The organism is Bacillus sp. NTK071 (genome assembly GCF_017303315.1).
Classification (GTDB): domain Bacteria; phylum Bacillota; class Bacilli; order Bacillales; family Guptibacillaceae; genus Guptibacillus.
The window spans coordinates 173,015-214,507 of sequence record NZ_JAFKOI010000006.1; the positions used below are offsets into that span (position 1 = coordinate 173,015).

37 protein-coding genes and 1 other annotated feature (1 of these 38 running past the window's edge) are annotated in these 41,493 nt (G+C 39.6%); of the genes, 26 read left to right on the forward strand and 11 right to left on the reverse strand.

Translation table 11 applies throughout. The features are described 5' to 3' along the window. On the forward strand, positions 1-127 hold the 3' portion of the coding sequence (proC, locus tag JI666_RS12145) for a pyrroline-5-carboxylate reductase (RefSeq protein ID WP_206892090.1). The gene continues 716 nt to the left of window position 1, outside the view; only the last 127 of its 843 coding nucleotides appear in the window; its start codon lies beyond the left edge, outside the window; its stop codon occupies positions 125-127. A gap of 434 nt (positions 128-561) precedes the next feature. Continuing rightward, the gene (locus tag JI666_RS12150; protein ID WP_206892091.1) at positions 562-1,098 is read left to right on the forward strand and encodes a hypothetical protein; all 537 of its coding nucleotides are present in this window, start codon (positions 562-564) and stop codon (positions 1,096-1,098) included. 50 nt (positions 1,099-1,148) lie between these two features. Here the strand turns inward: JI666_RS12150 and JI666_RS12155 are convergent, their stop codons facing one another. Further along, positions 1,149-1,463 carry a hypothetical protein gene (locus JI666_RS12155; protein ID WP_206892092.1) on the reverse strand — a complete coding sequence of 105 codons (315 nt, stop codon included), beginning with the start codon at positions 1,461-1,463 and terminating at the stop codon, positions 1,149-1,151. A 168-nt stretch (positions 1,464-1,631) separates the two neighbouring features. On the opposite strand from JI666_RS12155, the gene JI666_RS12160 reads away from it, so the two are divergent. Then, on the forward strand, positions 1,632-2,699 hold the full coding sequence (locus JI666_RS12160) for a M42 family metallopeptidase (protein WP_206892093.1): 1,068 nt from the start codon (positions 1,632-1,634) through the stop codon (positions 2,697-2,699). 75 nt (positions 2,700-2,774) lie between these two features. Beyond that, complete coding sequence (locus tag JI666_RS12165) at positions 2,775-3,278, forward strand: DUF84 family protein (protein WP_206892094.1); 504 nt, start codon at positions 2,775-2,777, stop codon at positions 3,276-3,278. Here JI666_RS12165 and JI666_RS12170 read toward each other — a convergent pair. Next, positions 3,275-3,721 carry a YtoQ family protein gene (locus JI666_RS12170; RefSeq protein ID WP_206892096.1) on the reverse strand — a complete coding sequence of 149 codons (447 nt, stop codon included), beginning with the start codon at positions 3,719-3,721 and terminating at the stop codon, positions 3,275-3,277. The two genes, JI666_RS12165 and JI666_RS12170, sit on opposite strands and share 4 nt — an antisense overlap. 134 nt (positions 3,722-3,855) lie before the next feature. Between JI666_RS12170 and JI666_RS12175 the strand changes: the two genes are divergently transcribed. The 12 genes from JI666_RS12175 to ccpA all read left to right on the forward strand — a co-directional run bounded on the left by JI666_RS12175 (position 3,856) and on the right by ccpA (position 16,515). After that, positions 3,856-4,869, forward strand: coding sequence for a PTS sugar transporter subunit IIC (locus JI666_RS12175; protein ID WP_206892098.1), 1,014 nt, complete (start codon positions 3,856-3,858; stop codon positions 4,867-4,869). Between the two features lie 17 nt (positions 4,870-4,886). Further along, on the forward strand, positions 4,887-5,201 hold the full coding sequence (locus JI666_RS12180; protein ID WP_206892100.1) for a thioredoxin family protein: 315 nt from the start codon (positions 4,887-4,889) through the stop codon (positions 5,199-5,201). 102 nt (positions 5,202-5,303) lie between these two features. Beyond that, positions 5,304-6,101 (forward strand): DUF1444 domain-containing protein, encoded by a 798-nt coding sequence (locus JI666_RS12185; RefSeq protein ID WP_206892102.1) that lies wholly within the window; start codon positions 5,304-5,306, stop codon positions 6,099-6,101. Positions 6,102-6,127: 26 nt separating this feature from the next. Next, entirely contained in the window at positions 6,128-6,736 is a 609-nt protein-coding gene (gene ytpR, locus JI666_RS12190) for a YtpR family tRNA-binding protein (protein ID WP_206892104.1), read from the forward strand. A gap of 193 nt (positions 6,737-6,929) precedes the next feature. Further along, positions 6,930-9,590, forward strand: coding sequence for a DNA translocase FtsK (locus JI666_RS12195; protein WP_211201497.1), 2,661 nt, complete (start codon positions 6,930-6,932; stop codon positions 9,588-9,590). 146 nt (positions 9,591-9,736) lie between these two features. Then, the gene (locus JI666_RS12200; RefSeq protein WP_206892107.1) at positions 9,737-10,834 is read left to right on the forward strand and encodes a nicotinate phosphoribosyltransferase; all 1,098 of its coding nucleotides are present in this window, start codon (positions 9,737-9,739) and stop codon (positions 10,832-10,834) included. 194 nt (positions 10,835-11,028) lie between these two features. Continuing rightward, positions 11,029-12,333 carry a UDP-N-acetylmuramate--L-alanine ligase gene (murC, locus tag JI666_RS12205; RefSeq protein ID WP_206892109.1) on the forward strand — a complete coding sequence of 435 codons (1,305 nt, stop codon included), beginning with the start codon at positions 11,029-11,031 and terminating at the stop codon, positions 12,331-12,333. 223 nt (positions 12,334-12,556) lie between these two features. After that, a complete protein-coding gene (locus tag JI666_RS12210) occupies positions 12,557-13,000 on the forward strand; it encodes a DUF948 domain-containing protein (protein WP_136948564.1) in 444 nt (147 codons plus the stop codon). Between the two features lie 11 nt (positions 13,001-13,011). Next, positions 13,012-13,434 carry a YtxH domain-containing protein gene (locus JI666_RS12215; protein ID WP_206892110.1) on the forward strand — a complete coding sequence of 141 codons (423 nt, stop codon included), beginning with the start codon at positions 13,012-13,014 and terminating at the stop codon, positions 13,432-13,434. A gap of 105 nt (positions 13,435-13,539) precedes the next feature. Beyond that, positions 13,540-13,875: a bacillithiol system redox-active protein YtxJ gene (ytxJ, locus tag JI666_RS12220; RefSeq protein ID WP_206892113.1), complete on the forward strand. Its 336-nt coding sequence runs from the start codon at positions 13,540-13,542 to the stop codon at positions 13,873-13,875. A 146-nt stretch (positions 13,876-14,021) separates the two neighbouring features. Then, on the forward strand, positions 14,022-15,122 hold the full coding sequence (locus JI666_RS12225; RefSeq protein ID WP_206892118.1) for a bifunctional 3-deoxy-7-phosphoheptulonate synthase/chorismate mutase: 1,101 nt from the start codon (positions 14,022-14,024) through the stop codon (positions 15,120-15,122). 379 nt (positions 15,123-15,501) lie between these two features. Beyond that, on the forward strand, positions 15,502-16,515 hold the full coding sequence (gene ccpA / locus JI666_RS12230; RefSeq protein ID WP_206892119.1) for a catabolite control protein A: 1,014 nt from the start codon (positions 15,502-15,504) through the stop codon (positions 16,513-16,515). Positions 16,516-16,526: 11 nt separating this feature from the next. On the opposite strand, the gene JI666_RS12235 is transcribed toward ccpA, so the two are convergent. Genes JI666_RS12235 through JI666_RS12245 form a run of 3 tightly spaced genes read right to left on the reverse strand, consistent with a single transcriptional unit; the run spans position 16,527 to position 18,995 of the window. Next, positions 16,527-17,696, reverse strand: coding sequence for an acetoin utilization protein AcuC (locus tag JI666_RS12235; protein ID WP_206892120.1), 1,170 nt, complete (start codon positions 17,694-17,696; stop codon positions 16,527-16,529). Further along, complete coding sequence (locus tag JI666_RS12240) at positions 17,693-18,340, reverse strand: acetoin utilization AcuB family protein (protein ID WP_206892122.1); 648 nt, start codon at positions 18,338-18,340, stop codon at positions 17,693-17,695. The genes JI666_RS12235 and JI666_RS12240 overlap by 4 nt, the downstream gene beginning before the upstream one ends. A gap of 22 nt (positions 18,341-18,362) precedes the next feature. Continuing rightward, positions 18,363-18,995 carry a GNAT family N-acetyltransferase gene (locus JI666_RS12245; RefSeq protein ID WP_206892123.1) on the reverse strand — a complete coding sequence of 211 codons (633 nt, stop codon included), beginning with the start codon at positions 18,993-18,995 and terminating at the stop codon, positions 18,363-18,365. 165 nt (positions 18,996-19,160) lie between these two features. On the opposite strand from JI666_RS12245, the gene acsA reads away from it, so the two are divergent. Then, a complete protein-coding gene (gene acsA, locus JI666_RS12250; RefSeq protein ID WP_206892125.1) occupies positions 19,161-20,876 on the forward strand; it encodes an acetate--CoA ligase in 1,716 nt (571 codons plus the stop codon). Positions 20,877-20,912: 36 nt separating this feature from the next. Here the strand turns inward: acsA and JI666_RS12255 are convergent, their stop codons facing one another. Continuing rightward, entirely contained in the window at positions 20,913-24,074 is a 3,162-nt protein-coding gene (locus tag JI666_RS12255; RefSeq protein WP_206892127.1) for a transglycosylase domain-containing protein, read from the reverse strand. Between the two features lie 138 nt (positions 24,075-24,212). Then, positions 24,213-24,438 (forward strand) — a binding site (T-box leader). Positions 24,439-24,530: 92 nt separating this feature from the next. Here JI666_RS12255 and tyrS point away from each other — a divergent pair. Then, positions 24,531-25,796 carry a tyrosine--tRNA ligase gene (gene tyrS / locus JI666_RS12260; RefSeq protein WP_206892137.1) on the forward strand — a complete coding sequence of 422 codons (1,266 nt, stop codon included), beginning with the start codon at positions 24,531-24,533 and terminating at the stop codon, positions 25,794-25,796. Positions 25,797-26,145: 349 nt separating this feature from the next. Here tyrS and rpsD read toward each other — a convergent pair whose 3' ends face one another. Further along, positions 26,146-26,748: a 30S ribosomal protein S4 gene (gene rpsD, locus JI666_RS12265; protein ID WP_136948553.1), complete on the reverse strand. Its 603-nt coding sequence runs from the start codon at positions 26,746-26,748 to the stop codon at positions 26,146-26,148. Positions 26,749-27,105: 357 nt separating this feature from the next. Here rpsD and megL point away from each other — a divergent pair, with 357 nt between their 5' ends. Next, complete coding sequence (gene megL / locus JI666_RS12270) at positions 27,106-28,290, forward strand: methionine gamma-lyase (RefSeq protein WP_206892207.1); 1,185 nt, start codon at positions 27,106-27,108, stop codon at positions 28,288-28,290. Positions 28,291-28,439: 149 nt separating this feature from the next. On the opposite strand, the gene msrC is transcribed toward megL, so the two are convergent. Next, positions 28,440-28,925, reverse strand: a complete 486-nt coding sequence (gene msrC / locus JI666_RS12275; protein ID WP_286170780.1) for a free L-methionine (R)-S-oxide reductase MsrC — start codon at positions 28,923-28,925, stop codon at positions 28,440-28,442. 147 nt (positions 28,926-29,072) lie between these two features. Between msrC and refZ the strand changes: the two genes are divergently transcribed. Then, positions 29,073-29,726, forward strand: coding sequence for a forespore capture DNA-binding protein RefZ (refZ, locus tag JI666_RS12280; protein ID WP_206892140.1), 654 nt, complete (start codon positions 29,073-29,075; stop codon positions 29,724-29,726). Here the strand turns inward: refZ and hisJ are convergent. After that, the gene (gene hisJ, locus JI666_RS12285; RefSeq protein WP_206892141.1) at positions 29,713-30,546 is read right to left on the reverse strand and encodes a histidinol-phosphatase HisJ; all 834 of its coding nucleotides are present in this window, start codon (positions 30,544-30,546) and stop codon (positions 29,713-29,715) included. The genes refZ and hisJ overlap by 14 nt on opposite strands. A gap of 223 nt (positions 30,547-30,769) precedes the next feature. Between hisJ and ezrA the strand changes: the two genes are divergently transcribed. Next, positions 30,770-32,467 (forward strand): septation ring formation regulator EzrA, encoded by a 1,698-nt coding sequence (gene ezrA, locus JI666_RS12290; RefSeq protein ID WP_206892150.1) that lies wholly within the window; start codon positions 30,770-30,772, stop codon positions 32,465-32,467. An 87-nt stretch (positions 32,468-32,554) separates the two neighbouring features. On the opposite strand, the gene brnQ is transcribed toward ezrA, so the two are convergent. Further along, positions 32,555-33,874, reverse strand: coding sequence for a branched-chain amino acid transport system II carrier protein (brnQ, locus tag JI666_RS12295; protein ID WP_206892151.1), 1,320 nt, complete (start codon positions 33,872-33,874; stop codon positions 32,555-32,557). A gap of 280 nt (positions 33,875-34,154) precedes the next feature. Here brnQ and JI666_RS12300 point away from each other — a divergent pair, with 280 nt between their 5' ends. The 4 genes from JI666_RS12300 to mbcS all read left to right on the forward strand — a co-directional run bounded on the left by JI666_RS12300 (position 34,155) and on the right by mbcS (position 38,490). Then, positions 34,155-35,294, forward strand: coding sequence for a cysteine desulfurase family protein (locus JI666_RS12300; protein ID WP_206892153.1), 1,140 nt, complete (start codon positions 34,155-34,157; stop codon positions 35,292-35,294). Next, positions 35,294-36,496 carry a tRNA uracil 4-sulfurtransferase ThiI gene (gene thiI / locus JI666_RS12305; RefSeq protein WP_136948545.1) on the forward strand — a complete coding sequence of 401 codons (1,203 nt, stop codon included), beginning with the start codon at positions 35,294-35,296 and terminating at the stop codon, positions 36,494-36,496. The genes JI666_RS12300 and thiI overlap by 1 nt, the downstream gene beginning before the upstream one ends. 90 nt (positions 36,497-36,586) lie before the next feature. Beyond that, complete coding sequence (locus JI666_RS12310; RefSeq protein ID WP_136948544.1) at positions 36,587-36,787, forward strand: alpha/beta-type small acid-soluble spore protein; 201 nt, start codon at positions 36,587-36,589, stop codon at positions 36,785-36,787. 125 nt (positions 36,788-36,912) lie between these two features. Then, a complete protein-coding gene (mbcS, locus tag JI666_RS12315; RefSeq protein WP_206892155.1) occupies positions 36,913-38,490 on the forward strand; it encodes an acyl-CoA synthetase MbcS in 1,578 nt (525 codons plus the stop codon). Positions 38,491-38,528: 38 nt separating this feature from the next. Here mbcS and murG read toward each other — a convergent pair whose 3' ends face one another. Further along, entirely contained in the window at positions 38,529-39,596 is a 1,068-nt protein-coding gene (gene murG / locus JI666_RS12320) for an undecaprenyldiphospho-muramoylpentapeptide beta-N-acetylglucosaminyltransferase (protein WP_286170788.1), read from the reverse strand. A gap of 172 nt (positions 39,597-39,768) precedes the next feature. Between murG and JI666_RS12325 the strand changes: the two genes are divergently transcribed. Next, positions 39,769-41,364, forward strand: a complete 1,596-nt coding sequence (locus JI666_RS12325; protein ID WP_206892159.1) for an amidohydrolase — start codon at positions 39,769-39,771, stop codon at positions 41,362-41,364. The last annotated feature ends 129 nt before the right edge of the window (positions 41,365-41,493 follow it).

Sequence of the window (41,493 nt, forward strand, 5' to 3'; positions counted from 1 at the left end):
TCAAGCAGGACTTGAAGCATTGTATGAGAACGGTGGCGGAGAAGCATTTGAAGCTGCAGTGGAAAATGCTGCAACTCGTTCAAAAGAAATTAGTAACGAATTTAATAAAAAACCAGTTACACAGTAAGAGCCGGTACAAACCGGTTCTTTTTTTTGATTGTTTTCGTAGACAATAAAGCGGTTGATTTCCGCTCCAGGATGCTCGCTTTCCGCGGGGCGGGCGTTGAGCCTCCTCGTCGCTAACGCTCCTGTGGGGTCTCACCTGTCCCGCTAGTCCCGCAGGAGTCGAGCATCCTTCAGCTCCAATCAGCTAAGTGTTGTTCTCTATAGAAAAATCTTTTCAAAGCAACAATCTTTTAGAGAGCCTTTCTTATTTTGTTGAAACTGTTTAGGGTTAGACTGTTAGAAATCATAAGATGTCGGGTACCATTAGTAATAAAATGGATGATCTGTCCCGAGTTTCCTCGTATTGGATGTTCTTTTCTTCAAAATGTTAGTAGAATAATAGAAGGAATATGATATGATAAGAAGTGGATAATTTGTTTGTTAGAGGAGGAAAAAATGATGAAAAAAGGAATTTTTGCTCTTATTGCTGCATTTTTAGTCGCATTTCCTTTTGCGGGTACAGCAGCTAATGCTGAAGCGCAGGTTAGTGATGAAGTTAAAAAAGGTGTTACGGGTTACCTGGAAGAGGAACATTACGATTTTGATAAAGGTTCTCTCAAAGTTCAGGATGCTGAAACTTTCAAAGTTGATAGTTCAGCAGATAAAGATTTCAGTCAGGTTACTATGATGGTAGTTGACTTTAGTACAGTACGTGACAATATTTTCTTTGAAGATCATACCCAGGTTCTTTTCTATGACACAGAAGCAAATGCTGTTCTTCCAGAAGCGAAAGTTTTAGATTTGGAGAAGGCGCAAGAGTTTAAGGACAGCCATGAAACAGGTCAGCATCTTCATATGGGTGTCATTTTATTCTTAAGTGCAATTATGTTCGTAGTTCCATTTCTTATTGCTTACTTGTGGTCAAAAAACAAATATTCTACACTAAGCTTTAAATTGAAAAACAATGTATATGAAACAAACTCTACTTTCTAAATTTATTATGAAACAAAATCCCCCTTCGAATTAAATCGAAGGGGGATTTCTTATTGAGATTGCAAGTCGACGAGTGTACCTGTTTCTGCATCTACCATGAAATCAAGCTGTAGAAGCTGGTCATCTTTCTCACAAGTCAGTCCACCTGAGTAGACGGTGAATGGGAGATTGAATTTCTCAACTGAATCTGTTTTCATATGAATCCAAGAGCCTTTAATCGTATACACAGGCTTAACAGCACCCTTTACGGCTTTAAGTGCTTTCTCGGGTGATAGGTACGTCTGTCTTGAAGCTATTGAAGCCGTTGAAATAGCTGCAGCACTTGCGCCAATAAGCGCACCTACTAAAACATCTCTCGTTCTCATTCTCCTGAATTCTCCCTTCTAAAACTAGCCTATTTCATTTCCCTCTTCAGTATATCGGAAGTTGTGCTTCCAACCAAATGTTTATACTGAAAATTCATCACACTAGCAACACCTATTCAGATTCGATACAATAGAAAGAGAAAATAGGTTCGATGAAAGGGGATACATATGAAAGAAGAAACGCTGTCACTATTTAAAACGTTAACAGAACTACAAGGAGCACCAGGGTTTGAACATGATGTTAGAAAGTTTGTGAAGGGTGAAATCAGTAAATATAGTGATGAAATTATTCAAGATAACCTCGGAAGTGTTTTCGGAGTGAAAAGGAATTCAGGTCCACGTATAATGGTTGCGGGGCATATGGACGAAGTAGGATTCATGGTTACATCAATTACTGAAAATGGTATGCTACGCTTTCAGCCACTTGGTGGATGGTGGAGTCAAGTGCTTCTTGCCCAGCGCGTCGAGGTTATGACGAAGAATGGTCCGATCCCAGGTGTCATTGGCTCCATTCCTCCACATCTGCTTGATGATGCAACACGTAATAAACCAATGGCAATTAAGAACATGCTGATAGATATTGGTGCAGATAACAAAGAAGATGCTGAGCAAATTGGTGTTAAACCAGGACAACAAATTGTTCCAACTTGTCCATTCACTCCAATGGCAAACAATAAGAAAATTATGGCCAAGGCTTGGGATAACCGTTATGGAGTTGGCCTTGCGATTGAACTCCTCAAGGAACTTCAAAATGAAGAACTTCCAAACGAATTGTATTCTGGAGCAACAGTTCAAGAGGAAGTCGGATTAAGAGGGGCTCAAACAGCAGCAAACATGATCAATCCAGATCTTTTCTATGCCCTTGATGCAAGTCCAGCAAACGATATGACAGGTGATAAAAGTGAATTCGGACAGCTAGGAAAAGGGGCACTACTTAGAATTTATGATCGCTCCATGGTAACGCATCAAGGATTAAGAGATTTTGTCCTTGATACTGCTGAAAGCAATGAAATCCCGTACCAATATTTCATTTCTCAAGGTGGAACGGATGCAGGTCGAGTTCATTTATCGAATAATGGCGTACCTTCAGCTGTGGTTGGGATCTGTTCAAGATACATTCATACTTCATCTTCCATTATTCACGTTGATGATTATGCTGCAGCAAAAGAGTTGCTCATTAAGCTCGTTAAATCAACTGATCAAACGGCAGTCGATAGTATTCGATCTAACGTGTAAGTTAAAGGAGCCATAGCGGCTCCTTTTGTTTGCAGAAATGTGTCCTCTAACAAATAACCTAAAGGAGGTTAGCTTTTGGTACAAGTTGCAGTAGGATCCACAAATCCAGTCAAAGTAAATGCTGTAATCGCCTGTTTCGGTGAAGAAGCAGAAGGAATATCTGTTCCATCTGGGGTTCGGGACCAGCCATGGGGGGATGAAGAAACAATAATAGGTGCAAAACAACGGGCGAAAGCAGCAATGAAACAAGCACAAGCAAAAATCGGAATAGGACTTGAAGGCGGAGTACAGTTGATTGATGAGCAACTTTATGTATGCAATTGGGGTGCACTTGTTGATGAAGATGGAGTGGAGATTGTCGCTGGTGGTGCAAGATTTCCACTTCCAGAGGAGATTAAAGAAAAAATGGTTCAGGGTGAAGAATTAGGGCCAGTCATCTCAGCGTTTGCAAAAAGATCAGAAGTAAACAAAAAAGAAGGCGCAATCGGAATTTTCACCAACAGCGCCATTACGAGAACAGACATGTATAAACAAATTGTAGAATTATTACTTGGTCAATATCATTTCTATACTCGTTAGTTTGTTTCGAAAATATAAGACAATGCTTTAAGAGCTTGCTCCTTAGTCTCTACTACTAATTGGGCCTTGTTGGCAATCTCTTTCAAGGGATGATGCAATGATTCCGGGCGAATGAGAATAAGTGGCTTTTGAAGAGCAATAGCGGTTCCTGCATCCATTGCGCTGTTCCACTGCTTATAGTCCTCCCCAAACAATGCGATCACAACATCAGATTTATTCAAAAGTACTTGAGTTCTAAGGTTGTTTATTTCAGAAGCCGCTTCATCTTTAAAGATCGCATTCGGTTGTTCACCTTTAATCTCTTCACCAATGTTATCTGATCGATCGTGATTTTCCATTGGACCAACGAAATGAATAGGAAGCTCCATTTTTTGTGCTTTGCTCTTTAATTCACTACGCCAATTATCGTGAATTTGTCCTGCGAGATAAACTGTTAATTCCATCAGTAACGCCTCCTTAAATATGATAACGAAATGATTGTATCATGGGGTTTCGGGATATTCCCAGTAAAGTGAACGTCGTATTGTGCTAATTGTGAAGTGTATACTACTAGTGGATAAGGTGGAAGGAGAGTAAGATGAAAGAATTTTTGCAGAAGAAGGGAATTACACTATCACCCCGTGTGTATTTTATTACTGCCCTTAGCTATATGGCGCTAGGGCTATTCTCTTCGCTCATTATTGGACTTATTCTTAAAACAATAGGGGGACAAATTCCCTCACTATCATTCTTGATTCCAATCGGTACACTCGCGATGGAGTTAATGGGACCTGCAATTGGTGTAGCTGTGGCTTATGGTCTTGGTGCTCCTCCACTTGTTCTTTTTGCCTCGTTACTCGCGGGTGCAGCAGGTGCTGAACTTGGTGGACCAGCTGGAAGTTACGTCGCTGCCATTGTAGCCGCTGAAGCAGGGAAAATCGTTTCAAAATCAACAAAACTTGATATAATCATTACGCCGCTTGTTACGATTTTCGCGGGATTTGGAACTGCTACACTAATTGGACCTGGGATCAATACATTTATGACAAATTTTGGTTCACTTATTATGTGGGCAACAGAGCAACGACCGATATTAATGGGCGTGATTGTTGCAGTTCTAATGGGACTTGCTCTAACAGCACCTATATCAAGTGCTGCAATTGCGATTATGCTAGGTTTAGAAGGACTAGCAGCCGGTGCAGCTACCATTGGTTGCGCAGCTCAAATGGTTGGTTTTGCCGTAAGCAGCTATCGAGAAAATGGCTTTGGTGGAGTAATCGCGCAGGGTGTGGGGACATCTATGCTACAAGTAGCAAACATCGTTCGAAATCCATGGATATTGGTTCCACCAACAGTAGCAGGTGCAATCATTGCTCCGTTTGGTAGCGGCTGGATCATGATGATCAACAATTCTGCAGGAGCTGGAATGGGCACAAGTGGGTTTGTAGGACAGATTATGACTTTGAATGTTATGGGAGCAAGTGGAAGTGTGTGGCTTGCGATCGTACTGTTGCATTTCATTGGACCAGCAGTGATTAGTCTGCTAATATCCGAATTAATGAGAAAAAAAGGGCTTATTCGCCCTGGAGATATGAGAATTAGCACAGAATAATAATAAGGAGGGTCATCATGAAGAAATTCGAAAAACATGAAGAGTATTTAGAGGCAATTAAAGAAGGGAAGTCTGTACTATTGTTTTCTGCAGACTGGTGCCCTGATTGTAGAATTATTGAGCCTTTTCTTCCAGAGCTAGAAAAGAAATACTCCGAGTTAGATTTCTACTACGTGGATCGAGACGATCATATTGACCTTTGTCAGGAAATGGATGTATTTGGTATTCCGAGCTTTGTTGCTTATGAAGATGGCGAAGAAACTGGTCGCTTTGTAAGTAAGCTTAGAAAATCACAAGAAGAAATTGAAGAATTCCTTACTACTGTAAAGTAACCAAAAACAAAGCTACGCTCAGCGTAGCTTTGTTTTTGTATTATTGCTTTTCATGGTATGATAAAGTGACAGTTCAGTACGTAAATGGTGGTGAAATAAGAGATGGAACCGAAAGATTTGAAAAAGTTGCTCGAGAATCGACTTCAACAAGAAGATCGTGAGCTTACATACGACAAAAAAGAAGACAAGTTAAGGGTAGAAGATAAGACAACTGGAAAAGGAATGAGTCTTGGACTAAAGGGGCTATCTGCAAAGTATGAAGAGCGGAAAGAAAAATTACTTGATGAAGTGGTACATCATGTAGAAGAAACCCTTAAAGCAATGAAAGAAACCCAAGAACTTAATGGGAAAGAAAATAGTATATTCCCTGTTATCCGTTCTGGTTCTTTTGCTTCAGAAACAGAGGCGGGTGTTCCGTTTGTGTATGTAGAACATACTGCAGAGACAAGAATTTATTTCGCACTTGACCTCGGTAACTCCTATCGTTTAATCGATCAGGATTGGCTTGAGAAAGAAGGTTGGACAAAAGAAGCCTTACATGAAGTTTCTATGTTTAATCTTCGTGGGCTTTCGACGGAAATGAAGACAGATACTGTTGCAGGGAATACTTTTTATTTCTTAAATACGAATGATGGTTATGATGCGAGTCGAATTCTAAATGATTCGTTACTCGATAGAATGGCGAAAGAAGTAAAGGGAGAACTTGCTGTAGCTGTGCCACATCAAGACGTGTTAATTTTTGCTGATATTGAGAATGAACGCGGTTATGATGCGCTAGCCCAGCTTACGATGCATTTCTTTTCGAGCGGCCTTGTGCCAGTAACTGGTCTACCTTTCATTTATGAAGATGGGAAGCTTGAGCCAATATTTATTATGGCGAAGAACAAACCAAAAAAATAACCACTGATAAAAGGAGTACAATGAATATGAACATGTTTTACAACAAAGAAGGCGTTGGAGACACATTAATTATCACGCTTAGTAGCACCGAACGTGATGATAAAGCAGTCGAACGAACTGGAAATGTAGCACGTATTTACAGTAAAGAGACAAATAAAACAATCGGTTATAATGTGTTTGAGTTTACTACTGTCTATCAAATTGAAGCAGCTGGTGTAGTTGAAGGAAATGAAGAGCTCGTTTCAACAGTTAATACATTAATTAAAGAGAATGGGTTCACAGATGAACTTAAGTTCGATGCGTCTCCAAAATTTGTTGTTGGCTTTGTTGAAGAGATGGAAAAGCATCCTAATGCTGACAAGTTAAACATTTGTCAGGTGAATGTAGGAGAAGAAAAGCTCCAAATCGTTTGTGGAGCACCTAACGTGGACAAAGGACAGAAAGTTGTCGTTGCTAAAGTAGGTGCAGTGATGCCATCTGGAATGATCATTAAAGATGCTAGCTTGCGTGGTGTAGAGTCAACCGGAATGATTTGTTCAGCTAGAGAACTGGATTTGCCAGATGCACCTCAGGAAAAAGGGATTCTCGTCCTACCTGATGATTATGAAATCGGATCTGAATTCAAAGCCTACTAGAATTTTTCTAGTAGGTTTTTTCTTTCTGCAAAGAAGGTAATAGGGATATAGAACCTGTTTTAGCATATTTAGACGAAGAAGTAGCATTTTTAACGAAAGATTTTAGAAACAGCCTTACAATGATAGGGGAGTTTCCGATAAAATAGAAGAACAGTGCCAGATAAAAGGGCTTAATTAGAAAAGGTGATAGTAATTGGATAATAATTGGTTAAAAAGAGTGTGGAATAAATTATTTGATGTTGATGAAGAAGAAACGTTTGAGAAGAAAAATGAAGAAGCTCCAGTACGAAAGCGAGCACAGGATCACAGTCCGATCGATCGCAAGCACTCCATTGGCCGTATGGAAAGTGCAAATCGAAAGAGTGAAGCGAGAGTTGTTCACCAATATCCTAGGGAAGGTAATTTTCGTTTTCCTCTGATTCCAGATCAATCGAATAACAGATCACGCAAAGACTTGAAAGCAGAACAACCAGAACGGAAAGAAAGTGAAAAATCAGCACCACCTTGGTCAGGACAGCATAAACAGGTTCATCCAAAAAAACAGGGACCAACTAGAAGTACTGGTAGAAATTCTAAGTCAGATGAAGCTGAAACTGTCAAAAGTAAAAAGTTTACTGGTGTAAACTTTAAACCATCAGATATACCATCACCAATCTATGGGTTTAGTAAGCGTCCTGTCGCTGAAAAGATGGAAGAGGCCGCCAAAAGTCCATCGAGCAGACACTACACCTCTCTTGATGAAAACAAAACGATGGAGAAGCTAATTCGAGATACAGAAACCTACTCTGCTCAAGAAGAGATTGGCCAAGCTATCAGTAATGAAGCCCGTATATTCGAATCGAATGAAAATCAAGTAGATGAATCTCCAGCTGAGACAGACCATGTCCAAAATGAGCATGATACACAAGGTGATTCGACATCAGAGATTGAGGAATTACGTGTAGCCTCGGCAGATCACTCATTTGAAGTACTAGAAGAACCAATAACTTCTCAAGATGACGAACAAGAGGACGTTAAAGAAGACTACGAACCAACATTCGACAATGAGCCGGTTAATCAACCTGAAGATGATAAGCCATTTGAAGAACATGTAGATTCTAAAGAAGATGCAGTCATTGTAGAACAGGATGAATTTCAGAATGACAATAGTGATGAAAGTCATGATGCAAGTGATATTATCCATGAAGAAGCAAGTGATTCAGAATCAGATGAGGAAATAAACTCACATACTAGTAATGTAGAACCAATAACTTCTTTAGAAGATAAGCAAGAAGTTCAGAGTAGAGTGAATAGCCAGGAAGAAGTTCAAGAAGAACAACCACAGCCAAAACGAGAAGAGGGCAGGCCGAAGCCACAGGTTCCTTACAATGTGATGATGCTTGCGAATGATAGAAGGCATCTTTCAAAGAAACCAGTATCTGGAGCTGAATACAAGCTACCTCCAATTTCGCTTCTAGATATTCCTCCACGTAATGAAGGAACTGATGATCAGTGGCTGCAGGAACAGCGAGAGCTTCTAGAATCAACTTTAGAAAACTTTAATGTTCAAGCTCGTGTGGTGGGAGCTACAATGGGACCAACTGTTACCCGATTTGAGGTACAACCAAGTCCAGGAGTTAAAGTAAATAAAATAACGAATTTAAGTGATGATATTAAACTTAGTCTAGCTGCTAGAGATATTCGAATGGAAGCGCCTATTCCTGGAAAGAACGCCATAGGAATTGAAGTGCCAAACCCGACAAGTAAGCCAGTGTTTATTAGAGAGATTGTGAGAAGTGGCGCATTTCAATCGGAAGGTTCGCTCTTAAATGCTGCCCTTGGTTTTGATATAGCAGGAGAAGCAAAAATAACAGATATACAAAAAATGCCTCATGGCCTCATTGCGGGTGCAACTGGATCTGGTAAAAGTGTTTGCATTAACTCGATTCTAGTAAGCTTACTTCTTAAAGCGAATCCAAGTGATGTTAAAATGTTGCTGATTGATCCGAAAATGGTTGAGTTAGCACCATATAATGGTCTTCCTCACTTAGTGACACCTGTCATCAATGATGTCAAAGAAGCAACAACTGCACTAAAATGGGCAGTTGATGAAATGGAAGAGCGCTATGAAAAATTTGCGGCTGCTGGGGTTCGTGACATTAAACGATACAATGAGAGAGCGATTAATCATGGGGAACCACAGCATAAACTCCCATACATTGTGATCGTTATCGATGAGCTTGCGGATTTAATGATGGTCTCTCCTCAAGATGTAGAAGATGCTATTTGTCGCATTGCTCAAAAAGCGAGAGCATGTGGAATTCATCTTCTAGTAGCAACACAACGTCCTTCAGTAGATGTTATTACAGGGCTAATCAAAGCAAACATCCCAACACGCATCGCGTTCTCGGTATCTTCGCAAATTGATTCTAGAACTATTCTTGATGCTAGCGGTGCAGAGAAACTACTTGGGAAAGGCGATATGCTTTGCCTTGAGAATGGCTCATCTAAACCAGTTCGTTTGCAGGGTAATTTTGTATCAGACGAAGAAATTGAACGTGTCACTTCATTTGTAAGAAAACAGAGAAAACCCAATTATTTAATTAAAAAAGAAGATCTAATGAAAAAACAACAATACAATGATCAAGAAGATGACTTGTTTGAAGAAGCATGTATGTGGGCAATTGAACAGGGGCAGGCTTCGTCTTCCGCATTGCAAAGACGCTTCAGAATTGGATTTAATCGTGCTGCAAGATTAATCGAAATGATGGAGGAGCGCGGATTGGTATCTGAGGCAATGGGGAGTAAGCCTCGTAGCATTCTAATGAATAAAACCGATTTTGAAGAAGCCTTCTTTAAAGATATGCACGTCTAGTGCATATCTTTTCTACTTGTTTTATACAAGCTAGTTCTATATGATATATAGTGTTAAACTTGTGTTAGATTTATAGTCAGGTAAGTGAATGGTTGAACATAGAGAGCTCACATTCGAATGACGAAACTACTTGAAGGAGCCCCATTATGAAAGAAATTGAACTTAAAATGCAAGGCAAAATAAAAAGGCTAACAAATAGAACCTTTAAATTTGATGAGCGTGTGGGAGAAGGCTGGTTTTCCGCGGTATACTTCCTGAAAACATGTGAAATTGTGGAAGAGTTCAAACCAGACAACGTGGTTACCATGCAGTTTTTTCAAAAACACGACGCAGTACTTTGTGGTTCAGATGAAGCAATTGCACTAATTAAAACTTTTGCCAAAGATCCCGATACTCTTGAAATCGATTCTCTCAAAGATGGAGATAAAATTTCACCATTTGAAACTGTTCTCAAGATTAAAGGACCTTATCAGAACTTTGGTTTCCTCGAGGGAATCATTGATGGTATTCTAGGCAGAAGAACGTCAGTGGCTACGAATGTTTATCATGTGGTAAAAGCTGCACGTTCTTCAGGTATTCAAAAGCCAGTTATCTTCATGGGCGACCGTGATGATCACTACACCCAGCAAGCTGGAGATGGGTATGCATCTTATATTGGTGGCTCTACTGCTCAGGCTACACATGCGATGAACGAATGGTGGGGTAAAAGAGGAATGGGAACAATGCCTCACGCCCTAATTCAATTGTTTAAAGGTGACGTAGTTGAGGCCTCCAAAGCCTACTATGCTAAATACCCTGAAGATGAACTAATTGCGCTCGTTGATTACAATAACGATGTTGTGACTGATGCTCTAAGAGTTGCAAGAGAATTCGGAGATACTCTTAAAGGCGTGCGTGTGGATACATCTCGTACAATGGTTGATCAATATTTCTGGCGTAACCCTGATGTTCTAGGTACATTTGACCCAAGGGGTGTAAATGCTGAATTGATTTTTGCTCTGAGAGAAGCTCTTGATGAAGAAGGATACGGCCACGTCAAAATTGTAGTAAGCGGTGGCTTTACTGAAGAAAGAATAAGAACATTCGAATCTCAGAATGTTCCAGTTGATATTTATGGAGTAGGCAGTAGCCTACTTAAGGTAGACATTGGTTTTACAGGTGATAATGTGATTCTGGATGATGAACCAGAAGCAAAAGCTGGTAGAAAATACCGTCATAATCCACGCCTAGAGCGTGTTGAATAACCAAAAAAGACAGGAACAAGCTCCTGTCTTTTTTGCGCCCGTATCGTTTCTTTAATGATATGAATTATAATTGTAGGCCTGTCTCTTTTTCTGCTATAATGTAGTATTGAAAAGAAAAGCAGAGCATACTTGTAATGACATCATATACTAAAGAAGGTTAAGCGGAGAAGAAATGAAAGTGTGGAGGTTCTGAAATGACTATATATCACTTTGTTGGCATTAAGGGATCCGGTATGAGTGCCCTAGCACAAATCCTAAATGATATGGGTTATAACGTACAGGGATCAGACGTAGATAAACGTTTCTTTACTCAGGAGGCCCTTGAACAAAAAGGTATCACTATTCTCCCCTTTGGAGAAGAAAATATAAAAGAAGATATGATTATTATTGCCGGCAATGCATTTGATGATCAGCATGAAGAGTTAGTACGCTCAAGAGAAATGAACCTTCCTGTCTATCGTTATCATAAATTTCTTGGTGACTTTATTCAAAAGTTCACTAGTATTGCTGTAACTGGTTCTCACGGTAAAACGTCAACAACGGGTTTACTATCGCATGTTGTAGGCGCAGCTGAGCCAACTTCTTACCTTATCGGAGATGGCACTGGAAGAGGCGTCAAAGACAGTCAGTATTTTGTATTTGAGGCTTGTGAATATCGTCGTCACTTCTTATCATATCAGCCGGACTATGCAATCATGACAAATATCGATTTTGACCATCCAGACTATTTTTCAGATGTCGATGATGTGTTTTCTGCATTCCAGGAAATGGCGATGCTTGTGAAGAAAGGTATTATTGCTTATGGCGATGATACGTATTTACAGCAAATCCAGACGAAAGTACCGGTCGTATTTTACGGATTTGATGACCAAAATGATTTCCAAGCAACCAATATCAAAATTGATGAGAATGGAACAACGTTCGATGTACATGTTCGAGATGATTACTATCGTACGTTTCAAATTCCTATGTATGGCAAACACAACGTTTTAAATGCTCTTTCAGTCGTTGCTCTTTGCCATTACGAGAATCTTTCTGGCGATGCTGTGGCAGCTCAGTTAATGAATTTTGAAGGTGTTAAGCGCAGATTCACTGAAAAAGTGGTTGATGGTCAGGTCCTAATTGACGATTATGCACATCACCCTACTGAGATTAAAGCAACCATTGAATCAGCTCAGCAAAAGTATCCAGATCGTGAAGTTGTTGCGATTTTCCAACCGCATACGTTTACTCGAACGAAGACATTTTTAAATGAGTTTGCTGATAGCTTAAAAGAAGCAGATGTTGTTTATTTATGTGACATTTTTGGGTCTGCCCGTGAAGATTCTGGTCAGTTAAAAATAGACCAGTTGATGGAGAAAATACCCAATTCGCACCTAATCACAGAAGAATCGATTCAACAGTTAACTGAACACAATCATGGCGTACTTCTTTTCATGGGTGCTGGTGATATTCAGAAATACCAACAAGCATATGAAGCTGAGAAAGCGTCTATTTAAAGAAAAGGCTCTAATAGAGCCTTTTTTTTTGAATTAGATTTATTAATTGGATTTGATAAACAGTTCAGACGTGTTATAAAAAAAAATAAAAAAGGAATAATGAAACGTGTAACGAATTGTACGTAGTAAGGTGGACTCATTTTTTTTAATGTGAAATGATAAGCCCGTGTTTAGTTGAAAGTAAAGAAGGGAACAGATTAAGAAAAGGGAGGTGCCAACACACATGGAGATTATACTTTATTTAAGTGTAGCTATTATCGCAATTGCATTTGCAGTACTTGTTTATTTTGTTGCCCAAACGTTAAAATCTTTAAAAGACACCCTCAGTAATACCGCGAAAACACTTGATAGCCTTGAAAAACAAATGAATGGTTTAACAACCGAAACAACTGCATTGTTACATAAGACAAACTTGCTTGCAGAGGACATTCAGGGTAAATCAGAAGCGCTGGATTCTGTTTTCGTGCAAGTAAAAGAAGTCGGTACATCACTTGGTAAAATGAATCATTCATTCCAAAATATTACCGGTAAAGTAACTGAAGAGGCAGAGCGCCAATCTGAGCAAGTAACGAAAGTTGTTCAGTGGGGTAATGCTGCTATGCAAATCTGGCAAAAATGGCAAGTGAAGAAGAAGGCAACAGATCAATACATTGATTCGAAATCATAGGAGGTATTTATATGTCAGATAACAACAACAACATTAATACAAAGGATTTTATTATTGGCTCACTAATCGGTGGAATTGTAGGAGCTGCGGCTGCTTTATTATCTGCACCTAAGTCTGGTAAAGAGCTTAGAAGCGATCTTAACCAACAAGCAGGTGTAGTTAAAGAGAAGACATCTCAATTCCGTGATTCAGCAGTAGAGCGTAGTTCAGATTTCGCTAACCGTGCAAAAGAGAAATCCAATACGATTTACAAGCAGGTTTCTGATCAATCAAATAACCTTGTATCCAAAATTAAAGACAGAAACTTAGAAACGGAAGAGAATGACGCTCTTCGTGGCCAAGCTGACGAGGATGTTGAAAGCTTCCAGCAGGACCTTAATGACCATTTCTCTGAAGAAGAACCAGCGTCTATGGAGAATCCAACTAAACCTTAATAAGACAAGAACAGTGTTATAAAAGAAGAAGCATAATGCTTCTTCTTTTTCATTTTCAATGCTTTCTTTTATAATAGACTTAGATATCAGAAAGGGGATTTACACATGGCCATAACGAAACTATCAACGATTGAAGAATTTAAACGTGTGAAAGAAAAAAATAATTCATTTCTGCTTTTCAAAAATAGTACAACATGTCCAATTAGTGCTCAAGCATTCGAAGAATTCGAGAAATTTTCACAAGATATAAGTCAAGAAGTTTACTATTTAAATGTACAAGAATCAAGAGAACTATCAGGAGCAGTCGCTGATACATCTGGCGTTAAACACCAATCACCTCAGGCGCTTGTTTTTAATGGTAATCATGTTGTTTGGAATGATTCTCACTGGAGAATCACATATTCTTCGTTATCAGAAGCTGCTAAACAATTTTTGAAATAAAAACGGCATATAATAAGCCGTTTTTATTTTACTGACATGATTTAATGCTTAAAAGCGTTTAAGAATTAAAAGAAAAGTAGTGACATTTTATTTTTGATCGTATATAATGACCCTAATCACATAAACAGATAAGGAGTGGAGATAGTATGGCGAATATCCAGATTGATGAGTTGAGAGAAAAATTAGACGAGATTAACCTACAGCTGCTTGATTTAATTAATGAGCGAGCTGAGTTGGCTAAAGAGATAGGTAGAGTAAAGAAAGCGCAGGGGATTAACCGTTTCGACCCTGTTCGAGAGCGTAAAATGCTTGATTTGCTTTCAGAGAAGAATCGTGGACCGTTTGACACTTCCACTCTTCAACATATTTTCAAAGAGATTTTTAAGGCAAGCCTTGAACTGCAAGAAGATGATCACCGTAAAGCACTGTTAGTATCAAGAAAGCGTCAACCAGATAACACAATAATCGACATTAAAGGCGAGAAAATTGGAGACGGTGGGCAAGTTCTTATATCTGGGCCATGTGCAGTTGAAAGCTATGAGCAGGTTGCAGAAGTTGCAAAAGCTGTTAAGAAGCAAGGCTTCAAAATGCTTCGTGGAGGAGCATTTAAGCCACGTACATCACCTTATGATTTCCAGGGGCTTGGTGAAGAAGGCCTGAAAATCCTCAAGCAAGTTGCTGATGAGTACGATCTTGCAGTTGTTAGTGAAATTGTAAATCCAGCGGATATTGAAATGGCTGTTAAGTACGTTGATGTGATCCAGATTGGTGCTAGAAACATGCAGAACTTTGAACTGCTTAAAGCAGCAGGTTCTGTAGACAAACCGGTTCTTCTTAAGAGAGGATTGTCAGCTACTATTCAAGAGTTTATTAACGCAGCAGAGTACATTGTGTCCAATGGTAATACCCAAGTTATGCTTTGTGAAAGAGGAATTAGAACGTATGAGAAAGCAACGCGTAATACGCTAGATATTACGGCAGTTCCAATCCTTAAACAGGAAACTCATTTACCAGTTCTAGTTGACGTAACACATTCAACTGGACGTAAAGATCTTCTTCTTCCAGCAGCTAAGGCAGGACTTGCAATTGGAGCTGACGGTATCATGGTCGAAGTTCACCCAGATCCAGCAGTTGCCTTATCGGATGCAGCTCAGCAGCTAGATATCCCACAGTACGAGAAATTTGTAGACGATCTAAAAACGAGCGGGTTATTTAATCCTGCGAAAGCTACACCTTCTACTTTATAAGTAGAAGGTTTTTTTTGTTTAGGCTATGTTAGCTTCCATTGTTGATTGAATGATAGAATGAAAAGTCCATCTACTCATTAAAGATTGAATAAAACAATGTATACGTGTCATCATATAAGATATAGGTCGTTTTTGATTAGATTTGCTATATTGTCAATAAAAATTGGTTTTTAAGTAAAGCAAAAAGTGAGTAAATATGCTATCTTTAATAAAGTATGTATTTGTGAAATAGTTTACATACCACTTAAAAAGGATAACAGACATTTCGGAAGACCTGTTTATTAGCGGTAGTAGATATAAGGTTAACGTTTGCAGTCAAACAAATAGTATCGTATCATTAAGTAAATTAAAGTCCGAAAGAGCATGAAGGAGGATCATTGTGAATACAACGATTTATGACGTAGCAAAAGAAGCAGGAGTATCAATGGCAACTGTATCAAGGGTTGTGAATGGTAATCCAAATGTAAAACCTGCCACTAGAAAGAAAGTTCTTGAGGCAATTGAGAGACTAGGTTATCGTCCAAACGCAGTAGCAAGAGGACTAGCTAGTAAGAAAACAACAACAGTTGGGGTTATTATTCCCGATATTTCGAGTATTTTCTTCGCAGAGTTAGCACGTGGAATTGAAGACATTGCGACAATGTATAAATATAATATTATTCTAAGTAACTCAGATCAAAATAAAGAGAAAGAAATTCATCTTCTTAATACAATGCTAGGAAAACAGGTTGATGGTATTGTGTTTATGGGTGGAAAAATTACTGAAGAGCATGTAGAAGAATTTAAGCGCTCTCCTGTTCCGATTGTATTAGCTGCAACACTTGAAAAAGGACAGGAGATTCCTTCTGTTAATATTGATTATCAAAAAGCAGCATACGAGCTTGTGACTGAGTTTATTAACAAAGGTCATAAGAAGATTGGTCTTGTTAGTGGACCACTAGAAGATCCGATTAATGGTGAGGAGAAATTCCTTGGATATCGAAAGGCACTTGAGGATGCAGGTATGCAAGTTAACGAAGATTGTGTTGCTATTGGTGACTACACTTATGATTCGGGTATAGAAGCAATGGAAGGCTTCCTTGAGCAAAATGAGAAGCCAACAGCTATCTTTGCTGGTACGGATGAAATGGCATTAGGTGTCATTCATGCAGCTCAGGACAATGGATATAATGTACCTGAAGATTTCGAAGTAGTTGGATTCGATAACACTAGACTTGCGACTATGGTGCGTCCAACGCTTTCTACTGTAGTACAACCAATGTATGACATTGGTGCCGTTGCCATGCGTTTACTAACGAAGCTTATGAACAAAGAAACGGTTGAAGATCAAACTGTCGTACTTCCTCACCGATTACAGCATCGCAATTCAACTATGCATAACGAAGAAGAATAGTAAAAACGAGCCTATTGGCTCGTTTTTTTGGTATAATTAACAATTTGATATAGCGCACGTTCAACAGTGAGTTTGTTTTTCTCTGTTATTTCTTGTTTCCTTGGGATGGGCTCATATAAATTCTTTTTGTCATGCCAATTTGGTGGTAGTTCAAGAGGAGACTGAGGTTGCCATCGCTCTAGCCACGCTTTTGGTAGGCTTCCAGACATAGAAAGCCCTTTCATTTCAAGCCAAATTCTAGACCATGCACGAGGAACGACTCTCCATACATCATATCCTCCCCCTCCTACGGCAATCCATTTCCCATCACAGTATTCATGTGCAAGTTCATGTGCAAGTTTAGGAATGAACTCGTAGGTATCCATTGAAACGGATAAATGAGTTAACGGGTCATAATAATGAGCATCGGCACCATTTTGCGTAAGAATAACATCCGGCTTAAAATACTCTATAACCTTGCGAAAGGAAGCTTCGTACACTTCTTGAAATGATTCATCTTCTGTAAAAGCATCGATAGGAACATTGAAAGAAAAGCCATAACCTTTACCTTGGCCTTTCTCATTAAGATTACCTGTCCCAGGAAATAAATATCGTCCTGTTTCGTGTATGGACAAGGTACAAACATTAGGATCATCGTAGAATGCCCACTGAACTCCATCACCATGGTGCGCATCAGTATCAACGTAAAGAACCTTTGCATTGTACTTTTGTTTCATGTATTCTATCGCAATTGAACTATCGTTGTATATGCAAAAGCCAGAAGCTTTCCCTCGAAATCCATGGTGAAGGCCGCCCCCAACATTCAAGGCATGTGTCGATTTCCCAGTCATAACAGCATCAACAGCAGTTAACGTTCCACCTACAATGAGGGCACTTGCTTCATGCATATTTGGAAAAATAGGTGTGTCTTCTGTGCCAAGTCCATAGTTTGCTGCAGTAGTTGATGGGAGTTGTCCAATACTTGCTTTCTTTACAGCTTCAATATAAGCGGGGTCATGAATGAGAGAAATTTCACGATCAGTCGCAATGCGAGGAGCGATCATTTCTTCACTGTTAAGCGCATTTATTTCAGTCAGAAGATCCTGCGTTAGCTGTACTCGAATATGGTTAAACGGATGATCGTCACTGAACTTATAGTTTAAATAGTCTGAGGAGTAAATAAAAAGAGAGTCACACTTCATTTTTTCACACCCGACATGTTTGGCCAGAGTACTTCATAACCCTCATTCTTAATATCATTTACGACGGTAGTTGGATTCATAGTCTGGATGCGAAATACAATGTTTTTATATTGTTCATCATGACTACATGGGTAGACCAATACGCTAATAATATTTACATTACGCTTGCTGATAATCTGAGTGATATCAGCAAGCTTTCCAGATACATTAGCTACCTGAACCTCGATGTGAGAGCTTGGCTGATGTGCTCCTGTTAAGAGGATTAACGTATGTAGCATGTCAGTTTCAGTAACGATTCCGATAACCTTTCGATTATCGATTATTGGAATTGAACTTATTCGTTGCTCATAAAAAATGGTAGAGATTTCTTCAACAAAATCTAGTGGATGTGCAGTAATAACGTCTCTTTTCATAATAGAAGAAAGGGGTGACTCTAGAACTTTTTTATTCGGATCAGAGTCCAAGATAGAAGGACTTGCATCCTTAATATCTCGATCTGAAACAATTCCAGTTAGCTCCCCTTTTTGATTAACGATTGGAAGATGACGAATATTTTTTTCTCGCATCATCGTAATGGCATCTGCGATTGTCTGGTTTTCTTCTAGTGAAAAAACGTTTCGATTCATAATTTCCTCTATGAGCAACTTATTTCACTCCTTTTCGGTCTTAATACATGAATCGATTATGGAATCGAAGTCGATCAAACGCCTGAATCGATTCCAGATCAATTCTAGTTCCGATCTTTGCCATTAAACAATTAGCTGGGTGAGAACTGATTTCTGGATCATCTGTTGCATACCACTCAAGTCCTCCAGCATTCATCATTTTCTCCATAACCTTACGATAGTCCCAAACGGATAGACCGGTTCCTTTAAGGTCCCAGTGCCAATAATATTCGGTTGTTATGATAATGTAATCGTTCATTGCATCGTCCATAAATGATGTTCGGAGCAGACTTTTGCCAACTTTAGCATTCCGATATTTTGGTATGACTTCAATCGCACCGAGTTCTAGTAAGTCATCCATATTTCCTTCTGACCAGCGCTCGAGGGGATCAGGGTATAAAAACGTCACATAGCCAACAATAGTCTCCCGCTCTCTAGCGACGATAACTCTGCCTTCAGGTAATCCAGCAATTTCGACAAGAGCTTTATGTTGCTGTACAGGGGGACGAAATGCTACCAGATCCCTATGTAAATGATAGGATTCAAGTCTGTCGGGTGAAATCGGTCCTTCAATGATTAATTTTCCGTGAGGTGTGTTCCATTCAATTGCATTATAGGTTTTCTTATGTTCCATCTAGTCACCACCTTTTACTAATGACCTCAGCTCTTATTATACATGAAACGAAGAAAATGTAAGGGGTTTCAATGTGATTTCGTTAAGTTTTGTCATTTGTTAAAAAATTAGGAATTTATGTTATACTATCAGGGAAAGAGATGAAGGAGAGGGAGGAGATTATTTATGGAATTGAAACCGCTTTCTGCTACATTGGGGAATCATAATTTACAGGATTATAAAGCTACATACGAGAATTTTAATTGGAAAGACGTGGAAAAGGCATTTACTTGGAATGAAACAGGTAATGTCAATATGGCCTATGAGGCAATTGATAAACACGCTGAGTCCGATCGCAAGAACAAAGTAGCGCTGTATTTTTCTGACCCAAAAAGAGATGAAAAGTATACGTATAGTGAAATGAAAACAATGAGTAACAAGGCAGGCAATGTGTTAAAGAAAGTGAATGTTGAAAAGGGAGACCGAGTATTTATTTTCATGCCACGTTCTCCTGAACTGTATTTTATTCTACTTGGTACTCTTAAACTTGGAGCGATTGCAGGCCCATTATTTGAAGCTTTCATGGAAGGTGCTGTTCGTGATCGTCTTGAAGATAGTGAGGCGAAAGTGTTAGTTACGACGCCTGAACTTCTTGAACGTGTTCCTGTTGAAGAGCTACCTAATCTTGAAAGCGTAGTACTAGTCGGAGATGGTATTAAAGAAGAAGGTCCTTATTTAGACTTTAATAAGCATTTTAAGTCGGCGGACAAAAAGCTCAAAATTGAATGGGTCGATCGCGAAGACGGAATGATTCTTCATTACACATCTGGCTCGACCGGAAAGCCTAAAGGTGTTCTTCATGTTCATAATGCTATGATTCAGCATTATCAGACTGCTAAGTGGGTGCTCGATCTCAAAGAGGACGATGTCTACTGGTGTACAGCGGACCCTGGTTGGGTAACCGGAACTTCTTACGGTATATTTGCGCCCTGGTTAGCTGGGACTTCAAATGTTATTCGTGGAGGGCGATTTAGTCCGGATGATTGGTATGGAACTATCGAAAAGTATGAAGTATCGGTATGGTATAGTGCACCAACTGCATTCCGAATGCTGATGGGAGCGGGAGATGAAATCGTAAAACGTTATGATCTTTCATCATTACGCCACGTTCTAAGTGTTGGAGAGCCGTTAAACCCAGAAGTTATAAAATGGGGAAATAAAGTGTTAGAGCTTCGCATTCATGATAACTGGTGGATGACAGAAACTGGAGCTCAACTTATTAGTAACTATCCAACGATGGAAATTAAGCCAGGCTCTATGGGTAAACCTATTCCTGGTGTTCATGCTGCGATTGTGGATGATCAGGGGAATGAACTGCCACCTAATCGAATGGGGAATCTCGCAATTAAAAAGGGATGGCCTTCGATGATGCGTGCAATCTGGAATCGTCCTGAGAAGTATGAAAGCTATTTCCTAAAAGGTGATTGGTACGTTTCAGGTGATTCAGCTTACAAAGATGAAGATGGATACTTCTGGTTCCAGGGTCGTGTAGATGACGTAATCATGACGTCAGGTGAACGGGTAGGACCATTTGAAGTTGAGAGTAAGCTCGTTGAGCATGCAGCGGTTGCTGAAGCAGGTGTTATTGGTAAGCCTGATCCAGTACGCGGTGAAATCATTAAAGCCTTTATTGCACTACGCGATGGTCATGAGCCTACAGATGAGCTAATGGAAGAGATTCGTAACTTTGTGAAAAAAGGTCTTGCAGCACATGCGGCACCTCGTGAAATCGAATTTAGAGATAAGCTACCAAAAACAAGAAGTGGTAAGATTATGCGTCGCGTTTTAAAAGCGTGGGAATTAGACCTTCCAACAGGTGATTTATCAACAATGGAAGATTAATAAAAACAGCCTGCAGCAGTTGCTGCAGGCTGTTTTTCATTGATTGGTGTTATTCGTAGTTTCTGTGCTTTCAGAATTGTTCTGGCTGTTCGCATTGTTATTCTGGGTGTTATTCCCGTTCTGGCTGCTCGCGTTACCATTCCCGTTCGAGCTACCAGTACCGCTATTGCCAGAGTTGTTTCCGCTAGAATTGCTGTTGTTATCAGCATTGTCTTCATTTGTAGTGTTTGCATCCTCAGAATCATCTGATTCATTAGAGCCGTTGTTCGAAGAATCGTTGCTGCTTCCATTGTCAGAGGCGCCGTCTTCTTCAGGTTTTGGCTTCTTTTCAGGTTCTTTTGGCTCTTTTTCTTCAGGTTTCTTAGACCAATCACCAGTTGTCACTTTTGCTGATGGTCCAGATTCGTTACCTGCTACGTCAACTGCTGTAACGTAGAAAGCATAGGCGCCAGAAGGAATGCTAAATGAACTTCCATCTGAAGACTTGATGCTACCTAGCTTTGTGAACGAATTGCTACCATTTGCTGCACGATAGATCCGATAACCTACAATATCACTTTCGCCTGAAGTACCCCAGTTTAATGTGGAGCCACTAATAGAAACGCCTCCAACAGCTCCAGGATTCTTCCCATTTTCTTTAGCTGTCGTACCTTCTGATACGATATTTAGATCACTAAATTCCGATGGTAAGAGCTGTGCAAGGTCCACTCCTGAGAAGTAATCTTCTTTTATCATAACACCGCTTGATACAAACTCCTGTGGAGTAGTTGATAGTGCTTGATAGGTATTACCATTCATTACTACGTAACGTCCTTCAGTGAGGCTGTCATCCACTTCAGTAGGAACATACTTCGCATTGAATAGATCCGTTTGGACAAGGCCAGCTTTTTGACATAAATCAGAAGCAAGCTTTCCAGAAATGCCACAGAACGATCTGCGTACAATTCCAGTTGGCATTTTAAACGTTTCTTTAGGGTCCATTATTTCTGGTTTCGCATCATAGGCTGCATTTGCGAATAGTGCCCAAAGGTTTTTGTTGCGCTTTGAATATAAGTTTGAGTTCATACTCATTTCAAGATCAAAACCAGTCCATACGCCGAGAGAGACGTTTGGATTAACTGCTACAAACCACGCGTCTTTATAGCTTTGACCTGTACCTGTTTTACCTGCCCAATCAGATGAGAATTTCAATTTACTCGGAATGTCCTGGGCGGTACCTTGACCAATAACATCGCGCATCATATCGATTGTAAGGTAAGCCGTTTGTGGACTAAAGACGTCCACAGGTTCAGTTTCTTGCTTGAAAATTGTATTTCCATCACGATCTACTATTTTATCGATCATGTAGGCGTCAACGAATTTCCCGCCGTTTGCAAATGTTCCAAATGCGTTCGTGTTCTCTTCAACACTAACTCCTCGTTCAAGAGATCCAATAGATGTAGATGCGTTGGAACGATCAGCTTGTGTTAATGTGCTAAAGCCCATTTTGATTAAATAATTTGTTGCTTCATAATGATCAAGTTTCGAATAGATTCTTGCTGCAGGAACGTTATAAGACCTTTCGAGGGCTTTACGCGCCGAAACGAGTCCATGATAATTAAGGCCATAGTTCTTAGGAAGCCACATGTCATTAGATGGAAGGTCTGGAATTATATAACCAGGTTGAACCTTTCCTAGTTCCATAGCAGGTGCATAGTCAAGTAAGGGTTTCATGGTAGAGCCGTTAGACCGATAAGCATCTGTCGCGTGATTCAACTGCTCTACATCGAAATCTCTTCCGCCAATAAAGGATAAGATTTTCCCTGATTCATTTTCAATAAGAATACTCCCAACTTGCATCGGGAATTCTTTGTTAACAAGTTCACCTGTTTCAGGGTCTTGAACAGATGCAGATTTTGGACTTTCAAAATAATTCGGGTTATCTAGCACTTGATCTCGTGCTTTATTCATTGCATCATACATCTTTTTATCGATTGTTGTATGAATTTTGTAGCCATTTTTGCGAAGTTCTTTTTCAGCATTGTCCATGAACTCAACAAAAATATCTGAATTTTTCTGAACTTCTTTCCATTTCAGTCCCATATCTTTTGCAATTTCTGTGGTTGATTTCGCTGAAATGTTGGCATTGTAAGAGATTTGATTATAGTAATCTACACTCTTCGCAAGCTCTTTCCCATCATAACCTTCTTCATTTGCAATTTGCTCGGCAAGAACTTTCTTTGCTCTGTCTTCAATTTCAAATGTTAAGTAAGGGTATTTTTCAACTGGAGAAGGTGAAGATGCCACAAGATTTTTCTTAACATCATATTCAATGGCTTTGTTGTATTCTTCCTCAGTGATTGTTTCTTCTTGATACATGCGATAAAGAACAAATTCCATCCGCTCGATTCCAGCTGAAAGATCTTCTTTAACTTCCCCAGAGTTTGTGAACGGGGTGTATGTATAAGGGTTTTTGGGAATACCAGCAATAAAAGCGGCTTGAGGTAAGTTTAATTCACTTGCATCAACCCCGAAGATTCCCTGTGATGCAGCCTGAACACCTGCAATATTGTTCCCTGATGCATTTCGTCCATAAGGTACAATATTTAGGTATGCCTCAAGAATTTCTTCTTTATTAAAGAAGTTCTCGAGACGAAGAGCAAGCAGCATTTCCTTTGCTTTACGTTCGAAGGAAACTTCTCTGGTTAGAATTTGGTTTTTAACTAGCTGTTGGGTGAGTGTACTACCACCGCTTCGATCCTCTGAATTGGTGACTTCTTGAAGAACGGCTCGTCCGATTGCTTTGGGAACGATGCCATCATGGTCATAAAAATATTCATCTTCTGTAGAAATGACTGCTTTTTGCAGAAGAGGCGAAATATCTTTTAACTTAACTTCTTTACGTTCAATATCTGATCTGAAGTTTCCAAGTAACACGTCTCCAGCAAAGTATACTTCACTCGTTTCTTCGTAATTATAGACATCTCTTTTCATTTCATCGTAAGAACGAATTGGTTCATCTTTCACAAGAGATGCGAAATATCCCGCACCAACACCGCCGGCAAAAAAGGTGCCCATAAGACCAAGTACAAGAAAGATTAGAAAAAGATTCCAGATAACTTTGTAGGCAATCCTTGAACCGGTTAAAACGTTGTATTCTTGTAATCTATCAATGAACGCGTTCCACTTCTGCCTGACAGTAGATAAAAGCTCTCGCATTCCTATACCCCCTCAAATTAATCCTGTTTATTATAGCATATGTCGTCGAGATTTGTATAAACTGGGAAGGAGCTATAGTGGATTAAAATTGACACAATTTCACCTTTGTGATAATAATTTAAATAGTGATTTTAAGAACGATATGCATTGATTGGACGAAGTAGCGTTTTTCTCCCTTTTTCAGAGAGCTGGTGGTAGGTGTGAATCAGCATAAAGGAAAATGTGAATTACTGCCATGAGCATCTAATGGGAAAGACGTTAATGTCTGTGTAGCATTAGACGGTTCAGACCGTTATTCTGACTGAGTGGGAGAAAGGTTTCTTTCTTCAACAAGGGTGGTACCGCGATTAAACTCGTCCCTTTACCAGGGGCGGGTTTTTTTATATGCTTTTTTTGGTCAAAGGATCGCATTATAACAATAATTACTGAAAACTAACAACAAAAGGAGTCGAAAAAATGCACATTTTGGACGAATTAGAAGCAAGAGGCCTTTTGAATCAAGTAACAGACAGAGAAGGTCTTGAAAAAGAATTAACAGAGAACAGAATTGCTCTATATTCTGGTTTCGATCCGACAGCAGATAGTCTGCATATTGGTCATCTTCTGCCAGTTCTAGCGCTACGTAGATTTCAGCTTGCTGGACACACACCAATTGCACTTGTAGGAGGAGCTACTGGTCTAATTGGAGACCCAAGTGGACGCTCAAATGAACGTACACTGAATTCAGAAGATATCGTAAAAGAATGGACGAATAAATTGCAGGGACAGCTTGCTCGCTTTTTGGATTTTGGTAATGAAGCCAACTCAGCGAAAGCTGTGAACAACTTCGACTGGATAGGCGAGTTGAATGTCATTCCATTCCTTCGTGATGTAGGTAAGAATTTTGGTTTGAATTATATGCTTGCAAAGGACTCAGTTACTTCTCGTCTAGAAGCGGGAATCTCATTTACTGAATTCACATATATGATTCTGCAATCTTATGATTTCCTTCAACTTTACCGCCAAGAAAATTGCCGACTTCAAATTGGTGGTAGTGATCAATGGGGCAATATTACTGCTGGTCTTGAATTAATTCGTAAAGAAGAAGGTAGCGAGGAATCCACAAAAGCCTTTGGCGCAACATTCCCTCTTGTAACAAAGAGTGACGGTTCCAAATTTGGTAAATCTGAGGGCGGCGCAATCTGGCTTGATGCAGACAAAACGTCTCCTTATGAGTTCTATCAATTCTGGATTAATACAGACGATCGTGATGTTGTGAAATTCCTTAACTACTTTACTTTCTTAACTATTGAAGAAATTAAAGAAATCGAGTCCAAGCACGTGGAAGCACCAGAAAAAAGAGAAGCACATCGTACGCTAGCGGAAGAAGTTACAAAGCTCGTTCACGGTGAAGAAAAGTTTCAACAGGCGATTAACATCTCTGAAGCGCTATTTAGCGGGGATATTAAGCAATTGACGGCTGAAGAAATTAGACTAGGCTTTAAAGATGTGCCTTCTTATCATGTAGAAGATAGTGAAAAAGGTTTGATAGACATTCTTGTGGAAGCGGGTATCTCACCTTCAAAGCGTCAGGCAAGAGAAGATATTAAAAACGGAGCGGTTTATATTAATGGTGAACGCTGTCAGGAAATGGACAAAGTCATTTCCGAAGCTGACCAAATCGAAAATCAATATGTCATTATTAGAAGAGGTAAGAAGAAATACTTCCTTCTTACGTATTAATCTATAGTAAAGGTGCACTCCTAGATAAAGGAGTGCACCTTTTTTTGGTTATAAAGATTTATTAACAAGGCTCTTCTCATAGACATTGTTGTTATAGATGGTCAATTTCCGCTCCAGAATGCTCGCTTTCCGCGGGGCGGGCGGTGAGCCTCCTCGTCGATAACGCTCCTGCGGGGTCTGACCTGTCCCGCTAGTCCCGCAGGAGTCGAGCATTCTTCCGCTCCAATTAGCGTAATCAGGTTCTTTTATGAAAATCCTTTCATAACAACAATCTTTTAGAAAAGAGCCCTTAACAATTAGTAAGCAAAATAAAAACCCCGGAATAAATTCCGGGGTTTTCTGAAACAGCTTAACGAGAGTAGTACTCAACGATAAGAGCTTCAGTGATTTCAGCAGGAAGTTCAGAACGCTCAGGAAGACGAGAGAACGTACCTTCAAGCTTATCTGCATCGAAAGTAAGGTATTCTGGAACGAAATTGTTTACTTCGATAGCTTCTTTGATGATGTCAAGGTTGTTAGACTTCTCACGAACGCTGATCACTTGACCAGTCGCTACACGGTAAGAAGGAATGTCAACACGTTTGCCATCAACTGTGATGTGACCGTGGTTAACTAGCTGACGAGCCTGACGGCGAGTACGAGCTAGACCTAGACGATAAACAAGGTTATCAAGACGAGCTTCAAGAAGAATCATGAAGTTTTCACCGTGAACACCTTTCATTTTACCAGCATCATCGAAAAGACGACGGAATTGACGCTCAGTCATGCCGTACATGTGACGAAGCTTTTGCTTCTCTTGAAGTTGTAGTCCATATTCAGAAAGCTTTCTACGCTGGTTAGGTCCGTGTTGACCTGGAGCGTAAGGACGCTTTTCCAATTCTTTACCTGTTCCACTTAGAGAAATACCAAGACGACGAGAAATTTTCCAACTTGGTCCTGTATAACGAGCCATAATTAGCTCCTCCTTTATACCATTATTATTGGTATAAAATAAAAACAGTGTCGTGATTCCGGTTTGCGCACATTGTGTTTTCACACGCCTTCACCTCGACAGCCGGAGGTTACGCGGCGTACCTATTAAAAGGAACACAATGAAATCACAGCCCGTCACGCTGCTGCCCATTCTTATTTTACACAAATGCAATTGTAACTCTTTCATTGTACTCTGTCAACTTCAACCCCTATTTTACCATTGCTAGAGTAGAGAAGCCTATCAATATTATTTTTAATTATATGGGATTCCCCCTTCACCTTAACTCAGAAAGCGCTTACAATAATAGAGGACATAGGAATTCGATCATAAGGGGGAATTACTTTGACAGACAAGCACCGCTTTGAAACAAAAACAATACACGATGGATATGAAGATAAATCACATCATAATAGTTTAGCGGCACCTATTTACCAGACTTCGACGTTTACTTTTGAAACGGCAGAGGCGGGTGAAAGAAGGTTCGCTGGTGAGGATCCAGGCTACATTTATTCAAGACTTGGGAATCCTACTGTCCGTATGCTAGAAGAGCGCATTGCATCACTTGAAAATGCAGAAGCAGGATTAGCGTTTGGTTCCGGAATGGCTGCTGTTTCTGCCGTTTTATTGAATCTTGTCAAATCAGGTGACCATATTCTCTGCTCAGAAGGCGTATATGGGTGTACATTCGGATTACTTAAGATGTTGCAGGAAAAGTTCTCCATTGATCATGATTTACTTCCATTAGATTCGGTAGAACAAATTAGGAATGCGATTCGCCCTAATACAGCTGTTATTTATATTGAAACACCAATTAATCCAACACTTAAATTGATTGATCTTGAGATGATATCCTCAGTTGCAAAGGAGCATGGGGTTAAAGTTGTCGTCGATAATACATTTTCTACTCCATATTTACAGAGACCTCTTGAATTCGGATGCGATATTGTGTTGCATAGTGCAACGAAATACATTGGAGGACATGGAGATGTAGTAGCTGGACTTGTTGTTGGAAGTAAGGAAGCGATGACATCAATCGCAAAAAGTACACAAAAGGATATTGGAGGTATTCTGTCTCCTTTCGATGCTTGGTTGCTGCTACGTGGATTAAAAACGTTACCAATTCGAATGGATCGACACTGTTCTAACGCAAGGAGTATTGTAGAAAAGCTTAGCAGCCATCCACGGGTAATGAAAGTCATGTATCCTGGAACTGAAACGTCCCCTTCGTACGCAATTGCAATGAAACAAATGAAATCTCCCGGAGGGTTAATTAGTTTTGAATTGAAAGGAGGAAAGCAGGAAGCACAGGAGTTTATGAATAAGCTTCAAATGATAAAAATTGCTGTTAGCCTGGGTGATGCAGAGACATTAATTCAACACCCTGCAACGATGACGCATGCTGTTGTTCCAGAGGATGAAAGAAGACGAATGGGAATTAGTAATTCATTAATCAGATTATCAACTGGACTTGAAGCATGGGAGGATATTTGGGAAGATGTTCTTCAAGCACTCGAAGCATAGAAAAACAGTCTTGGGTTCCGATCGGAACCCAAGACTGTTTTTTTGAGGCTCTTTTCTAAAGACTGTTTTCGCAGACCTTTGAAGTGTGGATTTTTAACAAAACCTCTTTCATAAACAACAGTCTTTTAAGTTCAGGGATAATCTGAGTATTATAGGTAATCTTCTAAAGCAGATGTAAACTTTTCAAGGTATTCCTGGTCGATTTCGTCGAAACGCCCCACTTTAGGGCTATCAATATCAAGCACGCCAAGCAGCTTGCCAGATTTGTAGATAGGTACGACGATTTCAGACTGTGATGCAGCGTCGCAAGCAATGTGACCAGGAAATTCATGGACATTTTCGATTCTCAACGTTTTACCTTCTTTAGATGCTGTTCCGCAAACGCCTTTTCCATTTTGGATACGGACGCAAGCTGGAAGGCCCTGAAATGGTCCGAGCACTAGTTGGTCAGTTTCTTCTTCATAAAGATAAAAACCAACCCAATTCACATCAGTTAAAAATTGATTTAGTAAAGCAGACGCATTTGCCAAATTAGCTAGCTGGTTTGGCTCGCCATCTAACAGCGCTCTTAGTTGTTTAATAACCATTTGATAATCTTTTTCTCTTTTCCCTGAATAAGATTCGACTTCAAACAAGATAAACACCTCTTCCTTAACTCGAAATTATGCTAATCATATCAAATCCTGCCGGTTAACACACATATTTTGTCGCACGATTTGTAAAGGAACGGGTGATAACTTCTCGAATATGTATATGATCGATCAATTTGGAGGTGGTTCCTAGTGAAACAGGAGCGAGATACAGTATCGAAGCGAAGTGTTATACAGGCCGCCATTCAACTTTTTAATACGAAAGGATTCAACGGTACTTCTGTTCGTGATATAGCAGGAAAAGCTGAAGTGAATGTGGCACTTATTTCTTATTACTTTAATGGCAAAAAAGGGCTAGCAGAATTTCTTATGACATCTTTCCTTGAAGGATATGTAAAGGAAATCGAAGCAGCCTATCAGCAGCTAGACAAGAAGTCAGCGAAGACATGTCTGATCGACGCTATCCAACGAATAATGGAATACCAGCATCAGAACAGGCAACTCGCTCGTTTTGTCCATCGAGAGATTACCTTTGATTCTGTACTAGTTCGGGAAATAATGACAACCTACCTTTCCAAAGAAAAGTTCTATTTCACTAAAATATTTGAAGTCGGTTTCGCGAGAAAGGAATTTCGACCTCAATCAATTGATTATATTATTATGCAAATGAAAGGCATGTTATCGATGCCGTTTTTGCACCCCCAATATATACTTGAAGTTCATCATATACAACCGAATGAGCATTACTTTATAGAACGATACACGAAGCAATTAAAGGAATGGATTGAACTTTATATATGTGAAACTGAAAGGTGGGGAGCAAGGCCACTCGTTATGAACGGCTGACCCTTTCTGGAGATGTAAGTGTTTGTGTACAAATCATTTCAGTTCCCTGACCAATCCCTTTTGCACTATGGGCATCCGATCCATAGACAAGAGGGATTTCTCGATTTATTGCTTCCTTGATCACCCAATTAGGAGGGTATGGTTCCTCACATAGAGGCTTCACTGTTCCAGCCCCATTATAATCGAGGGAATAACCACAATTTTTCACTTCATCAAGGAGTGAGGATATTTCAGTTTGAAAACGACCTATGAAAGGAAATTCTTTCTGAAATTTGTTTGCAAGTGTGATGTGACCAATGCGTGTAGGTTTATATAACCCTAGATTAGCTTGAACTGACTTTAATACAGTATCATAATATTTTCGATGGACGCTTTCGATTGATCCGAGAGATTCTACCAATTGCTTAAATGCATTAGGACTATAGTCGAGGCAAGTATATTGATCACCGTGCTTAATGAAGTGAACAGAAAGAATGGCGTCATCTAACTGAGGTCCGACCGTTTGGAGGAATTGCTTTGTCTCATCTTCAAAGCCTTCGATGTAATCGATTTCAAGCCCGCATTTTATTTCTATTTTTCCATCATATGTTCTTTTCAACTGTTGCACAGCTTGAAGATATTCACCTAATTTCTTTTCTGTCATACCGCTATCTTTATTGGGAACCGGATCAGTAAAATTCTTAGGTAAAGGAGCGTGCTCTGTAAATGTCATTCCTTTATAACCGAACTTAATTGCTTCTTCAACATAGTCTTCTAATGGGTCAGTTGTTCCATGTGGGCAAAATGGAGAGTGAACGTGACCATCATATGAAATACTCATCCTAAAGCACCTTCTTTCTGATAATGAAAAAGTTTATAATAATATCAAGGATTTTACATGCCGAATATTGAATTTACTTAGTCAAACAGGTAATTACATGGTATCATAAAAACATTACTAAATTTCGTACATATTCGTCTACAAACGATCTATATCTGACGATTTAGACTGCTAAATTAGCATGATTACATAAATTGATGATGTGGAAGAAGGGGTGCTTCCGTTGGAGTATATTGTCATTGCGATTATTATATTGGTAGCCGTCATATTATACGGCACTTTTGCGAGAAGAAAAATATACAATGAAATCGATCGTCTTGAAGAATGGAAGATTGATATATTAAACAGACCTGTGACCGATGAGATTTCGAAAGTAAAAGGACTTATTATGTCTGGTCAAACGGAAGAAAAATTCGAAAAATGGCGTGAAGAGTGGGACGAAATTGTTGCAGTGAAGCTTCCTAATCTTGAAGATCAGCTAATGGATACAGAGGAAGCAGCTGAGAAATATCTATTTCGAAAAGCCAAAAATACGTTAGTTGAAACTCGCGAACGTCTTGAGCAGATCGAAAAACGAATCGAGCTTATGCTACAAGACATTAATGAACTTGTTTCTAGTGAAGAACAAAACCGAACTGAAATCGTCTCAGTACAGGAAGTGTTCAGAGAAGCAAAACAGAGGTTGCTTTCACAAAATCGTTCTCTTGGTAAAGCTTTCCCTACTCTAGAAGCAGAGCTTGAAGAACTGAGACAGAAACTTCAACAGTATGAAACATTAACTGATGATGGGAATTATCTCGAAGCAAGAGATGTGTTGAAAGAGATTCAAGATCGTCTAACTGCAGTACAAGAGAAGATCGTCATAACGCCAGAACTAATTACACTAGTTCATACACAGATTCCTGCTCAACTTAAAGAACTTGAAGATGGAACTTCAGCAATGGAGTCCGAAGGGTATGTTCTAGACCATCTAGAAATTCAAGACCATATTGAGAATGTAGAATCTGATCTCGTGAAATGGGATTCTGCCATCGAGAAAACGGAGATAGAAGAAGTTAAGTCGGAAGTCGATGCGGTACGGAGAAGTATTGAAGGACTTTATGACCAGCTTGAATCCGAAGTAGACGCAAGACAACTTGTTACTGAGAAAGTGGAAGAACTTGAGCATGAATTGTTTAAAACGAATAATCATTTTCAAGATTTGCAGGAAGAAACAAATGTTGTCCAACTCAGCTATCGATTAGAAGAGCAAGAATTAAAGATGATTAAAGAAGTCGAAAAGAAGATTTCAGATATGCATGTTCGGTTTAGTGCTGTTCGTGAAGCGGTAGAAGGAAATAAACAGGCATATTCAACGCTAGCTGAAACAGTTCTCACACTTAAAGAGGATTTGGCAACGATCGATCACGATATGCAAATTCAGAAAGAGAATTTGCATATGTTAAGAAAAGATGAATTGAAAGCACTTGAAACGATTAAAGAATTGAAAAGACAACTCATTGAATCAAGGAGAATGATGAAGCTTAGCAACCTTCCTGGTATACCTGAATCCTACTTAGATGGCTTTGAACTTGCTGAGGAAATCATTATAGAATTAAATGATCGTCTATCAGATGTGCCGCTAGATATTTATCAAGTCAATGAAGTATTAGCTGATGCAGAGCGTGCAGTTGAGCACAGTACGGAAGTTACAAAGAAGTTAGTAGAAGACGCGATTTTAACTGAACGACTAATACAGTTCGGTAATCGTTATCGTGGTAAGTACAGAAGTATGGATGAACTGCTTCAGAAAGCAGAAGACCATTTCAGAAGATATGAATATGATGAAGCTCTTTCAACTGCTGAAGCAGCCATTGAAAAGGTGGATCCTGAGGTTCTCCAATCATTGAAAGATGATGTAAGAGAGCCTGTCAGAACCTGACTCTCCTCACAAGAGGAGAGTTTTTTTGTGGTATACGTTAAGGATTTATCAATAAAGCTCATAAAGAAAACGCAGGCTCTGCCTGCGTTAACTTAAGTTTTTCTGTTTGAATTGAAGGATTAATAGCCCAATAACTCCACCAGCAATTGCAGGTAGAAGCCATCCAACGCCCTCGCTGTATAATGGTAGAGTGTGTAACCATCCAAATCCTATATTTAATCCTGCTCCTTCAATCGCATTTGGAATACTAATGAAGGTTGCAAGAAGAATAGATCCCCTGTATACATAGTTGTGAACTGGGATTGCATAATCAATAAAGGTTAAGAATATCAGTACGATTGCAATTGGATAGATCGCGATTAAAACAGGCACAGTAAATGTAATTAGCTGTGTAAGCCCTAGATTTGCGACAAATGCACTAAATAGCGTCACAATTAGGATTACTGCTTTATACGATAGTTTTGGGTATACCTTCGAGAAGTATTCACCACAAGCTGTTACTAAACCGACTGAAGTAGTCAAGCATGCAAAGGTGATAGCAGCTCCGAGTAAAACGGTTCCAAATGATCCAAATAAGTAACTAGCGACACTTGATAGAATTTCCCCTCCATTATCGGCTTTCCCAACAAGATCTAGGCTTGTAGCACCTATATAGGCAAGTGATAAGTAGATAGCTGTTAGTCCAATAGCAGCTAGGACGCCGGCCTTTAGTACTACTAGAGAAACAGTTTTTCGATCGGTTACGCCTCGATCATTTACTGCTTTTATTACCACGATTCCAAATACAAGCGCAGCAATAGCATCCATCGTTAAATACCCATCAAGAAACCCTTTAAAGAATACGCCGCTCTCATAGTTGGGAGAGGGTGCCGAAAGTGATCCAGGGGGATTAACGAACGCACCGACAATTAAACTTCCGAGTACGAGAATTAACAGAGGAGTGAGAATCTTGCCCACTCGATCAACTAATCTTGTTGGATTCAATGCTACCCAGAACGTGATTCCGAAAAAGACGATCGTATAAAGAAGTAAAGGTAGACCCGTAGGATTTGTAGATTCACTTAGAAAAGGAACGACACCAATTTCGAATGCTACTGTTCCTGTACGTGGAATCCCAAAGAAAGGTCCGATTGCAAGATAGAGCACTGCTGTGAAGGTTAGTCCAAACAAAGGATGTACTCTAGAAGCAATATCATTCAGGCTGCCTCCTGTTAATCCTATGGCTGTTACACCAAGTAGCGGTAGTCCGACGCCTGTAAAGAGAAAACCAACAATAGCAATCCAGATATTTTCTCCGGCAGCTTGACCAAGCGCTGGAGGGAATATCATGTTCCCTGCTCCTAGAAAAAGCGCGAAGAGCATTAAGCCTATTGTAAGCGTATCTTGATTAGATAATTTTGCTTTCATAATTGCCTCCTGATTAAGCTGTTTAACATGTCCTAATTTTCGGACTTCATATTAACACAATTAACCGACAAATCATAACGATTCTAAAATAATTAATTATTCAAACAATTAATTATTGATAATAGCGGGAACAATCACCTATTGGTAATCTTAACCAGACGTGCTTGGGATCTAAAATTCATTCTTAGTTCAAAAATCTCAGAGGAATTAATTTGGTCTTTCTATAACGCTGTGGTAAGATAATTAGTTGGAAATATAAGATGACTGAAGGTGTCATAATATGATTTATTTGGATAATAGTGCAACTACAAAGCCATATCAAGAAGTTCTAGATGCTTATCGAACCGTAGCAGAAGATTTTTTTGCGAACCCTTCTTCTCTTCATCGAAAAGGTGGAGAAGCAGAAAGGTTGCTTAGACAGGCTAGAAAAAGCATTTCTGAATTATTAAATGTTTCTATAAGTGAAGTTATTTTTACCTCTGGTGGAACAGAGAGTAACAATTTAGCGATTAAAGGTGTTGCTCTTCAACATATGAATCGCGGAAAGCATCTCATTACGACACAAATTGAGCATGCTTCTACCATGCAATCCTTCCAACAGCTCGAAGACATGGGGTTCGAAGTGACGTATCTCCCTGTGGATTCAAACGGACAAATTTCTTTAAACGATCTTGAAGATGCCCTTACTTCTAATACGACACTTGTCTCAATTATGCATGTTAATAATGAGATAGGTGCGATACAGCCAATTAAAGACATCGGTCACATAATTAAAGGCAAATCACGAGCTGTCTTCCATATTGATGATGTACAGGGAATAGGGAAGGTACCACTGGATTTTAATGATGTTAAAGCGGACCTTATTTCTTATTCCGCCCATAAATTCCATGGATTAAAAGGCAATGGACTTCTCTTAAAAAAGAAAAATGTAGCGCTGTTTCCTTTGCTATCTGGTGGTGGGCAGGAGAATGAAATACGATCAGGCACAGAGAACGTGCCTGGTATTGTAGCGATGGCTAAAGCTCTCAGGTTGTATTTTGACTCAGCTGCTTCAAAGAAGGATAAGCTTGAAGGATGGAGAAAGAAACTAGTCGATGAACTTCCTAAGATTGCAGGTATTGAACTTAATACATCTCGAATTGCAGCTCCACATATTATTAACTTCTCGGTCCGTGGCATAAAGCCAGAAGTCTTGATTCACACTTTAGAAGAAAAAGACATCTATGTTTCAACCCGGTCCGCTTGTTCTTCAAAAGCAGCAGAGACTAGTCATGTGTTAAAGGCTTCGGGTTTTCCAGTTGAAAGAGCCAAAACGGCAATAAGGGTTAGCTTATCTTTTGATACGACTGATGAGCAGATAGAAATTTTTCTTAGTGAGCTTCAAAAAGCCATTTCTAAACTAAAACATGTAATGAGGTAATAGCTATGTATGATCACATTATTATTCGATATGGGGAGATTTCCCTTAAAGGTAAAAACAGAAAAGGATTTATTACTTCTTTGAAAAAAAGAGTAAAACAAGTTCTGTCGGATTACAATTCGATTGAAGTACACCAGTCTTTTGATCGTATGGTCGTTAAATTGAATGGAGCAAATCACGAACCGATTATTAATAAGCTTAAAACAGTGTTTGGTATTCATTCGCTTAGCGTAGCTATTAAGACGGAGCATGATCTAGATCTTATTAAAGAAAAAGCGCTGCAGCTTGTTCAGGATCAACAGCGCGGGGAAAGTATGACGTTTAAAGTAACGGTAAGACGACCTTTTAAACAATTCCCCCATCGTTCACAGGATATGAATCGTGATATTGGAGGGTTCGTTCTTCGAAATACGGAGAATCTCACAGTTGATGTACACAACCCTGATATGGAGCTGAAAGTAGAGGTAAAGCAAGATGGTGCTTATTTGAGTTGTAATAATTCAGAAGGCGCTGGTGGTCTACCAACCGTTCAAGACAACAAAGTTATGTTAATGCTATCAGGCGGGATCGATAGTCCAGTTGCTGGTTACTTAACAATGAGGCGAGGCGTAAAAGTAGAAGCAGTTCATTTTCATAGTCCCCCTTTTACTAGTGAACGCTCTCGTCAAAAGGTTGAAGATCTTGTAAAAGTTCTAACACGTTATGGTGGGGACATACGTCTGCATGTCGTACCTTTTACAAACACGCAAAAAACGATTCAAAAAGAAATGCCTGATAACTATAGCATGACTATTATGAGAAGAATGATGATGCGTATTACAGAGAAATTAGCAGAGCAAAATAATGCACTGGCAATTGCAACTGGTGAAAGCCTTGGACAAGTTGCAAGCCAGACAATTCAAAGTATGAATACGATTAATGAAGTTACAAACTTCCCGGTGCTTCGTCCGCTTATCTCTATGGATAAACTTGAAATAATGAAGATTTCAAGAGCAATTGATTTATATGATATTTCAATTCGTCCTTACGAAGATTGCTGTACAGTATTTCTACCTGAAGCACCTAAAACAAAGCCTAAACGAGAGCATGCGAACAAGTTTGAACAGTACTTGCCTGTGGATGAATTAGTTCAAGAAGCAGTTGCTGGCGTTGAAACAATCATAATCAAAGAAAAAGACGACGAATTTAGCGATTTACTATAGAACTTCCAACATTTGACCATATTCCCATAAGTTAAAAGGGATAACACCCCTCTGTCTATCAAATTCTATAGGCAAGGAGGTGAACATCCCATGGCAAATAACAGCTCAAACAACCTAGTGGTACCTGGTGTACAACAAGCTCTTGATCAAATGAAGTATGAAATTGCTTCTGAATTTGGTGTAACTCTTGGTCCAGATTCTACTGCACGTTCAAACGGTTCAGTTGGTGGCGAGATTACAAAGCGTCTTGTGCAACAGTCTGAACAACAATTTGGAGGATACTCTAAATAATTGAATATTAATGGCTTGCGGAAGGTGCATACAGCATCTTCCGCTTTTTGTTTTATTCATAAATGTTCAAAACTTTCTTATTTTTATGTATAATAAAACTATTACATACAAGAGGAGGAAATAGCATGCAGGATTTAATGGCACCTAAATATTACAATTTAACAAGCGAGATAGAGCGTTTTACTACAGAAGAACATAAGGTCGCTTTGAAATGGCGAAGCGATAGTGGAGATTTCCAGGAGATTACATACAATAACTTAATGAATAAAGCGAACCAAATTGCAGGGGCTTTGACATCTGAAGGGTTAAAAAGTCAGGATCGTGTTCTAATCATGATGCCGCGCCTTATCGATACATACGCAGTTTATATCGCTTGTCTAAAAGCTGGTCTTGTTGTTATTCCATCATCAGAAATGTTAAGAAAGAAAGACCTTGTTTATCGTATTAATCATTCAGAAGCAAAGGCAGTTATTTGTGACTCTAAGCTAATAGACTCATTCAAAGGTGTAGAAACTGAGGCACCTTCACTGAAAATGAAATTTGTTGTTGGGGATGTGAAAGACGGTTGGGCCCCACTACTTGATAAAGCTCAAAATGAAAGCGTTTTATTTGAAGGGGTTAATACGTCTAGAGACGATATGGCCTTCCTATCTTATACATCAGGTACTACTGGTAATCCGAAAGGTGTTGTCCATAGTCACGGCTGGGCATATGCTCATCTCAAAACATCGTCAGCGTCATGGTTAGATATTCAAGAAGGAGACAATGTTTGGGCAACAGCCGGACCAGGGTGGCAGAAGTGGATCTGGAGTCCTTTTGTAGCAACATTATGTAGTGGTGCAACAGGATTTGTGTATAGCGGTAAATTCGATCCAGAAACCTATCTTGGTTTTCTCGCTGAGTATGATATTAATGTGCTTTGTTGTACGCCTACAGAATATCGCTTAATGGCGAAAGTAGACGAACTAGATCGCTTCACCCTCCCGTCATTACGAAGTGCTGTTTCAGCAGGAGAACCTCTTAACCGCGAAGTTATTGACACGTTTAGACGTTATTTCAATATAGACGTGAGAGATGGATACGGACAAACTGAGAACACTCTTCTTGTTGGAATTATAAAGGGTATGGAAGTGAAGCCAGGGTCGATGGGTAAGCCAACACCTGGAAATCGTGTTGAAATCATTAATGATGAAGGTCAGCCGGTCGGTATTGGTGAAGTAGGCGATATCGCTGTCCATAAGGATGTGCCGGCTTTGTTTAAACATTATTACAAAGACGAAGAACGTACACAAATGGCATATCGGGGTGATTACTACCTAACTGGCGATAAAGCGTCTAAAGATGATGACGGTTACTTCTGGTTCGAGGGTAGGGGCGATGATATTATTATTAGCTCTGGTTATACGATTGGACCATTTGAAGTAGAGGATGCTCTTGTAAAGCATCCGGCTGTTCAAGAGTGTGCAGTAGTTGCAAGTCCTGATGAAGTACGTGGCAATATTGTAAAAGCATACGTTGTGCTTAAAGATGATAGTCAAGCTGGAGATGCACTTGTGCGTGCTCTTCAAGATCATGTTAAAGAGCTAACGGCTCCATACAAATATCCGCGTAAAATAGAATTCATTAAAGAACTTCCAAAAACAACTTCCGGTAAAATTAGAAGGATAGAGCTTCGTCAAAAAGAAACACAGAGTGTTTCTTAAATAGAAGAAAGACGAGGACCGGTTAAGGTCCTCGTCTTTTATTTGGCTTTATTTTTTATTAATGCCTCAATTTTGTTTGCTTGATCTCCTGCATTGTCCTGTTCCATTGAATGAATATATGTCTCGCGATTCTGATACGTTTCACGAACAGATTTCATAAAGGATTCTTCAGTAAGATCTTCTTCTAATAGTACATTTGCATAACCGGATTTTTCAAACGATTGTGCGTTCAAAATTTGATCCCCTCTGCTTGCTGCTCTCGATAGTGGAATAAGTAGCATTGGTTTTTTTAAGGCAAGGAATTCAAAGATTGAGTTTGAACCTGCTCTTGATATAATCAAGTCTGCCATTGCTAACAAGTCAGGTAGTTCGTCTGTTACATATTCAAACTGCTTATATCCATTCCTTTTTGACGATGAGTCTACCTGCCCCTTACCAGTTAGGTGCAGGATATCAAACGTTTTTAATAGTTCATCAAGCTGGTGTCGAACCGCTTCATTAATTCGTTTTGCTCCGAGACTTCCTCCCATAATAAGCATGACTGGTTTGCTACCGCTAAACCCGGCAAAAGATAAGCCTTTTGCACGGTTCCCACTCTTTAACTCGTCTCTAACGACTGCACCGATGTACTCAGCCTTGTTTTCAGGAAGGTGCTTTACCGTTTCTGGGAATGTAGTACAGACTTTTGAAGCAAAAGGGATCGCAACTTTGTTAGCGAGTCCTGGGGTTAAATCTGATTCGTGAATAATAACGGGCACGTTATTCATTTTGCCAGCAATTACAACAGGAACAGAAACAAATCCACCTTTTGAGAAGATCACAGATGGCTTTTCTCGCTTAATGATAGAGAACGCTTCTCCTACGCCTTTAATGACCTTAAAAGGATCTTTGAAATTATTCCAATCGAAATACCTACGCAGTTTTCCTGTTGAAACATGATGGTATGTTACACCTTTAAGGGGTTCAATCAATTGACGTTCAATTCCATTTTCTGAACCAATATAATGAATGTCCCAGTCCTCCTTAAGAAAACGTGGAATTAGAGCTAGATTAACCGTTACATGTCCGGCAGAACCGCCACCAGTAAATAGAATTTTCTTTTTCAACGAGATTTCCTCACCTTCAACAATTGTCTTGCTCATTTTATTCATTCTCCTTATTGTATCATGATTAAAAAAGCAACAAAGAGTTCAATTTAAAATCCAGAAGATTCACAGCATAGGAGTGGAGTGATACAATAAGTGAACAATTGACATTACATAAAAGGGGAGAACATCATTGGGAACGCTTTGGTTTGGTGGGAAAATATATACGCTTGATCAAGAGAATGAGACGGTAGAAGCAGTTTATACAGAAAGCGGACGTATTAAGAAAACAGGTACTGAAGCTGAGCTTAGATCTGTTTTTGGCAGTCAAATAAATCAGCGCCGTGACCTTAAAGGTCACGTTATGATTCCTGGTTTTGTTGATAGCCACCTTCATATGATTGGTCATGGTGAGAAGCTTCTACGTCTGGACCTTTCTCAGTCAGCATCAGCCGAGGAAATGAAAGGGATGCTTCTCGAGAAAGTAAGAAATGCTTCTTCAGATGAATGGATTATTGGCGAAGGTTGGAATGAGAATAACTTCGCTGACCGTAAGATTTTTCATCGCGATGAACTTGATGAAATTGCGCCGAACCATCCGATGATGCTAACGCGCGTCTGTAGGCATGCGATTCTTGCAAATTCCATAGCACTTGAGTTAGCAGGTATCACCGATGAGACGAAAGATCCAGAAGGTGGTGTCATTATGCGTGATAGTAATGGGAAAGCGACTGGATATCTACTTGACCGCGCTCAAGAACTAGTGAAAAATGCAATGCCAGAAGTAAGTATAGGCTTCCTTGAACGAGCACTTTCGTCTTCGGTTGATGATCTTGTATCAAAAGGCATCACCGGTGGACATAGTGAAGATCTAAATTACTATGGAGGCTTTACGAGAACATATGAAACATTCATGAATGTCATCAACGGTAAGCGGAAATTCAGAGCGAATTTACTAGTTCATCATGAAGTCATTGATGAGATGAGAAGGCAAGGGTTAGGCTTCGGTGATGGAACGGAATACGTCGAACTTGGTGCAATGAAAATTTTTGCTGATGGTGCCCTTGGTGGGCGGACAGCATTATTAAGTCACCCATATAATGATTCTCCTGATACCTCTGGAGTTGCAATACATAGCATTGAAGGTTTAACAACGCTAGTTAGAGAAGCGAGAACCCATGATATGCCTGTTGCGATTCATGTAATTGGAGACTTAGCACTTGAATATGCAATTGAAGCGATTGAACAATTTCCTGCCCCTTATGGATTGAGAGATCGTTTGATTCATACACAGGTTGTTCGAAAAGACTTAATTGATCGCCTTAACCAACTATCTGTGATTCTTGATATTCAACCAAGGTTCGTTGCATCGGATTTCCCATGGGTGATGGAACGTCTAGGAGAAGAGAGAATGACTATGTCGTTTGCCTGGAAAACATTATTAAATAGCGGTATTCCAATTGCAGGTGGGTCAGACGCACCGATTGAGCCGGTTGATCCGTTGCTTGGAATTCATGCTGCTGTTACGAGAAAACGTCCAAATGATACGCATGAAGGATATTACCCAGAAGAAAAGCTATCTATGTTTGAAGCTGTTTCGCTATTTACTACTGGAAGTGCCTACGCAATTGGTCGTGAGAATGAACGTGGGAAAATTAAGGAGAACTTTGATGCTGATTTTACCGTTCTAAATCGTGATATATTCGCATGCGATCCAGATCTACTTCTACAAACAAAAGCTGTTATGACGGTGATTGATGAATCCGTTGTGTATAGTGACTTTGATTAGCTTAATGACTGAAGTTCTATCATTAAATTGAAGAGGCTGGGACAAAACTAAAATACATGAAGGAAATCGCGAATTTTGAATGGTAAGAGTAAGACCTTAGCGTAGCCAACATACGTAGACTCCTGCGGG

Bases quoted from the DNA above. Each gene is read 5' to 3' on its own strand.
- brnQ (WP_206892151.1), bottom strand. From the start codon at position 33,874: ATGAAAGCAAAATTATCTAATCAAGATACGCTTACAATAGGCTTAATG.
- JI666_RS12255 (WP_206892127.1), bottom strand. From the start codon at position 24,074: ATGCGAGAGCTTTTATCTACTGTCAGGCAGAAGTGGAACGCGTTCATT.
- JI666_RS12210 (WP_136948564.1), top strand. From the start codon at position 12,557: ATGGAGATTATACTTTATTTAAGTGTAGCTATTATCGCAATTGCATTT.
- JI666_RS12200 (WP_206892107.1), top strand. From the start codon at position 9,737: ATGAAAGAAATTGAACTTAAAATGCAAGGCAAAATAAAAAGGCTAACA.
- JI666_RS12175 (WP_206892098.1), top strand. From the start codon at position 3,856: ATGAAAGAATTTTTGCAGAAGAAGGGAATTACACTATCACCCCGTGTG.
- murC (WP_206892109.1), top strand. From the start codon at position 11,029: ATGACTATATATCACTTTGTTGGCATTAAGGGATCCGGTATGAGTGCC.
- JI666_RS12310 (WP_136948544.1), top strand. From the start codon at position 36,587: ATGGCAAATAACAGCTCAAACAACCTAGTGGTACCTGGTGTACAACAA.
- rpsD (WP_136948553.1), bottom strand. From the start codon at position 26,748: ATGGCTCGTTATACAGGACCAAGTTGGAAAATTTCTCGTCGTCTTGGT.
- JI666_RS12235 (WP_206892120.1), bottom strand. From the start codon at position 17,696: ATGAAGTGTGACTCTCTTTTTATTTACTCCTCAGACTATTTAAACTAT.
- JI666_RS12170 (WP_206892096.1), bottom strand. From the start codon at position 3,721: ATGGAATTAACAGTTTATCTCGCAGGACAAATTCACGATAATTGGCGT.
- JI666_RS12150 (WP_206892091.1), top strand. From the start codon at position 562: ATGATGAAAAAAGGAATTTTTGCTCTTATTGCTGCATTTTTAGTCGCA.
- tyrS (WP_206892137.1), top strand. From the start codon at position 24,531: ATGCACATTTTGGACGAATTAGAAGCAAGAGGCCTTTTGAATCAAGTA.
- hisJ (WP_206892141.1), bottom strand. From the start codon at position 30,546: ATGAGTATTTCATATGATGGTCACGTTCACTCTCCATTTTGCCCACAT.
- JI666_RS12245 (WP_206892123.1), bottom strand. From the start codon at position 18,995: ATGGAACATAAGAAAACCTATAATGCAATTGAATGGAACACACCTCAC.
- JI666_RS12215 (WP_206892110.1), top strand. From the start codon at position 13,012: ATGTCAGATAACAACAACAACATTAATACAAAGGATTTTATTATTGGC.
- JI666_RS12185 (WP_206892102.1), top strand. From the start codon at position 5,304: ATGGAACCGAAAGATTTGAAAAAGTTGCTCGAGAATCGACTTCAACAA.
- JI666_RS12155 (WP_206892092.1), bottom strand. From the start codon at position 1,463: ATGAGAACGAGAGATGTTTTAGTAGGTGCGCTTATTGGCGCAAGTGCT.
- ytpR (WP_206892104.1), top strand. From the start codon at position 6,128: ATGAACATGTTTTACAACAAAGAAGGCGTTGGAGACACATTAATTATC.
- acsA (WP_206892125.1), top strand. From the start codon at position 19,161: ATGGAATTGAAACCGCTTTCTGCTACATTGGGGAATCATAATTTACAG.
- JI666_RS12225 (WP_206892118.1), top strand. From the start codon at position 14,022: ATGGCGAATATCCAGATTGATGAGTTGAGAGAAAAATTAGACGAGATT.
- JI666_RS12300 (WP_206892153.1), top strand. From the start codon at position 34,155: ATGATTTATTTGGATAATAGTGCAACTACAAAGCCATATCAAGAAGTT.
- JI666_RS12180 (WP_206892100.1), top strand. From the start codon at position 4,887: ATGAAGAAATTCGAAAAACATGAAGAGTATTTAGAGGCAATTAAAGAA.
- mbcS (WP_206892155.1), top strand. From the start codon at position 36,913: ATGCAGGATTTAATGGCACCTAAATATTACAATTTAACAAGCGAGATA.
- JI666_RS12160 (WP_206892093.1), top strand. From the start codon at position 1,632: ATGAAAGAAGAAACGCTGTCACTATTTAAAACGTTAACAGAACTACAA.
- ytxJ (WP_206892113.1), top strand. From the start codon at position 13,540: ATGGCCATAACGAAACTATCAACGATTGAAGAATTTAAACGTGTGAAA.